Genomic DNA, 56,916 nt, shown 5'->3' on the forward strand with positions numbered 1-56,916 from the left:
GTGGGGGGGGTGTCCCCCTCCAAAAAACCCCCCGCAACTCAGGCTCCGGCATCCGTGCTGGCGGGAGAACGCCGCGGAGCGGAGCCGCACACGGGCAGGGGCTCGACACCGCGGGAGGGGGCGGGTCAGGGGAGAGCTTCCCTCGGCCACCGCCCGCCACCCGAAAAGATTCTCCTCAGGGTGTAAGAAATCGCGGTTCTCGACCACTGCCAGGTGAGAGAGCCGAGATGAGGAGACGGCGCGTGACCGACGCCCAACGCTTCCGTGACCTGTACGAGGAGTGCCATCCCCGGGTGCTCGCCTACGCCTCGAGCCTGGTGGGGCGGCAGGTCGGTGAGGACATCACCAGCGAGACCTTCACGGTCGCCTGGCGGCGGATGCGGGACATCCCCACGCCACCGCTGCCGTGGCTGCTCGGCGTGGCCCGCAATCTGACCCGCGAGCTGCGCCGCCGCGACGGCAGACAGTACGCCCTGGCCGCGGAGGAGGCCCAGCGCATCATCGCCTCCGGCCCCCACGTCGGGGATGTGGCCGCGGATGTGACCGAGCGCGAGGCGGCGCTGCAGGCGCTGGCCACGCTGTCCGACGCGGACCGCGAGGTGCTGACGCTGGTCGCCTGGCACGGGCTCGGCCCGAGACAGGCGGCACGCGTCCTCGGCTGTGCCACCGCTACGTTCTCGGTGCGGCTGCACCGGGCCAGGCGGCGGCTGGAGCGGGCCGTCAGCGTGGCGGAGGGCTCGGCCGGACTCTCGCGCGAAGTTCGTGGTTCTCGCCCGAAAGTGACAGTGAAGGAGCACTGACATGGCACGTAAGCGGCCCGATGTCATGAAGACACTGGCGGACGCCCGGCCCCTGGAGTTCGACCCGGAGCGCCTGGCCGGCTCGGCCGGTTCGGAACGCGCCCGGCACGACCTGATCACCATCCTCAACAGCGCCCCGGAGGCGCCGGAAGCCCGCCGGTCCGCAGGGTCCGCCCGGCCGTTCACCTGGCGGTGGGCGCTGCCCGTCGCCGCGACGGCGGCCGCGGCCGGGGTGCTCGTCGCCACCCTGCCCCAGGACGGCTCGGGCTCCGACGGCTCCCGCGCCACCGCCCGGCCCACCACGGCCGGCCCCCGGCACACCCCCGAGAACGGCCGCCTCGCGCTGCTGAACGTGGCCAACCGGCTGGAGAGCGAGGCGGACGAGGGCACGTACTGGCAGTCGACCACCCGGTCGGGCTGGATCGGCGTCGTCGCCGAGTCCGGGTCGACCTTCGCGGTCGTCACCTCCGAGACACAGCAGTGGTCCTTCGGGGTAAAGCCCGGTACGCAGAGCCTGTGGATCTCGGGGATCGACGCCACCACCGAGCCACGTACCGAGCGCGACACAGCGCGCTGGCGGGCCGCCGGATCGCCGAAGGACGTCACGCTCGCCGAGTCCGGCTCCCTGCCGGGTGGCAAGCTCGGTCTGCGGATCGAGTCAGGGTCCGAGAAGCGGCCGACGGTGACCCGGATCAACCAGGGTGACAAGATCGCCGCCCTCGGCGCGCGCAATGTGACGTACGCGGATCTGCGGACGCTCCCCGCCGACACCGCGAAGCTGAAGGAGCACCTGGAGGGCCTGTACGAGGAGGACCGCGGCAGCGAGATCTCCGGCCGCACCGAGTGGATGTGGCGGCAGGCGGCCAACTTGATCAGCCTCCCGGTCAAGCCCGAGGTGCGGGCCGCCGCGTACCGCGTCATCGCGGATCTGCCGGGCATCCGGTCGCTCGGCGAGGTGACCGACCCGCTGGGCCGCAAGGGGGTCGGCTTCGCGCTGCCCGCGACCGAACGGCCCGACTACGGGACCGCGCGGTCGGAGCTGATCGTGGATCCGGCGACCGGCGCCCTGCTGTCCGACCAGCAGGTGCTGACCAAGCCGAATGCGCAGGCCGCCGAGGCGGGGCTCACCGCGGGCACGGTGGTGAACCACACCGCCACCGTGACGTCGAAGTGGACGGACCGGCAGCTGAGGACCCCCAAATGACCGGGCGGGGTGATCGGTAAGGCAAGGTCACCTGTAAGAACCGTCGCCCGGCGGCCAATTCCTTCTGAGAGCACCAACCGAGCAGAAGGAGCACCATGGCCAGGAACGCAGGGCTGCGCATAGCGGTAGCGGTGTGCGCGATCGCACTTGGCTCGTCAGGGGCGCAGGCGAACGCCGAGACCGGCACTGCGACCACCACCGCGTCCGATCGGGCGGCCCGTGCCGCCACCCCCTGGCAACTGGCAACGCCGCTGAGCGAGACCGTCTCCACGGAGTTCTGGGACGTCGCCTCGACCGGCGCCAAGGACGCCTGGGCGGTGGGCCGCAAGACAGACCGCGCCGACGGGGGCACCCCCACGATCAGACACTGGAACGGCACCGCGTGGACGGACGTCCCCGCCGCCACCACGGGTGGCAAGGCCGCGCGGCTGGAGAAGGTCGCGGCCTCGGCGCCCGGCGACGCCTGGGCGGCCGGGACGCTGGACGACAACATGTCCGCGCCGCTCGTGCTTCAGCACTGGGACGGCAAGAAGTGGAGCAAGGTCGACCACGCGGCCCCCGCGGAGGGGTCGCTGAGCTTCATCGGCGACCTCGCCACGTTCGGCACGAAGTCGGCCTGGCTGACCAGTTTCGACTGGGATCCGAACGGCGCCGCCCAGGTCTCCCGTCTGGAGCGCTGGACCGGCTCCGGGTGGCAGAAGGTGGCCCTGCCCGCGGCCCCCGGCGGTGGCCAGGTGCAGCCCTGGGACATCACCGGCACCGGCCCGGACGACGTCTGGGTCACCGCCGACGCGGCGACCGGAGAGAAGACCGTACCGCTGCTGTACCACTGGAACGGCCGCGGCTGGACGGTCCGCGAGGTGCCCACCCCCAGTGAGCACCCGACCGGCTGGGTGGCCAACCACGCCGTGGCCACCGGCCGTAACTCGGTCTATGTCGTCGGGAAGACCAACGACCCGCAGGCGCCCACGGCCACCATGGCCGCCCGGTGGACCGGCAGCCGCTGGCAGTCGCTGCCCGCGCTCCCCGTCGACGAGGCGAACGCGGCGGGCGCGGACGGCGCCGGGGGCCTGTGGATCGCCGGCTGGACCCCGGGCGGCGACGCCCACTCCGTGATGGCCCGCTGGACCGGTACGGAGTGGGCGACCGAGAAGCTGCCCGCCGACGTCACCGAGCACAGCGAGATGTCCACGGTGTTCGGCATCGCCGCCGTCCCGGGGACGAAGGGCGTGCTCGCCGCGGGTGCGGCAGGCTGCGCGAGCGACCCCGTCCAGTGCGGGATCGTCGTCTCACGCGACCTGGGCTGACACCCCGCCCATGTGCTCTTGAGTACGGGCCGCATACGCCTGGACGGCGACCCCCTCGTCGTCCAGGCACCGCCCCGTCTCCAGGTCGAAACGCTGCTTCAGCAGCGGCGAGGCGACGAAGGGCCGTGTCCCCACGGAGCCCAGCAGGCCCCGCGAGAGCACATACGCGCCGGTGAACGGATCGCGGTTGTCGATCGCGTACGCCCGCCCCGTCCGGTCCAGGAACACCGCGACCTGCGTCCCGTCCGGCAGCAGCGCGGCCACCCCGCGCCCCGGCGTCAGGTCCGAGAGGTCGCAGACCGCGAACCACCGCTGGTCGATCAGGAGTTCCACGCGGACATCGATCCGCTCGGGTGCCATGGTCATCGGCTTGCGGTCCCTTCGAGGGTACGGACGGGGATGCTGGGGCCGGAGAGGATCGTCAGGTCCGGCTTCACCTGGTCGCGCTCGGGCACGAACTTCACCGTCGGGTCCGGCGCGCCCGGCGCGTTGACGAAGGACACAAAGCGCCGCAGCCGCTCCGGGTCCTCCAGGGTCTCGGCCCACTCGTCGCGGTAGCCCGCCACATGGTCGGCCATCAGCGCCTCCAGCTCGGCGCACAGCCCCAGCGAGTCGTCGACCACCACATCCCGTACGTGGTCGAGGCCGCCCTCGATCCGCTCCAGCCACGCGGAGGTGCGCTCCAGCCGGTCCGCGGTGCGGATGTAGAACATCAGGAACCGGTCGATCAGCCGGATCAACTGCTCGTCGTCGAGGTCCTGGGCGAGCAGATCGGCGTGGCGCGGGTCCGCGCCGCCGTTGCCCCCGACGTACAGGTTCCAGCCGTTCGAGGTGGCGATCACCCCGAAGTCCTTGCCGCGCGCCTCCGCGCACTCGCGCGCACACCCGGAGACGGCCGACTTCAGCTTGTGCGGGGAGCGCAGCCCCCGGTAGCGCAGCTCCAGGTCGATGGCCATCCGCACCGAGTCCTGTACGCCGTAGCGGCACCAGGTCTGCCCCACGCACGACTTCACGGTGCGCAGCGCCTTGCCGTACGCATGGCCCGATTCGAACCCGGCCTCCACCAGCCGCGCCCAGATCGGCGGCAGCTGGTCCACCCGGGCGCCGAACAGATCGATCCGCTGCCCGCCGGTGATCTTCGTGTAGAGCCCGAAGTCCCGCGCCACCTCGCCGATGACGATCAGCTTCTCGGGGGTGATCTCCCCGCCGGGGATGCGCGGCACGATCGAATACGAACCGTTGCGCTGGAGGTTGGCGAGGAAGTGATCGTTGGTGTCCTGGAGCGCCGCCTGCTCACCGTCCAGCACATAGCCGCTGGCGCCCACCGTCGGCGCGAGCGAGGCGATGATCGACGCCACGGTCGGCTTGCAGATCTCGCAGCCGTTGCCGCTGCGCGCCTCGTCGCGGCCGTGGCTGTCCAGCAGCGCGGCGTACGAGGTGATGCGCAGCGTCCGGACGATCTCGTACAGCTCGGCCCGGGTGTAGGAGAAGCAGCCGCACAGCCCCTTGTCGACGCTGACGCCGCTCGCCTCCAGCTCGTCGTTGACCAGGGTGGTCAGCGCCTTGAGGCAGCTGCCGCAGCCGGTGCCCGCCTTGGTGCACTTCTTCACCTCGGGGACCGTGGTGCACTGGTGGTCGGTGACCGCCGAACGGATGCTGCCCTTGGTGACGTTGTGGCAGTTGCAGATCACCGCCTCGTCCGGCAGCGAGGACGGGCCGATCGCGGCCGGCGCTCCAAGACCGGCCGGCAGCACCAACTGCTCGGGCGCGACCGGCGGCACGCTGCCGGTCAGCGGGCGCAGCATGCCGTACGACTCGGCGTCGCCAACCAGCACCCCGCCGAGCAGCGCCCCGTCCGCGCCGATCACCAGCTTCTTGTAGACGCCCGCGCGGGAGTCGGCGTACACCACGTCCAGACAGCCCTCGGCCGTGCCGTGCGCATCGCCGAAGGAGGCCACGTCCACGCCGAGCAGCTTGAGTTTGGTGGAGGTGTCGGCTCCCGTGAAGCCGCTCTCCTCGCTGCTCGCCTCCGCGATCTCGTCCGCGGCCACCAGCGCCATCTCGTACCCCGGCGCCACCAGCCCGTATACCCGGCCGTCCGCGGCCAGCGCGCACTCGCCGATCGCGAACACCGCCGGATCGCTCGTACGGCATCGCTCGTCCACCGCGATCCCGCCGCGCTCCCCGACCGTCAGCCCGCAGTCGCGCGCCAGCTGGTCGCGGGGGCGTACGCCCGCCGAGAAGATGACCAGATCGGTGTCGATGGACGACCCGTCGGAGAGGGCCATCGCGGAGACCGCGCCGTCCGTGTCTGCTGTGATCTCCTTGCCGCCGACGCCCGTGTGCACGACCAGGCCCATGTCCTCCACGGTCCGCCGCAGCGCGGCGCCGCCGCCCTCGTCCACCTGGATCGCCATCAGCCGCGGATTGAACTCCACGATGTGGGTGGTCAGCCCGAGCCCCTTGAGCGCGCCCGCCGCCTCCAGGCCCAGCAGCCCGCCGCCGACCACGGTGCCGGACGAGCAGTTCTTGGCGTACTCCTCGATCTCCAGCAGGTCCTCGATGGTGCGGTAGACGAAACAGCCCCGGCTGTCCTTGCCCGGCACCGGCGGCACGAACGGATACGAGCCGGTGGCCAGCACCAGCGAGTCGTACGCGACGGTCAGCCCCGAACGCGCGGTGACCGTGCGCGCGGCGCGGTCGATGTGCTCAGCCGGGTCGCCCAGATGCAGCTCGATACCGTGCCGGGCCATGAAGCCGTCCTCCACGAGGGACAGGTCATCGGGGGTCCGGCCGGAGAAGTACGAGGTCAGCTGGACGCGGTCATAGGCCGGCCGCGGCTCCTCGCACAACACGACGACCCGGGCGCGCTCGGTCACGCCCCGCTCGACGAGCCCTTCCAGGAAGCGCTGGCCGACCATGCCGTGCCCGACGAGCACGATGGTGGGGGCGGCGGTGGGGGCAGAGTTGGGTGCGCTCATCGTCAGGAGCCTCCATCGTTGGTCAGCAGGTGCAGCAAGGGGGCGGAGGGGAGCGGTTCGTCACCCTCCCAGGTGCGGGCGAGCGCGCCGACGCTGCCGAGATCGCCGAGCAGAATCCCCCCGACGAGCCGATCCCCACGGACCACGACCTTCCGGTACGCGTTCCGTGTGGCGTCGGCCAGATGCACGACGTCGTCGCCGGGGGCGGGGGTGGTCTCGCCGAACGCGGCGAGGTCGAGCGGGCTGGACGCGGCGGCGAGTGTGAGGCGGGTGAGCGTGCGGCTTCCCGTGTACCGGGGGCCGGTTTCGTCGCCGTGTGCCGCCCGGTGGTCGGGTTGTGCCCACCCGTGCCGCCCTGCGGAACGACTGCCCACAACGTGTGCCAGCACGTCCGCCTGGTCCTGGGCTGGGCCGGCCAGGCCGTACAGGATGCCGGCGTGCTCCGCGCAGTCGCCGATCGCGAAGATCCGGGGGTCGCTCGTGCGCAGTTGGTCGTCCACGACGATGCCGCGCGCCACGGTGAGGCCGGCCGCGTGGGCCAGGCCGACGCGGGGGCGGGCGCCGCAGGCGAGGATGACCAGGTCGGCCTCGAGGGCGTATCCGTCCGCCAGTTCCACGGCGCGAACGGCGCGCCCGCCGCCGGAAGCGGACACGGACCGCGTGCGCAGCCCCCGTACGCGGCACTCCGTATGGACCTCCACGCCCAGCGCCGTCACATGGCGCCGCAGCATCGCAGCCGCGCCCGTGTCCAGCTGCCGTTCCATGAGGTGTTCGCCCTGGTGGGCGAGGACGACCTGGGCGCCGCGCTGGGCCAGGGCCCGTGCCGCGGAGACGCCGAGCAGGCCGCCGCCGATGACGACGGCGCGGACGCCGGGGCGGATGGCCGCGCCGAGGGCCAGGCAGTCGTCCATGGTGCGGAAGGCGTGGACGCCGTCCGGCAGGTCGTGGCCGTGGGGTTCGAAGAGCCCGCGCAGCGGGGGCAGCACCGGGTTGGAGCCGGTGGCCAGCACCAGCGCGTCGTACGGGACGCGGCGCCCGTCGTCGCATACGACCTCGCCCGGGTCGCGGTCGAGCCGGACCACGCGTACGCCGCTCAGCCGACGGCCGACAGCAAGGGCCGGGAGGGCGATGACATCGGGGGCGTACCGCCCGGCGAGGACTTCGGCGAGCAGCACACGGTTGTACGCCGGGTGCGGCTCCTCGCCGATGATCGTCACCTCGACAACGCCGTCGGCGGCCGTCGCGGCGAGTTGCTGCGCCAGCCGCGTTCCGGCCATGCCGCCGCCGACGATCACCACCCGCCGACCGCTGCCCGGCTCCGGCTCCCTGTACGACCTCATGCCAGGAAGCGTGCGGGGTGCCTGTTACCCGGCCGCATCACCGCCGTTTCCCTGAAGCAACGCTGCCCTCAGCGCGCCCCGTAAGCCGTTGTGAGCCGCACCGGCAGCTCCTGCGGGCTGTTTCCGACGAAGCTCGGGTGCGGGACGAGCGCGTCGTCGGGGACGGCCAGGTCAAGGCCGGGGAAGCGGGTGAACAGCGCGTCGAGGGCGACCGTGGCCTCCATACGGGCCAGCGGCGCGCCGAGGCAGTAGTGCGCGCCGTGACCGAAGGACAGATGGCGGGCGGCGTCGCGGCGGGTGTGGCGGGTGATGTCGAAGCGGTCGGCGTCCGCGCCGTGGGCGCGCGGGTCGCGCCCGGCGGAGGTGTACGAGACGAGGACGGGGGCGCCCTGGGGGATCACCGTGCCGCCGACGGCCAGGTCGCGGGTCGGGTAGCGGAAGGGGAAGAGGCTGACGGGGCTGTCGTAGCGCAGGGTCTCCTCGACCACATCGCCCCAGGACGCCTCGCCGACGCCGGAGCGCACCAGCTCCAGCTGGTCGCGGTGGGCGCACAGCGCCCGCACGGCGTTGGTGATCAGGTTGAGCGTGGTCTCGTGCCCGGCGATGATCATCAGCAGCAGCGTGCCGATGAGCTCTTCCTCGCTGAGCCGGTCACCGTCTTCCTCGCGCGCGGCTATCAGCGCGCTCGTCAGATCGTCGCCCGGCGAGCGCAGCCGCGCGGCGGCCACCTGGCCCAGGATGGCGATCATCTCGCGGTTGGCGGCCAGCGCCCGCTCGGGGGCGGTGCGGGTGCCGACGATGTCGTTGGAGAGGGCGTGCAGCCGGTCCTGGTGCTCGGGGCCGACGCCGAGCAGCCGGCAGATCACGCCCATGGGCAGCGGCAGCGCGAAGTGGCGGCGCAGGTCGACCACCCCGTCGGGGGCCTCGGCGGCGGCCTCGGCCAGCCGGTCCAGGAGGGCGGCGGTCAGCTCTTCGACGGCGGGGCGCAGCGCCTCCACCCGGCGCGGGGTGAACGCCCGGGTGACCAGGGAGCGCAGCCGTTTGTGGTCGGCGCCGTCGGCGGTGGTCATGCCCCGTACGGTGGCGAAGGTCGCCAGCGGCCAGCCGGGCGGGATCTCACCGTCTCGCAGCGCGGCGAAGTGGCGGGCGTCCTTGGCGACTTGGGGGTGGGTGGTGAAGTCCTTGAGCTCTTCGTGGCGGGTGATGGCGTAGGCCGTGACATCGCCGGGCAGCAGGACCGGGACCGCGGCCGCGCGCTCCCGCAGCCGTGCGTTGACCGCGTGCTGACCGGCCCCGGTGGGGTCCAGCCGGTGCGGGGCGGGGGCGGCGTGCGCCGGGGCGGCGTGCGGCACGGGGCACTGGCCGTCGGTCGCGTCGGTCGCATCAGCCGCGTCAGTCGCGTCGGTCATCGTAAGTCTCCTGAGTCTGCCGGGTGGGTGCCCGCCGCCGCGTCCGCCGCGAGCTGCGGAGCGGTGAACCGCACCGGCAGTCCGGCCAGGTTCTTCGACCAGGGCGAGGTGATCCAGGCCAACTGGTCCTCCGGCACCGCGAGTTCGAGGTCGGGCAGCCGGTGCCGGAGGGTGTCCACGGCGGTCCGGGTGATCAGCCGCGCCGGGTCCCGCGCCGGGCAGGTGTGCGGGCCGGCGCCGAAGGCGAGGTGGGAGCGGTTGCCGATGACCGGACGGCCGTCCTCGGGCAGCACCTCGGGGTCGGCGTTCGCCCCCGCCAGGCCCAGGATGAGCATGTCCCCGGCGCGGATGTGCTGTCCGCCGAAGCGCAGATCGCGGGTGGCGTAGCGGCCGGGGAAGTTGGCGGTGGGCGGATGGCGCCACAGCACCAGGTCCAGCGCGTCGTCGACCGTGAGGTGGCCGCGGGCCAGCGAGGAGCGGAAGCCCGGGTCGGTGAGGAGGATCCGTACGGTGTCGGCGATCCAGTTCACGGTCGTCTGGTTCCCCGCCACGATGATCACTACGAGGTTGTGCAGCACTTCCTGGTCGCTGAGGCCGACCGGGTGCTCCAGCAGCCAGGAGGTCAGATCCGCGCCCGGCTGCCGCTTCTTCTGCTCGATCAGCTCCAGCAGGATGCCGCCCATGCGCCGGTTGGCGCCGGTGGCGGCGGCGGTGGGGTTGACGATGGCGGCGATCGCCTCGACCAGCCGCGGTCCGCGCTCCTCGTCCAGGCCCAGGATCTGGGTGACGACCTGCAGCGGGAGCAGCCGCGCGTACTGCGGCACCAGATCCGCCTCATGCCGGTCCGCGAACCCGGCGATCAGCCGCTCGGCGGCGGACCGCACCGTACGGATCAGCTCGTGCCCGTCGAGCCGGCCCAGCGCCTCGGCGACCGCCGAGCGCATCCGGCGGTGCTGCTGGCCATCGGCGAACAGCAGCGCCGGGCGCCAGCCGACCAGCGGGATCAGCGGCGAGTCGGGCGGCACGCGGCCGTCGCGCAGCGGGGTCCAGCGCCTGGGGTCGTGCGAGAAGTACTGCTCGTCACGGGTCAGATGAAGCAGCTCGCGATGGCCGAGCACCAGCCATGCCTCGATGCCGGGCGCGATGGCGACGGGCACGACCGGGCCGTGGTCGCGGCGCATCCGCTCGTACAGCGCGGGTATGTCGCCGTCCAACCCCGGCCCGTACAGCGGCACCGGGACCGGCAGCGCGCCATCGGCCCAACCGGCCGTCACGACGCCTCCGTGATGGTTTCTATGAGGTGGGAGACCAGCGAGATCAGCGCCTGGACGGAGGACTTGTGCTCCCGGGCGTCACAGATGACCAGCGGGGTGTGGGGGAGCAGATCGAGCGCGGAGCGCAGATCGTCCTCGCTGTGCAGCACGCTGTCGGGGAACGCGTTGACCGCGACGGAGAACGGGACGTCCAGGTCCTCCAGATGCCCGATGGCGTCGAAGGATGCCTCAAGATCGCGGGTGTCGACAAGTGCGAGCGCGCCCAGCGCGCCGCGCGCCAGGTCCTTCCACGCGGGTAGAAAACGCTGCTGCCCCGGCGTGCCGAACAGATAGAGCACCAACTCGCCGCCGAGCGTGATCCGGCCGAAGTCCAGGGCCACCGTGGTCGTGATCTTGGACGGCCGTACGGCGGTGTCGAGGCGGGCGCCCGCCTGGGTCATGGTCGCCTCGGTGGACAGCGGCTTGATCTCCGAGACCGTGCCGATCAGCGTGGTCTTGCCGACGCCCATGGGGCCGACGACCAGGATCTTGGCCGCGCCGGACACGCTGGACTGCACATACATGACGGGTGTGCCGGCCAGATCGTCGGCGTCGTCCGCGTCGGCCGAGTCGTCCGCGTCGTTCATGTCGGCCATCTTGTCCCCGTCACCCTCGTCGTCTTCGTCGTTCACGCCGCCGTCCACGTCGTGCACACCGTCCCTGTCATCGGCGCCCTCCGCACCGCCTGTTCCGCCCGCGCCGCCTGTTCCTCCCGCTCCGTCCGCGTCGCCCGATCCGTCTGCCGCACAGTCCGGGTCGTCCGTGCCGCCTGCTCCGTCCGAGATCTCAGAGCTTGCTCTCAAGCCCATCGAGCACCTTCCTCAGCAAGTCCCTGTCGGCACGCTTGGCGGCCCGGACGGGCGGGCGCGCCACGATATGCCCCCAGTCGATGAGATCTGCCAGCAGCACCTGCACCACGGCCGGTGGCTGGCCGAGGTGCGCGGCCACCTCCGCCACCGACAGCAGACCCTGACAGAAGTCGACGATCCGCCGGTACTCCGGCTGAAGATCCGGGGGCGGCGCGCTTCCCGAGGCCATGACGAGCGTCTCCCACGGAAGCTCGTCCCGTGAGGAACCCGCGCGGCCACGTGTGATCACGTAGGGCCGCACGGCCGGGGTGGTCCGTTCCTCGCGGGGCTCGTTCATGGCGTCGAGGTCATCGACTCCCGGGGGCGGCTGCTCAGATGGGCGCCTATTTTCGCCACGAGTAACTGCATCTGCTGGGCCACCAGACCGACATCCGCTTCCATATCGGTGGCCACGCCCAGAGACGCCCGCTGGCCGGCCGAGGTGAACAGCACGAACCCCTTGTCGGACTCGACCATGAGCTGCCGCACCCCCGCGTCGTCGCCGAATAACAGTGCCGCCGTGGACTGCCCGGTCACCGTGAGCGCCGCGCAGGCGGCGGCCAGCGACTCGGCCTCCGCCACGTCCAGTTGGGGCACATCCCCTGTCAGCCCCTCGGCGGAGCCGTGCCCCATGCGCAGACCGTCCTCCGAGACGACGACGGCATGTCGCACGCCCGGGATCTGCGTCAGCGGACGCAGCATCCATCCAACGTCCGGCAGCCTGGATATGGTTCCGGCCACTACCGGCCTCCTTCTCGATCTGCTCGGTCCTGTTGGTCGGCTTGGTCGGCCTCGGCCACCTCCGCGCGCCCGCGACGGGTGCCGGAGACGATGCTGGCGATGGACGCGCGGGCGGCCTCGGGGGTCCACGGGTCGCAGGTGGGGGCGGCGGAACCGGAACCGGGTACGGATCCGGTTCCAGGGTCGGGCGCCCCGGCTCCGGGCGTCTTCTGGTTCGTACGACGGCGGTTGCGCCGCTGCGGCAGCCCGGAATCGGCTCCGGAGTCGGCCCCGATGGGCGCGGGTGCGGCCGGGGCGGTCATGGGCTCGATGACGACCGGCTCCGTGTCCACGACCGGCTCGGCGCCCCCGCCGAGCAGCCGGTGCGGTACGAAGACCACCACCCGCGTCCCGCCGTACGCCGAGGCGGTCGACAGCTCCACGCTGAAGCCGAGCTCCCGCGACCACCGCCCGACACAGGCGAGCCCCAGCCGCGGCACCGCCCCCAGCTCGGCCAGGTCGAGCCCGTCCCGGAGCTGGGCGACAGCCTGCTCCAGCACATCGGGCGGCATACCGAGCCCCGCGTCGTCGATCTCGACGACCGCGCCCGCGGCGACCTCCCGGATGGAGACCGCGACCTGGGTGCGCGAGGGGGAGAACACCGCGGCGTTCTCCAGCAGTTCGGCGATCGCGTGCATCAGACCCTCGACCGCGGGCGCCACCACGTACAGCGTCTGGCCGCCGTGCACATCGACCCGCCCGAACTCCACGATCCGCGACTGCGCGCCGCGCACACAGTCGAAGAGCGTCACCGGCCGGGTCTCGCGCCGCGCGGGCCAGATCCCGCACATCACCATCAGGGTCTGCGCCTTGCGGGTCATCTGGGCCGCGGCGTGGTCGGCCTTCATCACCTCGGCCATCAAGGCCGCCTCGCTGATGCGCTGTTCCAGGCCGTCGAGCACCTGCTGCTGCACCACCGCCATGGCGTGCATATTCCTGGCCACGGACTCGAACGACGCCTGGACGGAGTCGCGCAGATTCCGCTCCCGGCGGGCCGCCTCGTCCAGCTCGGCCCGTACGGCGGACAGCCGGGCCACCTCCTCGCCGCGCTCGGCCGCGACGGCCCGTTCCCGTTCGGCTTCGGCCCGCGCCTCAGCGGCGGCTGCCCGCTCCCGCTCGGCCGCCGTACGCGCCTCGGCGAGCGCCGTACGCAGCCTGGCGACCCATAACGAGACCAGCAGCAGCGTCAGCACCAGCAGCGCGGATGCGACGGCGATGACTCCCGCCGTCTCCGACAACACCTTCGTACACCTCCACCCGCGATGCGGCCAAGAACGGGCAGATACTACTGACCAACCGATCAGTCTGTTCCGGTAGTTGTCAAAGTCTCATCTCACAACGGCAGTCGTAGGCAGCCGCAGCAGCACCCGGGCCCCTCCTCGAGGGCTGGTGTGGAGGGTCAGGGTCCCGCCGTGGGCGTGTGCGATGTCCTTGGCGATCGCGAGGCCGAGGCCGGTGCCGCCGTCCTGCCGGTCGCGGGCGTCGTCCAGCCGGGTGAAGCGCTCGAAGACGCGCTCGCGGTCGGATTCGGGGATGCCGGGGCCGTCGTCGTCCACGGAGAGCTCGACCATGTCGTCGCGGACCGCGACACCGACCGAGACGGCCGTGCGGGCGTGTCTGCGGGCGTTGTCGGTGAGGTTGGTGAGCAGCCGGGAGAGCTGTACGCGGCTGCCGTGGACGACGGCGGGTGCGACGGGCGCGAGGGGCGGGCCGTCCTCGCCGGACGCCACCACCGTGCCGGGATGCCGCCGCACCTCCTCGGCCGCCAGCGCCGCGAGGTCCACGGGGGCCCGGGGCGGCGCCTCCTGGGCGTCGAGCCTGGCGAGCAGCAGCAGGTCGGAGGCGACGGCCTGGAGGCGTTCGGTGTCCTGGAGCGCCTTGTGCACGGCGGTCGGCCAGTCCGTCCGCGAGGGCCGGGCCAGGGCGAGTTCGAGCTGGGCCCGCACGGCCGCGATGGGGCTGCGCAGCTCGTGGGAGGCGTCCGCGACGAACTGGCGCTGCCGGTTCATGGCCTGATGCAGCCGGTCCAGCGTGGCGTTCATCGTCCGCGCCAGCCGGGAGATCTCGTCGCGCGCCTTGGACACCGGGACCCGGCGGTGCAGATCGCGCTCGGTGATCTCGGTGAACTCCTCACGTATGGCGGCCACCGGACGCAGCGCGCGCCCGACCAGCAGCCAGGTGAGGGCGGCCACGAACAGTACGAGTCCGGCGGCGGCAGGGGCGACCTGGCGCAGCAGCAGCTGGGTGGCGTTGTCGAGGGCGGTGGTCGAGGGGGCGACGTCCACGCTGTACGCCGTGTGGGTCCCCACGGCGAGGACGGTGGGCACCTGGCTGTCGAACGCGCCGCCCCGCGGGGCTTCCGTCGGACGTCCGGCGGTGATCCTCTCTCCCGTCACCTTCTTGATGGTCACCCGTTGGGGCGTGACGACCAGCGCCTTGTCCGCCAGCCTCGTCTTCCCGGACGCCGCCAGTTGGTTCTCGACGCTGACGGCGGCCTGTCTGGCGTCCGTCTTCGCGCTGTCCCGCAGGTTCTGCTGGAGGACCAGGACCAGGGCCAGCATGCACACCCCTATGGCCAGGGCGACGGTGCCCACGGCGGCCAGCGTGGCCTTGGCGCGGACACTCATCCCGGTCAGCAGGCTCATGGATCTCATGGCGCGGTCACCCCCCGTCGCGGGCCAGCAGATATCCCGCGCCTCGTATCGTGCGGATCGCCTGCTTGCCGTACGGCACGTCGATCTTCCGGCGCAGGGTTCTGATGTAGACCTCGACGAGATTGGCCCCGCCCTCGTAGGCCGTGTCCCACACCGTGTGCACGATCTCGGTCTTGGAGACCACCTGTCCGGCGCGGCGGGCCAGGCACTCCAGTACGGCGAACTCCTTGGCCGTCAGCGTGACGCTGTCCTTCCCCCGGCTGCAGGCCAGGGCCGCGGGCTCCAGCCGCAGATCGCCCAGTTCGAGCACTTCGGGCCGGTCCAGGCTGCCGCGCCGCACCAGGGCCCGCACCCGCGCGATCAGCACGACGTAGGAGAAAGGCTTGGTCAGGTAGTCGTCCGCGCCGACGTCGAGTCCGTCGGCCTCGTCGTACTCGCCGTCCTTGGCGGTCAGCATCAGGATCGGCGTCCAGACGCCGGCCTCCCGCAGCCGGGAGCAGACCTGATAGCCGGACAGCGCGGGCAGCATCACATCCAGCACGATCGCCGCGTACTCGGTGGACTGGGCCAGCGCCAGGCCGCTGCGCCCGTCACCGGCCGTCTCGACGGTGAAACCCTCCTGCTCCAGACCTTCCTTGAGGAGTTCGCGAAGCCGGGCGTCGTCTTCCACCACGAGAATGCGCACGGGAGCAGCATGGCACGCACAAGCTGAGTCCCCGCTGAAGGGCCTTCAGCGAGGACTCAGCGTCGGTACGCCACGGTGGACGCACCGACGGACCGGGAGTCCGCCGGGTTCATATCCCCTGCGTTACCTGCGTAAGGAGACACTTGTGACTCGCTTCAGCTCCATCGCCACCAAGCGCCGAGGCGCCATGCTCGCCGCGGCGGTCGGCGTCCTGACGCTGGGGGCCACGGCCTCCGCCTCGGCCGCCGGCCCGTCGCACACCGGCTCGGTGGGGGGTGCCGACGTGGTGCTGGCCAAGGCGTCCAAGCACTGCGCGATCACGGAGGGCGAGGCTGTCCCGGCCGCCGAGGCCGCCAAGATCGAGAAGGGCGCCCGGGACGCCCGCGTCATCACCAGGGCGACCAAGGGCCTCAAGGTCGTCGAGGCCGGCAGGACTGCCAAGGCAGCCAAGGCCATCAAGCTTCCCAAGGCCATCAAGATCGTCAAGAACGGTGACGGGATCGAGCTGTCCGTGGTGAAGGGGATCCCCGGCAGGCCGAGCCACACCTCGGAGTGCCCCGTTCCGACCTTGCCGAGCAAGCCGAGCAAGCCGAGCAAGCCGAGCAAGCCGACCTTGCCGAGCAAGCCGAAGACGAAGTAGCGCGCGCCGCGGGCCCTACGAGGGACCGCCGGATCGCCGGCCGGCCTGGGGGGCGGCCGGCGGTCCCGGGGCTGGGTCCGTCCGGGTTTCCGGGCGGCTCTAGGCTCCTGACCATGCCTGACATACCGCTGGTGACGTTGCTCCTGCTCTGCCTGGCCGCGGCCGGCGCCGGCTGGATCGACGCCGTAGTAGGAGGCGGGGGCCTCCTGCTGCTGCCGGCCATGCTGGTCGGCCTGCCGCACTACCAGCCCACCTACATCCTCGGCACCAACAAGGCGATCGCCATCGTCGGCACGACCGGTGCCGCCATCACGTACACCCGCAGCACCCCGCTTGACATACGGCTCGCCACGCGCATCGGCGCCGCCGCCGTCGTCGGCTCCCTCACGGGCGCCTTCCTCGCCTCCGGCATCAACAGCGCCGTGCTGCGTCCGCTGATCATGGTGGTCCTGCTGGCCGTCCTCGCGTTCGTCCTGCTCCGCCCGGCCTTCGGCACCGCCCCGGCACCCGCGGAGCCCCTGACCAGGCAGCGGATCCTGGCCGCGATCCTCGCCATCGGCCTCGGCATCGGCTTCTACGACGGCCTCATCGGCCCGGGCACCGGCACTTTCCTCGTCATTGCCCTGGTTGCGGCCCTTCATATGAACCTGGTCACAGCCTCCGCCACGGCCAAGGTCGTCAACGTCTGCACCAACTTCGGCGCGCTGGTCACCTTCGCCATCCAGGGCACGGTCCTGTGGCGCATGGCGGCGCTGCTCGCGCTCTTCAACCTGGGCGGCGGGATGCTGGGCGCGCGGATGGCGCTCAAGCGGGGGAGCGGGTTCGTACGGGGGGTGTTGGTGGTCGTCGTGGTCTCGCTGGTCTGCAAGCTGGCGTACGACCAGTGGCTGGCGGGGTGAAGGCAGCCGGTGCGCGAGGGGCCTACTGTTCCAGCTCGGCCGCGGTGTAGTAGCCCTCGTTCACCAGAATCCGGGTGTTGGACTTGTCGATGTTCACCGGCTGGAGCAGATAGGACGGGACGACTTTCTTGTGGTTGTCATACGTCTTGGTGTCGTTGACCTTCGGCTTGCTACCCGCCAGCAGGGCGTCGCCCATCCGCACGGCGTCCTTGGCGAGCTTGCGGTTGTCCTTGTAGACGGTCTGTGCCTGCTCGCCCCTGATGATCGACTTGACCGAGGTCAGCTCCGCGTCCTGCCCGGTGACGATCGGATACGGCCGGCTCCCGGTGCCGTAGCCGGCGCTCCTGAGCGCTGAGAGGATGCCCATGGAGATGCCGTCGTACGGCGAGAGCACCGCGTCCACCCTGGCCTTGGTGTACGACTCGCTCAGCAGATCGTCCATCCGATCCTGGGCGACAGCGCCGCTCCAGCGCTCGGTGGTGAGCTGGTTGAGGTCGGTCTGGCCGCTGCGGACCACGATCCGGTGCTTGTCGATGTACGGTCTGAGTTCTGCCATCGCGCCGTCGAAGAAGTACTGGGTGTTTGGGTCGCCGGCCGCACCGGCGAACAACTCGACGTTGAACGGGCCCTTCTCCCCCCTGTCGAGCCCCAGCTTGTGGACGATGTAGCCGCCCTGCAGCCGGCCGATCTTGCGGTGGTCGAAGGTGACGCAGTAGTCGACCGCGTCGGTGTTCAACGGCAGCCGGTCGTACGCGATGACCTTGACGCCCGCGTCCTTGGCCCGGTCCAGCACGTTGGTCAGCCCGGAGATGTCGACCGCGCCGACTACCAGGAGCTTGTGCCCCTTGGCGGTCATGTTATCGATCTGCGAAATCTGCTGGTTGGCATCGTCTTCGGCGTACTGCAGGTCGACCTTGTAACCCTTGGCCTCGAACTGCTTCTTCATGATGTCACCGTCGGCTCTCCACCGAGCGGAGCTCTTGGTCGGCAACGCCACACCGATCGTGCCGCCATGGGTACTACCGCCCACCTTCTTGTCGGCGGTCTTGCCATCGGAATCCCCGAACGGCCACTTCAGTACCAGGCCGGTCACGACGCAAGCCAGAACCAGGGCGCCCGCGGCGACGAGCGCCCCTGTCCTGCGCCGGGGGCGTGAAGTGGCAGCGCTGGAGCGCGAGGTGACGGTGACCGTCTCGGGCACGCGGCGAGCGGTCTGCGTGGTCATGGCCGCTGTTGGTGAACGGAGCGAGGTCAGGGCCGCCGCTACGGTCGGGCGCCGGGCCGGGTCCTTGTCCAACAGCCCCGTGATAAGCGGTGCCAGCCGTCCGGCCCGCCGGGGCGGTGGTGCCTGGTCGAACAGGACGGCCGTCAGCGATCCGGTGGGGGTGTCGCGGCGGAACGGCGAGACCCCCTCAACGGCCTGGTACAGCGTCACCCCGAGGGAGAACAGGTCGCTGGCGGCCAGTCCGTCGGTGCCACGCACCCGTTCGGGGGCCATGTACTCCACCGAGCCGATGATCGCCCCGGTGGCGGTCAGGGCGGTGTCGGAGTGGTGTACCGCGATCCCGAAATCGGTGAGCAGGACATCGCTATTCGAGGCGATCATGACGTTGGCCGGTTTGATGTCGCGATGCACGATCCCCGCGTCGTGTGCCGCGCCGAGCGCGTGCAACAGCCGCTCGGCGACGTTCGCCGCCTCCTCCGCCGACAGCGGTCCGTGCTCGGCGAGACGCTTCTCCAGCGAACAGCCGTCGACCAGTCGCATCACGATCCAGGGGCGGTCGTCCTCGATGACGACGTCGTGTACCGCGACGATGTTCGGGTGGTCCCGCAGCCGTGCGGCGTTGCGGGCCTCACGCTCGGCGCGCGCCAGCCGTTCGTCCTGCTCGGTCTCCGACACCGACGTGGGCAGCCACAGCTCCTTGACCGCCACGTCGATGCGCAGGGTCTCGTCGTGAGCCTTCCAGACCCGCCCGAATCCCCCTGAGCCAAGGTCGGAGACCAGCCGGTAGCGGCCTCCGATCAGCTCGCCCGGCTGCGCGTTCCGTGCCACGGCCACCCCCGTTTGGTCCCAACCACGGTCCAGGGCGAGCCGACCGCCGGTCGCTTGTCAAGACGCCCCAGGTGCAAGCACTTTACTCGCCGCCGGTGTCGGCCTCGGGGACTGGGCGATCTTGTGTCAGCTCACCGCCCGCCTCACCAGCTCGGAGATCCGCGCCTCGTCGCGGGCCGTCAACTCCCCGGTCAGCGCGTACGAGGACGCCCACATCGCGCCCTCGTCCAGGTTCGCCTGGTCGCTGAAGCCGAGGGTGGAGTAGCGGGCCTTGAACTTCGCGGCGCACTGGAAGAAGCAGAGCACCTTGCCGTTCTTCGCGTACGCGGGCATCCCGTACCAGAGCTTGGGCGTGAGCTCCGGCGCCGCCGCCGTGACGACGGCGTGGATCCGCTCGGCCAGGGCGCGGTCGCCCGCCTCCATCTCGGCGATCTTCGCCAGCACCTCGCTCGTGCCGTCCGCCTTGGTGGAGCCTCGGCGAGCCGCCTTCACCTCCCGGCCACGCTCCTTCATCGCGGCGCGCTCCTCGGCCGTGAACTCGGCGTCGCTCATTTCGGTCTCCCTCCGGTCGGTGTCCCCGCTGTTCTGCTGTTTTGCTGTTCTGCGGGGCGATTTCGATCTTAGGGAGCCGCTGACGTGCGTGGCTTCTCCAAAACTGATCGGTCGCAGTCCAATGTGTGAGAGGTCTCTGTCCGGACGCCGGGCCGTCGTGTTCGACGCGGCCGACCTGGACGACCAGGCGATGCAGCGCCTCGCCCGCTGGACGAACCTGTCCGAGACGACGTTCGTACTGCCGCCCTCGACCCCGGACGCGGACTACCGGCTGCGGATCTTCACCCCCGACGGCGAGCTTCCGTTCGCCGGCCATCCCACGCTCGGCTCCGCCCACGCCTGGCTCGAACAGGGCGGGAGCCCCCGCCGAGGCGACCGCATCGTGCAGGAGTGCGCGGCCGGGCTGGTCGAGGTGCGCCGCGGCGAGGGCACCTTGTCCTTCGCCGCCCCGCCGCCCCGCCGCCCCGCCGACCCGGCGCACCGGGGATCTGGAGGAGGAGTATCTGGAGCAGGTGGTCGCGGCGTTCGGCATCGACCGCGACCAGGTGCTCGCCCACCAGTGGGTCGACAACGGCCCCGGCTGGGCGGTCGTCCGGCTCGCCACCGCCGAGGAGGTGCGGGTCCTGGAGCCCGACCTGTCGCGGATCCCGACGGCCATGGTGGGGGCGATCGGCGCGTACCCGCCAGGCTCGGAGCACGCGTTCGAGCTGCGCACCTTCGCTCCCCGCGTCGGGGTGGCCGAAGATCCGGTGTGCGGCAGCATGAACGCTTCGGTCGGCCAGTGGCTCACCAGCACCGGCGTGGCCCCGGCCGGCCACAAGGTCTCCCAGGGCGCGCGGCTCGGCCGGGCCGGAGCCGTCACGGTCACCGCCGACCCCGACGGGACCGTCTGGGTCGGCGGAGCGACGACCACCTGCCTGCGCGGTACGGCCGTCCTGTGACCCCACGCCGCCCTGACCCGGCGCCGGGCCGCGATGAGTTTTCGGCGCCCGGCCGGTCTACCCACACATGGATGAGGACTATGGAGTCACCGGCGCCCACACCGAAGTGGAACTGCTCGTCGACCTGACCGTCGACGAGCTCTGGGCCGCGATCACGGACCTCTCGCGCCTCGGCGAGTGGAGCCCGGAGTGCACCTACGCGGCCTGGCTGGACGGCTGGACCGCACCGGAGGTCGGCGCGCGGTACGAGGCCCGCAATCGGTTCCCGAACGGCTTGGTCACGCACGTGCTGTGCGTGGTCACCGCCGCCGATCCGCCGTACGCGTTCGGCTGGGACGTATACGGCGGCGACCCGGAAATCCACGAACCCTTCGCCACCTGGCGCTACAACCTGCGCCCCGCCGTGCGGCCCGACCAGACGGTGGTCCGCCAGTCGTTCACACACGGCCCGGGCGACAGCGGAGCCCGGGCGGCCGTACGCGCCGACCCCGCCAACGCCACGGCGATCCTTCAGGGTCGGCTGGACCAGCTGCGCCGCAATATGAAGACGACGATCGGGGCGATGGTCTGCGACATCGGCCGGGTACGGACCGTGCCGGAATAGCTCGCGGGCTCTCGGGCGCCACGGGCCGCCCAGGACCCGTCCGGTGGGACATTCCGCAACCCCTCCCCTTCGCCGCTGTATCGGTACGCGGCTCCGCCCCTGGGGTCCGCGGCGAAGCCGCGTATCGGGTGCAGTGGACAAAGGTGGATAGGTCGGGAGTTTACGAGCCGAGGTTGCTAAGCTCGCGCCGTGATTCTGCCGACGGTCGACGACATACGGGCGCTGCACGAGAAGTACGCACCGACGCGGGAAGCGTTCCACCTCGTGTACGCGCACTGCGAGATCGTCTGGAAAGTCGCCGAGCAACTGCTGGCCGCCGACGGCCACCGGCTCGACTCCGACCTCGTCCGCGCGGGTGCCCTTCTCCACGACATCGGCGTCTACCGGCTCTACGACAACGGGGGCCGACTCCGGGCCGGCGACTACATCCGCCACGGGGTGCTCGGGCACACGATCCTCCGCCAGGAGGGCTTCCCCGAGCGGCTGTGTCGCTTCTGTTCCTGCCACACGGGTGTCGGGCTCACACGGCACGATATCGAGCGGCAGGAGTTGCCTCTGCCGGTGGCCGACTACGTGGCGGAGACCGTAGAGGAGCAGCTGGTGATGTACGCGGACAAGTTCCACACGAAGGCGACTCCTCCGGCGTTCGTCTCCTTCGACGCGTATGCCGCGCATGTGGTCCGGTTCGGCACGGAGAAGGTCGACGCATTCCACGCCCTGCGCGCCGAGTTCGGCGAGCCGGACCTCGCCTCGCTCAGCGCCCACTACGGACACGCCCTGTCCTGACGCTCACCGGATCCCGCCGCCTGGAATGACGCCTGTCCTCAGACGCTCTATGGCCGGTACACGTGTGGCGTGGTGGTGCTCAGAACGGCGAACCCGAGGCGTTGCAGGATAGGGCGGCTCTGGCTGGAGGCATCGACCTGCAGATAGCGATAGCCGAGTTCGGCGGCGATATGGGCCCGGTGGGCGACCAATGCCCGGTAGATGCCCAGACCTCGCCATGCGGGGACGGTGCCCCCGCCCCAAAGGCTGGCGAAGGCGGTGCCCGGGTGGAGTTCCATCCGGGCGGCGCACAGCGGCAGGTCGCCGGCCATCGCAACGACCATGCTCAAGGTTTCCGGCCTCCCGGCCAGCTGGGAGAGCATGCGGTGGCGAAGCCGGACGCCACTCGTACCGAACGCCTGCTCGTGGACGTCGACCGCGAGATCCACACCGGATGGGCCGGTGACCGACTGCACATGGACGCCCTCAGGTAGTTCGACGCCGATGGACAGGTCGTCGATCTCGGCGACCATCAAGGTCTCCTCAGGCTCGGGGGAGAACCCCGCAGCCCGCAGCCGCCCGGCAAGACTCCCAGGCTGGTCGTGACCATACAGCTTCCATTCGAACTCGCGCCCCAGCGAGGCGAAGTACTGGACCTGTGCCGTGATCGCCGCGTCCGCCGTGACCTCATCCAGATCGGACCAGACGACCCCGTTCCAGTCGTCGTTGCCGGCGCCGATCTGCCGCACCACGTCGCCGATCTGCTCGACCCTCCCCTCAGGATCGCCGGCTCGCGCGTCCTGTCGCATCTGCCGGTCGAACAGGGAAAGTACCGCTTCATGGTCCATCCGCCCACTCGATCACCGAACGAACAATGGCGGCAACTGGAATTCTCGGCCCTCCGGTCCCTCATGCAGCGGTCGTTCGTACGGTGCACGAGCGAGATCGTCGGGTTCTGCCTCTACTCCGCCGCCGCGTTCGTCACGGTGCGTTGCCTGATCCGGCGGACCGGACCAATCTGTCGGGCCGCTCCCGGGGGCTACTGCTCACCGGGACACGGTTTCCGTCCTTGGCCGTGATGTCCTGCCCGAACCGGGGTCACCCGGCGACGAGTTGTCCGCGTCCCCTAGGGCCGGACAACGAGAGCTCTCGTCAGTGCGGTGCGGCCCTCCGTTGCTCGTGTGCTACGCGAGCCGCCCGTCGGCGATGGCGGCTCGGAAGGCCGCCCAGGCGGCGGGCGGCACGCGGAGCATCGGACCTTCCGGGTGCTTGGAGTCTCGTATCGCGACGGCGTCCGGCGCGTTGGTGGCTACCTCGACGCACTCACCTCCGCCGCTGCTGTAGCTCGACTTCACGAACTCAAGGGCAGCCACGTACTACATCTCCTCGCAGACGCGCCGGATCAGGGCAAGTGAGTCGTGCTGTGCCAGCGAGAGGCGTGCGATGCGGTCGAAGAGCACCCCATGGTGGGCCGCGTCCGTCTCGCTCTCAAGCCACAGAGTAGTTGATGTGGTGTCCATGAAGACAACGTCCATCGCGCCGGGTTCGGAGAAGGAGACGATGTTGAACGCGCTGGTCATACCTGGGTGAGCGCCTGCGAGGTAAGGGAGAACCTGAAACTTGACGTTGGGGAGGCGCACCATGCGGATCAGATGTTCCAGCTGAGCGCGCATGACGTCGCGACCGCCGACCAACTGCCTCAGCGACGCCTCGGACACGATCGCCCAGAGATGCAGCGGGGAGTCGCCGTCGAGGCGCGCCTGGCGCGCGATCTTGGCCTCCACGAAGCGCTCGATCTCATCGGGGTCGCCCCAAATGTGGTTACCGACAGCGAGCGCGCGAGCATAGTCGGGAGTCTGGAGGAGACCCGGTACGAAGGCTGACTGCCATGTGTGGACAGTGGTCGCGACGTCTTCGAGGGCAACGTACTCGACCAGGGAGCGAAGTTCTGGGTACTGGTTCCACCAGCCCTTTGCTTTGCGCCGATCGCGGTCGGTCTTCGCCAGCTTGAGCAGCCGGTCCACCACATCAGGGCTCGTCTCGCCGTAGAGCTGGCAGAGTGCCCGTACGTCGGGATCACGCATGGGCACCAAGCCGCGCTCCATTTTCGCGACTTTGGCGATCGACGCGCTGAGGGCTTCTGCTGCCTGCGGTTGCCTGAGCCCCTTCGCCTCGCGTAGACGGAGCAGCTCGCCGCCCAATCTTCGACCAAGGACCGTCGACACCGAAGTACCCCGGCTGGCACGGCTATCTGGCACTGCGTCATCGCCTCCCGTGAACATCGCCTCAGTTTGCAGTCGCTCCTCACCGAGTCACAACCCGAGTTCGAGAAATATTTCTGCACGATGGAGTTGATGCCATGCAAAGTGCTGCGCTACGGTCCGTAATGAACTGCTTGCACAGCGAGGTGGGTTGGCGGATGCACCCCGCCCTGCCTCCGTGTGCCCAGGCCCGTAATCGCCTGCTGGAGGTGTGCGATGGCATTCGCGCCCCAAGACCCCCGGATCCCTGACCCCAACGACCCCGTCGTCCATCACGACCGCGTCGACTACAACCCCGCTCCCCCAAAGCGTGACATTCGCCCGTCGGCACACCGCGAGGCTGGTCGCGCACTGGGGCTACCCCGCCCTCGCGGACGACGCCGCGCTCATCGTCTCCGAGCTGGGCAGCAACGCCGTCCTCCACGGCGGCGTCCCGGGGCGCAACTTCCGCGTCCAGCTCACCCTTACCAAAGGCCGCCTGCGCATCGCCGTCTCCGACGCCAAGGGCGAACGCCTCCCCCGACCGCGCCACCCCACCCCCGACGACAAGTTCGGGCGCGGGCTGCTCATCGTCCGCGCGCTGGCCACCCGCTGGGGCGTACGGGAGCGAACCGTCGGCAAGGAAGTCTGGGTCGAACTCGACCTGGCCACCTCACCCGTCGAACTCTGAAGCTGCCCAGACGGCTTGATCACGCAGGTGCTGTGCGTGGTCAACGCCGCCGATCCGCCTTACGTGTTCGGCTGGGACGTATACAGCGGCGATTTCGCCGCTTGAGGAAAAGTTCGTAGAGGGAGGGGGAATGTATTCGCCGAGCGCGTCCATCGCTTCGACACGCCGCTGGACTGCGTCTTCGTAGGTCTCATTTTCGATCAGGTTGAACTTCGGTTGGTCGTCGCGCATGTCAGGCGTCATGACGCGCCTCCTGAACCGGACGGCAACTCGATCTCCGTGGCGACCTGGGTGCGTACAGGTGTGTTGGATCATGCACACCCGCAGCGTGGAGGCGACTTGGGAGCGCAGTAGCGCCGATAATCGAAGGCAACTCGATCGAGTGATGGACCCTTGCGGTGCGGAAGCGGCCGACGGGTGATGGGGCCGGGTGCGGCCGCCAACCTCAAGTCTTCCTCTGGGATGGCGCCGGCCCGGTTCGCGGGGTATCAGCCTGACAATACTGGCAGTACGGGAATCAGTGGGATGGACGGGGGCATTCCTGTGCGGACGATATTCCGGCGCCGCGACCCGGCGGCGCCGCTGACACTCGACATGTACGACATCGCTTATCTGGCGGGCGGGCCGCGGCGCGTGGCCCGGACTGCCCTTATCCAGTTGCGCGAGCGCGATGCGATCAAGCTCATCAGCACCAGGCTGCGGGCACTCAGGGCCGGGGATCCGGCCGACCACCCGATCGAGCGCGCACTCATCAAGCAGTGCCACCCGGTGGGGAAGAACGCGTACCTCGCGGTCGCGGAGGTCCGGTCCGGCGCCGAGATGAAGAAGATCGGGCGCCGACTCGCCGCGTACGGCCTGCTCAACCGCTCCCGGCAGCGCCTTACGCCCGCGGGGGAGCGGGAGTTGGAGTCGGCCAAGCGGGAGGAGGTGTTTCCGGCGTATGTCTTCGACGGCCTCGCCGCCCTTGAGGACGAGCGCCTGCGCAAGGCCGTCAGGGAGGCGACGCCGTATCAGGACGGGCTCGGCGCCAGCCTGATCCGTATGGGCGAGGCCATTGAGGACAGCGACGAGTATGACCGCGAACTGGACGCCGCCTCCGCCTCGGACTCGGGTTCGGGTTCGGGCTGGGGTTCCGGCTCGGATTCGGGCTCGGACTGGGGGTCCCACTCCGGCGGCGGCCACTTCTCCTGCGGGGGTGGCGGTGGAGGTGGCGGCGACTGACATGGGTCGACGCCTCTCGTGTGCGGTCACCTTCCGGGTTCCGTCACCTCACGGTGCGGAAGAACGCCCGTATGTCACCGATGAGCAGTTCGGGTACCTCAAGGGCCGCGAAATGGCCGCCTCGGTCGAACTCGGTCCAGTGAATGATCGTGTATGCCCGCTCCGCGAAGGCCCGTACGGGAAGCGCCAGATCGTGCGGGAAGACCGCCACGCCCAGCGGCGCGGGGCAGGCGAGGGGGCGGCCGCGGTGGCGTACGGACTCGTAGTGGAGCCGGGCGGACGAGCCCGCGGTGCCGGTGAGCCAGTAGAGCATCACATTGGTCAGCAGACGGTCGGTGTCGATCGGATGCGAAGGGTCGCTCCAGGACGTGAAAATGTCGGCGATCCAGGCTAGTTGGCCGACCGGCGAGTCGGTGAGGGCGTAGGCCGCGGTCTGGGGCCGGGTGGCCTGCATGCGCACCTGGCCGACCGGCTCGGCGCGATAGCGCTCCAGCCTGGCGATGCGCGCCCGGTCCTCCTCCGAGAGGTCGGCGAGCGCGGCCGGTGCCGCGTCGGCCTCGGAAGGCGGGGGCGTCGGGAGGTAGTTGAGGTGGACGCCGACCAAACGGTCGGGGTCCATCGCCGCGAGAAGGCGGGAGATCGCCGAGCCCCAGTCGCCGCCCTGTGCGCCGTACCGGTCGTAGCCGAGGCTGCGCATCAGCACGGCCCAGGCCTGGGCGACCCGGGGTACGTTCCAGCCGGGGGCGCGGGTGGGGCCGGAGAAGCCGAAGCCGGGGATGGACGGGATCACCAGGTGGAACGCGTCGGCCGGGTCGCCGCCGTACCCGCGGGGGTCGGTGAGCGGGCCGATGACGTCGAGGAACTCCACCACCGACCCCGGCCAGCCGTGGGTCAGGATCAGCGGGAGCGCGTCCGGCTCGGGGGAGCGGACGTGCAGAAAGTGCACACGAGCCCCGTCGATGTCCATGGTGAACTGCGGGAACTGGTTGAGGCGCGCTTCCTGTGCGCGCCAGTCGTAGGCGGTGCGCCAGTGCTCGGCCAGCCCCTTGAGGTGGGTGAGCGGCACGCCGTACTCCCAGTCGGCGCCGGGGAGTTCATCCGGCCAGCGGGTGTGGGCGAGTCGCGCGGCGAGGTTGTCGAGTTCTGTCTTGGGGACGTCGATGCGGAAGGGGGTGATCGCCTTGGGCATGGGTTGCTCCTGCGAGGTGCGAGGGTCGGTTCCGTGGGGCGGGGAGTGGGGGCGGCGGGCTTACGGTGTCGGCTTCTTGTGGCCGCTGATCAGGAACACCGCCATCGCCGCCACACAGAGGAACGCGGCACCGGCGAACCCGGCCACGTGGTAGCCGTGGACCGCCGCGCGGTCGGCCAGACCGGCGGCCGGAGCGTGAGAGCCCGCGTAGTCGGTGCTCGCCGTGGTCGCGAGGGTGCCGAGCAGGGCGGTGCCGAGCGATGCGCCGACCTGCTGGGAGGTCATGACGGTCGCCCCGGCCACCCCCGTATCCGGCCCCGCGCCGAGCGTCGCGGTGCTGTTGGCGGGGACCAGCACCCAGCCGACGCCCAGGCCCAGCAGGACGAAGACGGGCATCACGTGGGTGGCGTAGTCACTGTCGGGGCGCAGTAGGCCGAGCAGCGCCAGCCCGGCCGCGGTCGTCAGCAGCCCCGGGCACAACAGCAGCCGCACCGGAGCGCGCATCACGAGCCGGCCGACGACCCGTACGCCGAGCATGATGGCCGCGGTGAAGGGGAGGAAGGCCAGGCCGGCCTCGATCGGCGAGTAGCCGAGCACGTTCTGCAGATAGAAGGTGAGGAAGAAGAACGCGGCGAAGTTGCCCGCCGCGAGGCTCAGCACGGCCAGATACGCCCCGCCCCGCGCCCGGTCGAGCACGATGCGCGGAGGCAGCAGCGCATGGGCGGTACGGCTCTGGGTGCGGGCGAAGAGCGCGAGGAGCGCGCCGCCCGCGGCGAGGGAGCCGAGCGTGAGCCCCCCGGACCAGCCGTCGGTCTGCGCCCGGGTGCAGCCGTGGACGAGGGCGATGAGCCCGGTGGTGGCGAGCGCCGCGCCGCGTACGTCCAGCCGGGCTGCGCCCTGGTCGCGGGGCGTGGGGCGGACCGTACGGGCGATGCCGAGGCCCGCGGCGAGCGCGATGGGCACGCTCAGGAGCAGGCTCCAGCGCCAGTTGAGGTAGTCGGTGAACACGCCGCCGAGTACGACGCCGACGCCCGTGCTGCTGCCCATGATGGTGCCGTAGACGCCGAAGGCTCGGCCGCGTTCGGCGGGGGTGGTGAACGCCGTGCCGAGCAGGGCGAGGGCGGACGGGGTGAACAGTGCGCCGCACACTCCCTGCAGAGCGCGGGCGGTCAGCAGCATGGGCGGGTTCACCGCGAACCCGCCCAGCGCGGAGGCGGCGGCGAAGCCCGTCAGGCCCAGCAGCAGGGCCCGCCGGCGGCCGATGAGGTCCGAGACCCGGCCGCCGAGCAGCAGGAAGCCGCCGTAGCCGAGCGCGAACGCGGTCACGACCCACTGGCTGCCGGTGTCCGACAGGCCCAGCGTCCGCTGGGCGGACGGCAGCGCGATGTTCATGATCGTGCCGTCCGCCGCGATCATGAGCTGGCCGGTGGCGATCGCGATCAGCGCCCACCAGCGGCGGGGGTCGGGGGTGGGGGACACGGGCGCGGCCGTCTTTTGGGCGGATGTGGGCATGGGGCACCTCAATGAAGGGTGGGTGAAGGAAATCGGCGTTTTACGGGCATGGCGGACCGGCCTTAGTGACGTTGGCCTGGCCAACGTTGGTGGTGACAACGATAGCTGCATTCGTGGGTCGCGCCAACAATGTTGTTAGGCTGCCCGCATGAAGACGACGGCCGACGACCCGGCGCCCGACGCCAAGCCCACCCGGCTCCGAGCGCTGCCGAGCTGGCTGATCACCCACATCGCGGTGCCCGCCCACCGGCTGGCCTCCGAGGCCTTCGCCGCCACCGGCGCGGCCCGCTACCACTACGCGCTGCTCGCCGCGCTCGAGGAGTTCGGGCCGTCCAGTCAGGCGGCCTTGGGTCGCCGTTGCAGCATCGACCGCAGCTATGTCGTCGGGGCGGTCAACGAGCTGGTGGAGAAGGGGTACGTGGAGCGCGTCCAGGACGCGGCGGACCGTCGGCGCAACACCGTCACCATCACGGCGGCCGGGGTACGGCAACTGGAGCGGCTGGATTCGGCGCTCGCCACGACGCAGGACGCGCTGCTCGGGCCGCTCTCGCCGGCCGAACGCGAGCAGCTGCGGGGGCTTTTGGAGCGGGTCCTCGACCACCAAGCGGGCCAGTAGAAGTTGGGTGCTGGTGCCGCGGACGCTGAGGGCGCCGGACGTCGGGTGCCGCGGACGCTGAGGGCGCCGGACGTCGGGTGCCCCGGGCGCGGGCGCGGGCTCGGGATGCCGGGCGTCGGGTGCCGGACGTCAGACGCCGGGGTGCCGGACGCCGAACGCGCGGCCCGAGCCCCGCGCGCCGGACGCGCGTGCCGAGCGCCGTGCGCTCGGACGTGCGGCCCGTACGCCGTACGCCGGACGTGCGGCGTCCGGGCCGTCCGGCGACGGCCCTGTCTGGTGACCTCGTCCGGTGACTACGCCGCCTGGCCACCACCCTCGTCCGGCGACTATCCCGTCCGGCGGGCGGCTACCCGGGCGCCCCGCCCGCTACGCGGCGGGCCCAGCGGGGGTCAGTCGGACCAGCAGGGCCATCGGCGTACGCGGCAGCGCCACGGTCAACTCGCCCCGCCCCGCGTCCCACCGCGCCTCGGCGCCCGAGGCGGCGGCCGGGTGCAGCACCTCGACCGCCACCCGACGGCCCGCCAAGTGCCCGAGCGGCAGCGTGCATTCCGCCGGGCCGCCCTCCCGGCGCCACACCGTCACATACGTGGCCGCGCCGCTGCGCACCCCCAGCGCCACCCAGGCGTCGTCCCACCCCGGCAGCCCCAGCGGCCAGAACGGCACCCCCGTGACCAGATCGCCCCGCAGCCGCCGGTACGTCGCGACAGCGCACTGCACCCGGGCCAGCTGTCGCGGTGACATCCGGTCGAGGTGGCCGGAGAGGTGGACGCGGCCCAGCAGGGCGCCCGCGAGGGCGAAGTCGATCTCGTCGTCGGTGAATTCGGGCTGGGGATAGGCCCACACCGCGCCCTGCTCCGGTGGCACCGCCGTGGGCGCCGCGGCGGCGATGGGCGGGTAGCGGAGCGGGTCCTGCTGGTCGCTGGTGGACTGGAGCTGGGTGAGGGCCACCGAGGACCAGTCCATGCGCATCCCGCCCGAGGCACAGTTCTCGATGACGAGCCCGGGGTGGCGGTCGAGCGCGGCGGCCAGCCAGTCCTGGTAGGCGCGGGCGTGGGCGAGAAGGCCCGCGCCGGGGGCGGTGCGGCGGCCGGTCTCGCCGGTTTCGGGGTGCCAGTCGGTGCCCGGCGCCACGCTGATGTTGTAGTCGAGCTTGAGATAGCCGACGCCCCATTCGCCGACGATGCGGTCGATGGTCTTGTCGAGGTGGGCGCGGGCGGCCGGGTGGCGCAGATCGAGGTGGTGGCGGCCGTGTTCGACGAGGCGGACCCCGTCGCGCTGGAAGAAGGCGTCGTCGGGCAGTTCGGCGGCGACCGGGCTGCGTACGCCGACGACCTCCGGCTCCAGCCACAGCCCGGGGACCATGCCGCGGGAGCGGATGTGGTCCAGTACGGCCTGGATGCCGCCGCCGGGGAAGCGGCGGGCCGAGGGCCGCCAGGCGCCGACGCTGTCCCACCAGCCCTGGGCGTCGTCGTCGTACCAGCCGGAGTCGATGCAGAAGTACTCCGCCCCGGCCTCGGCGGCGGCGTCGATCAGCGGCAGCAGGCGCTCGGTGGTGGGGTCGCCCATGAGGGTGTTCATGTAGTCGTTGAACACCACGGGCAGGGTGGTGTGGTCAGGGTGCGGCCGGCGGGTGGCGCGGCGGTAGGCCGTGAGATGGGCCAGGGCCGTATCGAGGCCGCCGCCCCGGGCGAGCGCCAGCGCTGCGGGCACGGTGGTGAACGACGCGCCGGGGGCGAGCCGTTCGCGCCACTGGTGCTCGGCGTCGGTCGGCCCGTGGAGCGCGGCGTACGTACCGTGAGCCCGCTCCCCGGTCTCCCACCGCCAGCCGGTCGGCGACTCGATCTGCCACACCCATGCGTCGCCGGTGGTGCGGTCGGTGAGCGCGCCCATGGGCAGATGGCCGTCGGAGGGCCAGCCGCCGCGGCTGTGGAGGACGAGGGCGGCGCGGCTGTCGTGCTGGTGGGCGTCCCGGCTGAGGTCGACGATCCGGGTGCGCAGGGGTTCGCTCGCCCAACGGCATTCGGCGAGCCAGTCGTTGCGGGCCAGGTGCACATCGAGCGCGTCGGGGGAGGGGAGCCCGCCGAGGGTGAGGCTGGTGACGGCCTGAACGGTCAGCGGGGCGGTGCCCTCGTTGGCGAGCCGGACCTCGCCGCGCAGCACCGGCAGCCCGTCGGGGGAGGACAGCCGGACCTCGGCGGTCAGGCCGGTGTCCGGGTCGTGGAGGTCGAACGTCAGCCGGTGCCAGCCCTGGCTGCCCCGCATGTCCTGTACGGCCCGGTGGCCCCGGTAGCGCAGCCGGGCGCCCAGCGCGGTCTCGATGCCGCGCTGCCCGGACCACTCGCTGCCGTGGCCGAGGGCCAGCACTTCGACAAGCGGCAGCGGGGCGGAGTGGGGGCTGCTGGACCGCTCGGGGGAAGGCCCTTCGGGGGAAGGCCCCTCGCCGTCCGGAATCGTCAGCCGTACGAGCCGCACCACCCCGTCGACGCCCGTCGCGAAGTGGGCCGTGAGGCGCGCGTGGCCCCAAGTGAACACTTCCAGGGCGCCGTCTGACGCCACCTCGGATGCCGTACCGGTCAACGTGTCCCCTCCTGGTCGGTACCTGGTCCGTGTCTGATCCGTCCGTGATTCCCTGTTGCGTTCTTTCTCTTGACGACCCCTATGTGACCGGTCACAATCCTGGCATGAATGTGACCGGTCACACAAGACGGCCAGGAATCCGCGATGTGGCGAGTGCGGCGGGCGTCTCGTACCAGACGGTCTCGCGGGTGATCAACAACCATCCGAGCGTCAAGCCGTCGACCCGCGAGCGCGTGCTCGCCGCCATCGAGGAGCTGGGCTTCCGCCGCAGCGCCACCGCCCTCGCCCTGGCCAGCGGACGCGCGCGTTCGGTGACCGTGCTGACCGCCAACACCATGCACTACGGCTACGCAGCGACCCTCCAGGGCATCGAGGAAGCCGCCCGCGCCTCCTCCTACGCGGTCGGCATCGGCGTGCTGGAAACCGCCGACGAGGCCGCCGTACGCGCCGAGGTGCAGCGCGCGGCCGATGCCGGCGGCGGGCTGATCGTGATGGCGTACGACACCGCGGGCGTACGGGCGCTGGCGGCGATCCCGGAGGAACTGCCGGTGGTGGGCGTGGTGGAGACCCCCGCGAGCCCGCCGGGCGAACACCGTCCCTGGGTGTGGACCGACGACCGGGAGGCGGCCCGCGCCGCCACCCGCCATCTGCTGGGCCTCGGCCACGAGACCGTGCACTACGTCGCGATCCCCTCCAGCACCCGCCGCACCGGCCAGCGCACCGCGGGCTGGCGGGACGCGCTGCGTGAGGCCGGGGCGGCCGAGCAGCGTCCGGTGGCGGGCAGCTGGGACCCGGCCAGCGGCTACCGGGCCGGGCAGAAGCTGGCCCGCGACCCGTCGGTCACCGCGATCCTGTGCGGCAACGACGACCTGGCGCTCGGTGTGATCCGCGCGCTCCACGAGGCGGGCCGGGCGATCCCCGGCGAGGTGAGCGTGGCCGGATTCGACGACGCGCCGCACTCCGCGTATCTCACCCCCTCCCTGACCACCGTGCGGCTGGACTTCACGGGGCTTGGCCGGGCCGCCTTCGGGCTGCTGTACGGGCTGGTCGAACAGGCCGAGCCGGTCGCCCCGCACCCCGTTTCCGTACCCGAGCTGATCATCCGGGAGAGCTCCGGCCCGCCGCCCCGGTGAGCGCCACGGCCCCTGACGCCACACCACACCCCTCCGCGTAACCCCCCACTCCGTGTACGCCCCGCCCCGCCCCGCCCCCGCCCCGCCCCCGCACTCCGACGACGCAGTGAGGCAGAGAACCGCGATGAGAAGAGTCCTCCCCGCCCTCGCCCTGATATGCGCCACCGCCCTGACCGCCACCGCCTGCAGCGACGCGACCTCCGCGGGCGGCGACGACACCGGCGGCGCGACCAAGACGAAGGTCGACCCCACGGCCCGGCTCGACGGCGTCAAGCTGACGATGTGGACCGCGCAGAACACGGTCAACGCCCCCAAGCAGGTCATCGAGGCGTTCGAGAAGGCCACCGGCGCCAAGGTCGACGTCCAGCCCATCCCCGACCTCTACGAACAGAACGTGCCGACCAAGCTCGCCGCGGGCGACCGGCCGGACCTGATGTTCTGGCAGCCCAGCATCTCCACCCTCCCCTTCATCCAGCCGCAGCGGAATCTGCTCACCCTCGACGGAGAGCCCTGGGAGGCGAAGCTCGGCGACACCGAGAAGAGCCTGGGCGTGATCGGCGGCAAGCGCTACGCCGCCATCGTCACCAGCCCCGCCATGCTCGGCGTCTACTACAACAAGGACGTCTTCAAGAAGGCCGGTATCGCCGAGAAGGACTTCCCCAAGAGCTACGCGGACCTGCTCGCCCTCGGCCACCGCATCAAGGACAAGGTGCCGGGCACCGCGCCCTTCTACGAGGCGGGCGGTGACAAGTGGCCGCTGCAGTGGCAGGTCCAGGTGCAGCTGACCGACCTGGACAAGCAGTGGTGGGACGGGCTCAACAAGAACGAGAACAAGTGGACCGACCCGACCGTCGTCAAGGCCATCACCACCTACAAGGACAAGCTGCTCGGCGCCGGGCTCGCCCAGAAGAACTACAAGACCGGTACCTTCACCGACTCCGCGGACGCCCTGTGGAACGGCGATGCGGGCATGGTCCTCAACGTCACGTCCTTCCAGACCCAGATCCAGGCCAAGCACAGCACCGCCGAGATCGACAAGAAGCTCGGCTGGTTCCCCGTCGCCAACTCCAGCGCCACCGGCCTGTACTCCCCGGACCAGACCAACGGTGTCGTCGCCTTCAAGACCGGTGACGAGAAGCGGCAGAACGCCGCCCGCCAGTTCCTGGCCTTCTGGCTCGGCCCCGACTACGCCGACTACATCAAGACGATGAAGATCCCGTCCGTCGAGCCGTCCGTGCCGACCCCCGACGGGCTGCCGCAGACCGCCAAGGACCAGGTCGCCGCGTTGCCCAAGGCCATCGGGGTGTTCCAGGCCAAGGCCATCGTCGCCCCCGATCTGCACCTCGCCCTCGGCGACATGATCTACGGCAAGAAATCGCCGGAACAGGTCGCCAAGTGGGTGCAGGACCAGTTCGCCCAGGTGGCCAAGGCCCAGAACGCTCCGGGCTTCTGAGCGAGGAGGAGGGCCAGCCGTGGCAGACACCGCCGTACGTACGCGCTCCCGGTCCGGCCGGGGCAGCGGAGGTGCAGGGGTCGGCGGGCGGGCGAAGAACGTGGGGCGGCTGCCGAGGGCGGCCGTGCACCACCCCTGGTGGTTCGCGCTGCCGGCCGTGGTGGTCTTCGCGGGCTTCTTCCTGCTGCCGAACCTGCTGAACTTCTTCTACCCGTTCACCAACTGGTCGGCGTACCACACCGATATCTCCTTCGCCGGACTCGACAACTTCACCACCATCGCCGACGACGGCTCGCTGCTCCGCGCCATCCGCACCACCCTGGTGTACGCGGTGCTCGCGGCGCTCTTCCAGAACGTCTTCGGGCTGGTGCTGGCCCTGCTGCTGGAGCAGGACACCCGCTTCAACCGCTTCTTCCGCGCGGTGTTCTTCCTGCCCGTGCTGATCTCCGCGCTCGCCGTCGGCTATGTCTTCCAGGCCCTGCTCGACCAGGACGGCGCGGTCAACCAGCTGCTGGGCACGGACATCCCGTGGCTGGGCTCCACCACCTGGACGATGGTGCTGGTCAGCGCCATTCACGGATGGAAGTGGATGGGGCTGGCCATGCTCATCTACCTCGCCGGGCTCAAGGGCATCCCCGGCGACATGCTGGAGGCCGCCAAGGTCGACGGCGCCGGCGCCTGGCGGACGTTCTGGTCGATCCGCTTCCCGATGCTCGCGCCCGCGGTCACCTTCAATGTGACCACCGCGCTGATCGGTTCGATGAACACCTTCGACATCGTGCAGGCGACCACGGGCGGCGGCCCGGCGTCCTCCACCGAGGTCTTCAACATCTACATGTTCCGGGTCTTCGGACAGGGCCTGTACGCGCAGGCGTCCGCGATGAGCCTGGTGCTCTTCCTGGTGGTCGTGGCCGTCGCGATCCCGCTCGTGATCGGACTGCGCCGAAGGGAGCAGATGCTGTGAGCAGGGGGCACCGCCCAGCGGTAGCTGGGGGAGCACGCGCGGCTGCCGGCCCGCACTCGACGACGATGCCCGCACCTGCGCCGCGCGGGCGGAGAAGCGAACGAGACGACACTGTGAGCGCTCTGGTCATGACTCCCACCGCCCGGGTCTGGCGGTACGCGCGCCCCGCCCTCGTCCTGCTGCTCGCCGCGCTCGCCGTCGGCGTACCGCTGTGGCTGGTGCTGGCCACCTCGGCCAAGCCCCAGGGCGAAGCCGTCAAGCCCAACCTCGACCTGCCAGGACACTGGCAGCCCGGCGCCAACTACGACAAGGCCCTCAGCGAGGGCGAGATGGTGCGCGGCTTCGTCAACAGCCTGCTGGTCGTGGCGCCCTCGGTGGTGCTGGTCCTGGTGCTGGGCGCGGGCGCCGCCTGGGTCTTCGCCCGGCGGCGGGGGCGGCTGGTGTCGGCCGCGTACGCCCTCACCATCAGCGGGCTGCTGCTGCCGCCCGCCGTGATCACCATCGTCATGGAGCTGCGCCAGCTGGGCCTGGCCAACACCCGCCCCGGCATGATCGCCGTCTACACCGGGATGTATCTGTCCACGTCGATCTTCTTCATGACCGGCTTCATCCGCACCATCCCCCTGGAGCTGGAGGAGGCCGCGCGGATGGACGGCGCCTCGCCGCTGCGCGTCTTCGCGCGGATCATTCTGCCGCTGCTGCGGCCCGTGATCGCCACCGCGACGATCATGGTGATGCTCTACGCCTGGAGCGACATCTTCTACGCCTTCTTCGTCCTGGGCGGAGGGGACAAGGCGACGCTGCCGCTGGGCCTCTACAAGGTCGCCGGCGCACAGCTCTACCTCAACAACTGGCATCTGGTCTTCGCCTATGTGGTGGTCATGAGCCTGCCCATGGTCGCGGTGTTCCTGATTGCCCAGCGAAAGATCGTTTCTGGAATCACCAGTGGAGCCGTCAAGTAACTGGAGGTCCTGTGAGAAGAGTTCCCATGAGAAAGCGACGAGTTCTCGCCACCGTCGTGGCCGGGGTGGCGGCGCTGATCGCCGCCACCCTGCCCGGCGCCTCGTACGCGGATGGCCAAAACCCCGGAACGTCCAAGGCGGCGGCCCAGCGCGTCTCCGTCGACCTCGCCGCGAGCGAGGGCCCGGTGCTGCACGGTGCCAACGGGGCGCTGTACGGGCTGAGCGACGACGGCGTACCCAGCGACGCCGTCCTCGCCCCGCTCAAGCTGACCGCCATCTCGCAGAAGCCGGAGGGCGGGGCCCAGCACCCCAACGGCGACGCGCTGACGGTCTCCAAGCCGTACTTCCGCAACGGCGGCGGCGATGTGTACGTCATGATGCAGGACATCTACTCCCAGTGGCCGTACCAGGATCTGGGTTTCGACGACTACCTCCCCAAGGTCGAGAAGATCGCCAAGGATGTGGCGGGCGCGCCGCACAGCGAGCGCTTCGTCTATGTGCCGTTCAATGAGCCCGACTGGATCTGGTACAAGCTCAACTCCTCCGACACCGCCACCTACCAGAAGGGCCGGGACCGCTTCTTCGCCGAGTGGAAGACGGCCTACCAGCGCATCCGCTCCATCGACCCCGACGCCCGGATCGCCGGACCCAACGAGGCGTACTACGACACCCGCTTCCTCCCGGAGTTCCTGACCTGGGCGAAGGCCAACAAGGTGCTGCCGGACGTGATGACCTGGCATGAGCTGTCGTCGGGCTCGCTGAAGGACTTCCAGGGCCACTACGACGCCTATCGCGCGCTGGAGAAGAGCGTCGGGATCTCGCCGCGCCCGATCAGCATCGACGAGTACGCCAACCGCCGCGACCTGTCCGTCCCGGGCCAGCTGGTCCAGTGGGTGTCGATGTTCGAGCGCAACAAGGTGTACGCCAACCATGCCTACTGGGACGCCGCCGGCAACCTCAGCGGCAATGTCGTACGGTCCAACATCCCCAACGGCGGCTGGTGGTTCTTCCGCTGGTACGCCGGGATGACCGGCCGGACCGTCAAGGTCACCCCGCCCACCGCCAACGCCATCGACACCCTCCAGGGCCTGGCCTCGTACGACCCGTCCCGCAAGCAGGCGCAGATCCTGGTGGGCGGCTCGGCGGGCGCCGCGGACGTGGCAGTCCAGCACGTCGACCGCGACCTGTTCGGCTCGCGGGTGGTGGCGACCGTCTCCGAGGCCGAGTGGTCCGGCTACGAGGGCGCGGCGGCGCCGCCGCGCGTGCTGTCCCGGAGCGAGGTCAAGGTCGGCGCGGACGGCTCGGTGACCGTGCCGCTGACCGGTATGAAGACGATGTCCGCGTACCGGATCACGCTCACCCCGGCCGGCACCGGCACCCCGCGGGCAGCCGACGTGCCGTGGAGCGCGTCGTACGAAGCGGAGTCCGCGGCGATCACTGACGGCCAGATCTACACCCAGGGCACCGTCTCCAACGCCAACGGCTACGCCGCCTCCGGCACCAAGGACGTCGGCTCCCTCAACAAGTCCACCAGCAAGGTCGCCTTCAAGGTCGACGTCCCCAGGACCGGGGCCTATGACCTCGCGATCTTCTACGGCAACCAGACCGGCGCCCCCTCCACCCAGACCCTGACCGTCGACGGCCAGTCCGCGCAGCCGGTCACCTACCCCTCCACGCTCAACTGGACCTACCGCGGCATCCAGCACATCACCGTCCGGCTGGGCGCGGGCAGCCACACCCTCGCCCTGGCCCACGACAAGGGTGAGGTCACCCTCGACAAGATCGACCTGACGGCTGCCACCACCCCCGCCGCCTCCTACGAGGCCACCCTGGCGGACCCCTCCGGCAGCCCGCGCTACGACTACTCCTCGGCGGCCGGCGTCGGCACCGGGTCCCTGGTGCTCGACGGCCCGGACGCCGCGGTCTTCGACGTGTACGCGCCGCGCGACGGCTACTACACCGTGACCCCGCGCGGCTCCGGCGCCCCCGTCAAGCTGTCCCTGCACGGCACCGCCACGGCCACCGCCCCCGAGCGGGCCGAGCGCCTCTTCCTCACCGCGGGCAACAACCGCGTCACCGCCACCTCCGCCACCGGATCCGCCGTCCGGCTCTCCTCCCTCGACGCGACGGGCGCGGGCGACACCACGGCACTCGCCTCGTACGAGGCCGAGAGCGGCACCCTGGGCGGGGCCGCCGCCAAGACCTCCAGCGACTACGCCTCGGGCGGCGCCTACGTCGGCTCGCTCGGCGCGGGCGCGGCCAACAACCTCAAGCTGACCGTCCAGGCCCCCTCGGCGGGCCGCTACCTGCTGATCGTCGACTACGCCAACAACCAGCGCGCGGACGGCCACCAGTACAACACCAACATCATCTCCCGGACCGCCGATATCGCGGTCGGGGGCGGCGCGGCCCAGCGCGTCACCTTCAAGAACACCTGGACCTGGAACGACTACTGGAGCGTGGCCGTCCCGGTCGACCTGGCGAAGGGTGCGAACACGCTGACCTTCTCCAACGCGAGCTCGTACGCCCCGAACATCGACCGCGTCCAGCTCGCCCCGGTGACGGGCTGAGACCGGAGTGAGCCCACGCGCCCCCGTATGGCGGATCAGCCCGCCATATGGGGGCGCGCCACGTGGTGGTGCGCGGCGGCCTCCTCGGTGGGGGTGGGGCAGCCCACCGTGGCGGTCACGGCGGTCAGCAGCACCACCGAGTCCTCCACCGCCACCAGCGCGTGGCGCTCCTGCGGGATGCGCTGCACCTGCCCCGCGATGAGCTCCAGCCGGACATGGCCGGTCTTGCCCGCGGTCAGCCGGACATGCCCGTGCAGCACCTGCAGGCTGGCCGCCGGGGGCGCGTTGTGCTCGTCGAGCTCGCAGCCGGCGACCATGGCGATCACGCTCTGCCGCAGCGGCCCGTCGTGCAGGAAGAGATGTGAGCTTCGGCCGTGGGGATCGGTCTTGGCCCGGTCCAGGTGGTGACGTGCGAGTGCGGTGAGGTCGTCCATGGTTGTCCTCGATCGGCCGTGTCTGGTCGTCGCCGGGTCACCTCAATCGTCACTGGCTAACGTGGTCTGCGCCAGTCGCACAGCCGGGAAACAGACGAGGCACAGAGAGGTTCTTCCGCCGTGGCCGACTTCCTGACCGTACTGACCACCACCGACACGCCAGAGAAGGCCGAGGCACTGGCGCGCGGGGCCGTGACCGCGCGGCTTGCGGCCTGCGCGCAGATCAGCCAGCCCGTGACGTCCGTGTACCGGTGGCAGGGCGAGATCGAGACGGCCGCCGAGTGGCAGGTGCTGTTCAAGACCACCGCGGCGCGGTACGGGGAACTGGAGGCGCACCTCCGCGAGGCGCACGACTACGAGACGCCGGAGATCATCGCGACGCCGATCATGCAGGGGAGTGAGGACTACCTGGGGTGGGTGGTGGAACAGACGACGATCGACTGAGCGTGTGGCCGGGGGCGTATCGGCTGGGCATACGACTCAGCCGGAGTCCGCCAGCGCCTTCTCGATCCCCCGCTCGAGCGGCCCCAGGAAGTGCGGGTCCGGTTTGAAGGCCGCGTCCAGCGCGGCCTTGCTCGCCGCGATGGCCTCCCGCGCCCCGCCGAAGAGCCACGTCAGATCGTGCGGCTCGGCGACGCCGACCCCGTACGCGTCGATGCCCGCCGCCTCGCACAGCGCCAGCGCCCGGCGGATATGGAAGTCCTGGCTCACCAGCACCGCCCGGTGCACGCCGAAGATCCGCTCGGCGCGGCTGCACGAGTCCCAGGTGTCGAAGCCCGCGTAGTCACTGACGATGCGCGCGTCCGGCACACCGTGCCGGACGAGATAGGCGCGCATCGCGTCCGGCTCGTCGTAGTCGTGCCGGCTGTTGTCGCCGGTCACCAGGATCGCGCGGACCTTGCCCCGCTCGTACAGCTCGGCGGTCGCGTCGAGGCGGTGCGCCAGATACGGGGACGGCTCGCCGTTCCACAGCCCGGCGCCGAAGACCACCGCCACCGGCGCCTTGGGGACGTCGGCGACCGTACGGACCCGGGCGTCGGTGGACAGCCGCAGCCAGGTCGCGGGCAGCAGCGCGAGCACGCTGAGGCCCATCACCACCTGGACGACGCGGCGCTGCCCGCGCCGGGTCCTGGGCAGGCGCAGCCGCGCCCGCACGGCCCGCACCGCTCTCCGTACCCGCTCTCCGGCACCCATCCGTCCACCGCTTTCTCCGCTGTCCGACTGGACTGACGCCGATCACGGCTGATCGGTTGCGTGGTCAGTTCGGTCGGCAGACGCCGCCGCATTACTCTGGTCACCCTCCCCGTCAGCGAAAACAGCAGGTGATCCCGTCGTGCCCCCGACCCCGCCCCCGATCCCCAAAGCAGAGCTCCACCTCCACATCGAGGGCACCCTCGAACCCGAGCTGGCCTTCGCGCTCGCCGAGCGCAACGGCGTCGAGCTCCCGTACGCCACCCAGGACGAGCTGCGCGCCGCGTACTCCTTCACCGACCTCCAGGACTTCCTGGACCTCTACTACGCGCTGATGGCGGTGCTGCGCACCGAGGACGACTTCGCCGACCTCACCAACGCCTATCTCGCCCGCGCCCGCGCACAGGGCGTCCGGCACGCCGAGATCTTCTTCGACCCGCAGGCCCACACCGCGCGCGGCGTCGCGATCGGCACGGTCATCGACGGCCTGACGCGCGCGCTGGACGCGGCGGAGCGGACGTACGGCATCACCACCCGCCTGATCATGTGCTTCCTGCGCGACGAGAGCGCCGAGTCCGCCCTGGAGACCTTCGAGGCGGCCCGCCCCTACCTGGACCGCCTCGCGGCCGTCGGCCTCGACTCGGCGGAGGTCGGCAACCCGCCGTCGAAGTTCCGCGAGGTGTACGCCCGGGCGCGGGAGGCGGGGCTCAAGTGCGTGGCGCACGCGGGGGAGGAGGGGCCGCCCGCGTACGTATGGGAGGCGCTGGACATCCTCGGCGTCGACCGCGTCGACCACGGCGTACGCTCCCTGGAAGACGAGGCCCTGGTCGCCAGGCTGGTCGCCGACCAGATCCCGCTGACCGTATGCCCGCTGTCCAACGTCCGGCTGCGCGTCATCGACCGGCTCGAGGACCACCCACTGCGCGCCATGCTGGACGCGGGCCTGCTGGTGACGGTGAACTCCGACGACCCGGCGTACTTCGGGGGCTACGCGGGGGACAACTTCGACGCGGTGCGGGACGCGCTCCGCCTGGACGACGCCACGCTGCGAGCGCTCGCGCGGAACTCCTTCCGCGCCTCCTTCCTGGACGAGGCGGCGCGGGCGGCGTACCTGAAGGAGGTCGACGCGCACGGCGTGTGAGCGCGGCCGCGCGGGCGGGGCGGGTGACCCCCGCTCCGCCCCCTCCGTGGCATCGCCATGCGGCTTCGCCGCGAAGCAGGTGCGAGCCCCGGATCCCGGGAGCCCCCGGCTACCCACAGGACCGGTTGTGGCTCGCTCATTGACGGTGTGCCCTCGCAGGCACAGGCCGCGCTTCGTGGCGGAGCCACAGCAATCATCACTGTCAGTCCTTGACGGAGCCTGTGGAAAGGCCACCCTGCCAGTAGCGCTGGAGCAGGAGAAAGGCCGCGACGAGCGGGAGGATCGAGACGAGTGATCCGGTGATGACGATCGAGAACAGGGGTTGCGCGCCGCCCACCCCACTCGCCTGGGCCTGCCACTGGGCCAGGCCGATGGTCACGGGATACAGCTTCGGGTTGTTGAGCATGATCAGGGGCAGGAAGTAGTTGTTCCAGCTGGCGACGAGCTGGAAGAGCAGGACGGTGACGAATCCCGGCAGGAGGAGACGGAAGCCCACTTGCCAGAAGATGCGGATCGCGCCGGCTCCGTCCATCCGTGCGGCGTCGATGAGGCTGTCGGGGACAGCGTCCTCGGCGTACACCCGCATCAGGTAGAGCCCGAAGGGGCTCATCAGCATCGGCACGATCACCGCGAGCGGCGTGTTGACCAGCCCGATCTTACTGAACAGAAGGTATGTCGGAAGCGTCAGCACGGTGCTGGGCACCATGATCGATCCCAGCACGATGGAGAAGAGCAGATTGCGGCCCGGGAAGCGGAACTTGGCGAAAGCGTAGCCACCCAGGGTGGCCAGAAAGGCCGCCCCGACCGAGCTGACCACGGCGTAGAGGGCGGTGTTGAGCAGCCACTGGCCGTAGATTCCGCCGTTGTAGGTGAACACGTCATGCACGTTCTGGAAGAAGTCGAAGCCGCCGCCGAACCACAGGCCGAACGTGGAGAACAGTGAGCCGTTGTCCTTGGTGGCCGAGACGATGAGCCAGAACAGCGGCAGCAGGAAATAGATCAGGAACGCCAGCATCAGCAGGGTGAGCACGTTGCTGCGTCGGCCGGGCTGACGGGAAGCCCCGAGGGAAGAAACCGCGGTTGAAGTGGTGTGGCTGGTCATGACCGGCGGGCCCTCCGATGGGACGCGAGTTGCACGGCGTAGGAGACGACCACGATCACCACACCGAGCAGGAAGGAGACGGCCGAGGCGTAGTTCACATCCTGGTTGGTGAAGGCGAGCGTGTAGGCGTACATGTTCGGCGTGTACGAGGCGCTGATGGCGTCCGGCGCGATCCCGGCCAGCAGCTTGGGCTCGTTGAACAGCTGGAAGGTGCCGATCACCGAGAAGATGACGCTCAGCATGAGCGCCTGCCGGATGGCGGGGATCTTGATGTGCCAGGCGATGCGCCAGGCTCCGGCGCCGTCCATGGCCGCGGCCTCGTACAGGGTCGGCGGGATCGACTGGAGGGCGGCGAACAGGATGATCATGTTGTAGCCGACGAACTCCCAGGTCACGATGTTGGCGAGGGAGGCGAGTATCCAGTCAGGGGTGAGGAACCCGGGGGTGCCCAGGCCGACATCCCGAGCCAGTTGGGCGAACGGGCCGAAGTCCGGACCGTACAGATAGCCCCACATCAGCGCGGCGATGACGCTGGGGATCGCGTACGGGATGAAGATGCCCAGCCGGATGAGACGCGGGAAGCGCAGTCGGCCGCTGTCCAGGGCGAGGGCGAAGAACAGGGCGGCGCCGAGCATGACGGGCACCTGGATGACAAGGAACCGCGCCATCCGCAGCACGCTGTCCCGGAAGATGGGATCATCCAGTGCCTGCCGGTAGTTGGCGAGGCCGGCGAAGACCTTGCCGCCGATCAACTGCTCCCGGTACAGGCTGAGATAGCCGGCGTAGCCGAGGGGGATCACGAGCAGGGCTACGAAGAGGATCACAAAGGGGGCGGCGAACGCGTACGCGGTCAGCGCCTCGCGGGTGGAGCGCCGCCACGGGCGGCGGGTGGTGTGGATGACCGGCGGCGAGACGGGGCGTGCGGGCGCCGGTGGGGCGGTTCGGCTCATGTCGTTTCTTTCCTCCACCCCCGTGGACACCGGTGGTGGTCCACGGGGGTCGGGTGTGCTCCGGTCAGCTGACGGTGAAGCCCTGTTTCTTGGCGTATCCGGTGACCGAGTCCTGCCACTGGGTGAGCGCGGCGGTGAGGTCCTGCCTGCGGGTCATCGCCTTGCCGACGGTCTCGTTGAAGGTGTTGAAGACGTAATCCTGGAAGGGGCTCCAGGTGAAGTCCGTCTTGACCGTCTTGGCGATGTCGGAGAAGACCCGGTTCACCTTCTGTCCGCCGAAGAAGGGCAGCGACTCGTCCAGGAACTTCTGGTCGTTGAGCTGTGCCGTCGTGGCCGGGAAGAGCGACTGTTTGGAGGCCAGCATCTTCGTCGACGCGGGATCGCTGTTCAGGAACTGAGCGAGGGCCGCCGCGGCGGCGGGGTGCTTGCTGGTGCGGATGACCGCACTGGTGGACCCGCCCATGTTCCCCGATGCCGGCTCTCCGGCGTCCCATTGGGGAAGGGGCGCGACGCGCCATTTGCCCGCCGTCTTCTTGGCGGTTCCCTGGAGGAACATCGGGCCCCAGGCAGCGGTGAGCCATGTGGCGTATTTGCCGCTCGCCAGACCGCGGTACCACTGGTCGTTGAAGTCGGGGTCGGTCGAGACGTTCCCCGACTTGAGCAGACCGCTCCAGTAGTCGCTCACCTTCCGGGCAGCCGAGTCATCGATGCCGACCCTGAGGCTCGTGGGCGTGGGGCTCTTGAACGGCCGTGATCCCGCCTGCCACAGCAGTCCGGTGTAGACCGTGCCATTGGTCGGGGGAAGGTTGGTCAGGTACGCCTTCGGGTCGGCCTTGTGGAGCTTCTCGGCCGCGGTGGCGAACTCTGCCCAGGTCGTCGGTACTTTGATGTGGTACTTGTCGAAGATGTCCTTGCGGTAGAGCATCCCCATGGGTCCGCTGTCCTGCGGGATGGCGTAGACCGAGGAGCCCTGCGAGACCTGGCCCCACGCCCATCCCGGGAACTTGCTCCTGATCTTGTCGGCTCCGTACGGGGCCAGGTCGAGCAGGCTCTTGGTGATGGCGAAGGAGGGGACCTCGTGCGTCTCCAGCTGGACCACGTCGGGGGCCCCGCTGCCCGCCTTCAGCGCGGTGCGGAGTTTGGGGTACTCGGCTGCGGGCTGGCCGGCGTTGACCACCTTGACCTTGATGTTGGGGTACTTCTTCTCGAAGAGCTTGACCTCGTCCTCGATACCGTTCAGCCAGCTCCAGAACTCGATCGTGGCCGGCTTCTTCAGCTCGGCGGCCATGTCGACGGATTTGGGGGTGCCACCACCCGCCCCGTTCGACGAGCCGCCGGAGCAGGCCGTGAGCACGAGCAGGGCGAGCCCGCCGACGGCTGTGGTGAACAGGCGCGAACGCCTGCCCGTTGTCGGAGATTTCATCGTATCTTCTCCTGTCTGTCACTGTTCGCCGTGTTCTTGGCGGACTCGGTGTTCCGGGCGCTTTCTGCCTGCTCGGTGGTCCGCTCGATGAGCACCCGGACATCCCACGGTCCGAGCGATAGTTCCGATCCGGCATCGAGGGCTTCGCCGGAAAGGAGATCCGTGACGGGCGCGGGCAGGCGTGCGGATGCCGTCTCCCACGACCAATTGCTGACGAACCGCAGGCGGCGTCCGTCGGCCGCGCGAGCCCCGGTCACGGTGACGCAGGCGGGCGTGGTGCTCCACGGGTCGTCGGGCAGGGTCGTCTCCGCCACCCAGCGGGCGAGGTCCCGTGCCATGGCCGCATCGGGCAGCGTGCCGGTGTAGGTGACGCGGCCGGCACCGTGCTCGTTGGTCACGACGGCGGGCCAGCGGCCCACGTGCTTGTGCTCGTACCACGCCAGTGGCGTGGCGGTGTCCGGTACGAGAGCGTCAGCCCAGGCCGTCGCGTGGCCGTCCAGCCCCCGTACGGGCACCGGCTCGGCGAGGTTGCTGTACTCCAGGTAGTGCGCCCCGACGGCCTCCCGCAGGATTCCGGGCATGACCTGAGGGCGTGGCCTGGCGTCCTCGTCCGCATAACCGGAGCGGAAGGTGAGCAGTAGGTGGCCGCCGTGATGCGCGTACCGTTCAAGGAGCCGCAGGAGTTCGTCGCTCGCCACATACAGGGCGGGCACCACCAGCACCGGCCAGCGGGCGGCGATCGCCCCGGCGTCCGTCCCCAACTGCTCCGGGCTCAGTACGGCGGCCTGGAGGCCGGCGTCGAACAGGCCGCGATGGAGGGTCGCGACGACGCGGTCGTACGCCCTCCGGTCAGGGTCCCCGCCGGTCCCCGCAGCGATGGGCGGCTGGAACTCCAGTGCCCACTTGCTCTCCAGCGAGTAAAGGATCGCTACCTCGGCCTCGGGCTCCAGACCGGCGAGCACGGCCCCGGCCCGTCGCAACTCCTCACCCGTTCGGGTCAACTCGTCGTAGCAGCGGCCCGGTTCCAGGCTGTGCCCAAGAACTCCGCCCCAGTGCGTCTCCAAGCCGAAATGCAGGGTGTGCCAGTGCCAGTACTCGACCGCGGCGGCGCCCCGGGCGACCATCGCCCAAACGGCCTGCCGCCACTGACCGTCGTAGGCCGGGTAGTTGACGTGTGACTCGCCGATGGACTGGGCGTGCGTCTCGGTGACGAGGAAGGGCTCGCGGCGGATCCCGTATGACAGGTCGGCCTTGAGGTACAGCCCCCAGGCGCCGAACCAGGGCAGCCACCACGGGCGGCCCGCCGCCGGCGTTTCAACGGGTGCCGGGTGCCGCATTCCCTCCTGCATGGGGAAGTAGATATTGGTGGCGGTCACGTCCAGCCGCTGTCCGAGCGCCACTTCGTCGAGGGCCTTGCGCCCCATGTCCATGCAGGTCGTGACGAACTGCCCGGGGGTCGCGAGTTCGCGTACGATTTCGGCCTGCCAGCCGATGAACTCGGTGGTGAGCCGGGCCTGGTAGCGGCGCCACGCCAGGTCGTAGGACGGCGTGGTGTTGCCGTCCGGTGTCCACAGTTGCGACCAGTCGCTGATCCGGTGGGACCAGTAGGTCAGCCCCCAGCGGTCGTTGAGTGTGTCCACGTCGCGGTACGCCGTACGCAGGTGGTCGACGAAGCCCTGGAACACGGCGGGGTTGTGCAGCAACTCGATGCCGGGTTCGTTGTCGACCTGCCAGCCGATGACGGCCGGGTGGCCTGCGTAGCGCCGGACGATCTTGCGGATGACCCGTTCCGCGAGATATCGGAAGGTCGGGTGGGTGAAGTCCACGTCCTGGCGCCCGCCGTACGGGATGGGCAGTCCCGGTCTTCGGTGCGCAGTCGTCTCCGGGTACTTGTGGCGCAGCCACGGCGGGACGGCGTACGTCGGCGTGCCGATGATGACCGAGATGTCCCTGGCGTGAGCCTCGTCCAGGACCGGTTGGAGCCAGTCGAGCGCGAAGCGCCCGTCTTCGGGTTCCCAGGTCGACCAGACCGATTCGCCGACACGGATCACCGAAAACCCGGCCTGCGCCATCAGGTCCAGGTCGGCGGTCAGTCGCTCGTAGGGCTGATACTCGGCGTAGTAGGCGGCGCCGAACAGGACCTGCTTACGGTCCGAGTTGACCAAATCCGCAGTCGGGTTGACGGGCATTCGGTCATCGGCCGTAACGGTATTGGTAACGTTAACAGTTATGGCTTGAAGCTGCGACGCGTCGGCGTTCGCGTTCATGAGATCGGTTTCCTTGTGTCAGTTCCGGGCCGCTGGACCCGTGCTGCCGCGTACGACCAGTTCGGGCTGGACCACGGTCAGCTTGTCCCGGGCTCCCGTGCCCTTGATCTGGTCCATGAGCAGATCGAGGGCGAGCCGTCCCGCCTCGTCGAAGTCCTGGCGCACTGTGGTGAGCGGCGGCCAGAAGTAGGCGGCTTCGGGGATGTCGTCGAAGCCGACCAGGCTCACATCGCCCGGCACGTCGAGGCCGGCCTCCCGGAGGGCGAGGAGCACTCCGAGGGCCATCTGGTCGTTGGCGGCGAAGACGGCGGTGACGTTCTTGCGCCGGGCGAGCCGTTTGCCCTGCTCGTAACCCGATCGCGCGGTCCAGTCCCCGCGCAGCGGCGGCGGCGCCATCCGTCCGGCCTCGGTGAGCGCCGTGCGCCAGGCGGCTTCGCGGGCCCTCGCCGAGGGCCAGGTCACCGGTCCCGAGACGTGCCAGACCGTCTTGTGGCCGAGAGACAAGAGGTGCTCCGTGGCCTGACGGGCGCCCGCATGCTGGGCGATGCCGACCACAGGGGCGGAGTCCTGCTCGATGTCGACGTCCACGACGACCACGGGCGTGTTTCTGCTCAGATGCCGCAGCGCTTCCGCCGCCCAGTCGTGCGGTGCGGACAGGATGACGCCGGCGAGCGACTCCGACATCAGGTCGCGCATCACCTCTCCACCCGAGTTCTGGCCGGTGGACTCCAGTGTGGTGACCCGCACGGTGTAGTCGGCGTCGCGGGCCGCCTGCTCGATACCGAACAGCGTGGTCGCGGGTCCGTACAGCCTGGTGTCGAAGGCCACGACACCGAGTACGCGTGACATGCCGGTCACCAGCGTCCGCGCGGCGCTGTTGGGCCGGTAGCCCAATTCCGCCACTGCCGCCAGGACCCGGGCACGGGTGCTGGTCTTGACTCCGGGGCTCTCGTTGAGCACCCGCGACACGGTCATCACGGAGACCTGCGCCAGTCGCGCCACGTCGCCGAGGACCGGAGGGCGCACGGGCCGGTCAGCGGACGGCGTCACAGGACATCACGTGGAGATCACTCCCTTTGTTTCCGGGGTGTTGCAGCGGACGTTAACGTTAACGACGCTTACCGGGCAAGACCTCTGCACGGGAAACCGCTGGACGAGCGCTGGTCTCGATCGAGCGGACCGCGTACCCGCGGTGCACCTGGGCCGAGGAGGTCACCGACTCGGATGAGCACCAGCTCGCGCCGCTGCCGGCGCTGAAGTCGTATCAGCGGCCGGCTGATGCCCCGCGCCGCCGCTGTCACCGACGACGTCGCGCCCGCCCAGCCCGCCGGCACGTCCCCGCCCGCGAGCCGCCGCACCAGCCAGCAGACCTCGGGCGGGGTGGGGGACTATCCCACGGCGCGTTCCACCCGCACCGCGCACACCTTGAACTCCGGCATCCGGGAGACCGGATCCAGCGCCGGATTCGTGAGCGTGTTGGCCCGTCCCTCGCCCGCCCAGTGGAAGGGCATGAACACCGTGTCCGGCCGGATGTCCCGGCTGATGCGGGCCGGGGCGACGGCTCGCCCGCGGCGGGAGACCACGGTGAGAGGGTCGCCCTCGGCGGCGCCCAGGCGCTCGGCGAGCTGGGGGTGCAGCTGGACGAAGGGGCCGGGGGCGGCCCGGTTCAGCTCCTCGACGCGGCGCGTCTGCGCGCCCGACTGGTACTGGGAGAGCACCCGGCCGGTGGTCAGGAACAGCGGATACTCCGCGTCGGGCTCCTCCGCCGCGGGGCGATGGGACACCGGTACGAAGCGGGCCCGGCCGTCGTCGGTCGCGAAGCGGTCGAGGAAGAGGCGCGGCGTACCGGGGTGCGGACCCGGAGGCAGGCCGGGCTCGGCCAAGGCGTCCTGCGCCAGGCCCGCCCCGCCCGACTCCGCGGCCTCCGCCCCCTCCGGGCAGGGCCAGAAGACCCCGTCCTCCTCCGCGATCCGGCGGTAGGTGATGCCCGAGTAGTCCGCCGCCCCGCCCGCCGACGCGCGCCGCAGCTCGTCGAAGACCTCCTCCGGGTCCGTCGGGAAGCCCTTCTCCGAGCCCAGCCGGGCGGCCAAGCCGTGAAGCACCTCCAGGTCCGAGCGGACGCCGGGCGGTGGGGTGATGGCGGCGCGGCGCAGGATGACGCGGCCTTCCAGGTTGGTCGTCGTGCCTGTCTCCTCCGCCCATTGGGTCACCGGAAGGACGACGTCCGCGAGCGCGGCGGTCTCCGAGAGGACGACGTCCGCGACCGCCATGAAGTCCAGCGACCGCAACCGCGCCTCTATATGGGCCGCGCGGGGAGCGGAGACGACCGGGTTGGAGCCCATGAGCAGCAGGGCGCGTACGTCGCCGCCGAGCGCGTCCAGCAGTTCGTACGCGCTGCGCCCCGGCCCCGGCAGCGCGTCGGGGTCGATGCCCCATACGCCGGCCACATGGGCGCGGGCCGCCGGGTCGTCGAGCTTGCGGTAGCCGGGCAGCTGGTCGGCCTTCTGTCCGTGTTCGCGGCCGCCCTGGCCGTTGCCCTGGCCGGTGAGGCAGCCGTAGCCGGACAGCGGGCGGCCGGCGCGGCCGGTGGCCAGGCACAGGTTGATCCAGGCGCCGACGGTGTCCGTGCCCTTCGACTGCTGTTCGGGCCCACGCGCCGTGAGCACCATGGAGTTTTCCGCGTCGCAGAACATCCGCATCGCTTCGCGGAGTTCGGGCACCGGTACGCCGGTGATCCGCTCGACCATCTCCGGCCAGTGCGCCATCGCGGCGGCCCGCGCCTCGGGCCAGCCGTTCGTACGCCGCGCGATGAACTCCTCGTCCACCCGCCCCTCCGCGACCACCAGGTGCAGCAGCCCCAGCGCGAGCGCCAGGTCCGTCCCGGGGCGCGGGGCCAGGTGCAGATCCGCCTGTTCGGCGGTCCGGGTCCGGCGCGGGTCGATGACGATCAGCTTGCCGCCGGACTCCTTCAGCTCGGTCAGATAGCGCAGCGCGGGCGGCATGGTCTCGGCCAGGTTCGAGCCGACGAGGATCACACACCCGGTGCGGGCCACGTCAGCCAGCGGGAACGGCAGCCCGCGGTCGAGGCCGAAGGCCCTGTTGTGCGCGGCGGCGGCCGAGGACATGCAGAAGCGGCCGTTGTAGTCGATCTGCGAGGTGCCGAGCACGACCCGGGCGAACTTCCCCAGCGCGTACGCCTTCTCGTTCGTCAGCCCGCCCCCGCCGAAGACCCCCACGGCGTCCCGCCCGTACGTCTGCGCCGCGCCCGCCAGCCCCTCCGCGATCCGGTCCAGGGCCTCCTCCCAGGTGGCCGGTTCGAGCCGGCCGGTGTCAGGGCGGCGGACCAGCGGCTCGGTCAGGCGCACCCGGGAGGAGAGTACGGCGGGCGCTGTACGGCCCTTGCCGCACAGCGCGCCGCGGTTCACGGGGAACGCCGTCCGCTCCACCACCGCCACGCCCCCTTCGCTCCCCGGCGCGGGGCGCAGCGCCATGCCGCACTGGAGCGAGCAGTACGGGCAGTGGGTGTCGACGGCGGGGTCGGGCGTCATGGCGCCGGTCACATGCGGCATGCGGTCAGCGTGCTACGGCCGTGTTACGTGCCGCGCCCGCTCGCGTTACGCATCGGGCAACCGGACCTCAGCGCGGCCGGCGGCGGCCGGTGAACTCGTGGCAATCACATGTGACGGCCACGCAACGGGGGCGCAATGTCCTTCCGCGAGGCTCTTGTCATGACGGCGTTGCCCCATCCCGGCCCCCATCCCGGTCCCGCAGCCCCTTCCGGCCCTCTCGACAGTACGGCCCAGCTCATGACCCGGATCACCGCACAGCTCAGCGCGCAACTCGGCCGGTTGACCCTCGGCGGAACACGACGCCGTCCCCGACCTGCCACCCCGCACCGCCCGCCCACCCTCGTCGCCGTGGCGCACGGCAGCCGTGACCCGGAGGCGCTGCGCACGGTCACCGCGCTCGTGGACCGCGTCCGCGCGCTCCGCCCCGACCTGCCCGTACGCCTCGGCCATGTCGAGCTGAACGATCCGCTGCTCGCCGACACGCTCGCCGGGCTGCGCGGCGAGGCCGTCCTCGTACCGCTGCTCCTCGGCCGCGGGTATCACATCAAACGGGACCTGCCGGACGCCGTCGCCGCCGCGCCCCACCTGTCCGTCCGTATGGCCGCCCCGCTCGGCCCGCACCCGCTGCTCGCCGAGGCCCTGCACACGCGCCTCACCGAGGCCGGGTGGCCGTCCGGGCGGCCGTCCGACGGGCTGTCCGACGGGCTGTCCGGGGCGGGCGTCGTCCTGGCGGCGGCGGGCTCGCGCGACCGGGACTCGGCCGCCGACACGGCCCGTACGGCCGCCCTGCTCAGCGCCCGGCTCGGCGGCGTGCCCGTACTGCCCGGCTATGCCTCCGCCGCCGCGCCGACGGTGGCCGAGGCGGTACGCGCCCTGACCGACATGGGGCGCGGCCGGCGGATCGCGGTGGCCTCGTACTTCGCCGCGCCGGGCCGCTTCGCGACCCAGTGCGCGGACGCGGCGCCCGGTATCGCCTCCGGGCCGCTGGGCGACCATCCGGCCGTGGCGCGGCTCGTGGTCCACCGCTATGAACAGGCGCTCGCCTCTGCACCCATGTCACACCCGGCGGTTACCGTCGGTGTATGAGCCGCACTGGCCCCACGGCACCCGAACCATCAGCTGAGTCAGCAGAGCAAGCCCAGCCCACTGCCCACCCGACCCTCCAACCGACCGAGTCCGCAGCCTCAGCCTGGGCGAGCCCCGGCTACGAGGCGGCGGACCTCGAGCGCTGGGCGGCCGAGCCCGACAAGCGCCCGGGACGTACGGCCTTCCAGCGGGACCGGGCGCGGGTGCTGCACTCGGCCGCGCTGCGCAGGCTGGCCGGCAAGACCCAGGTCGTACCCGCCGTCCCCGCGGCCCCCGCCGCCGACCCGGGCCCCGGCGCCGCCGCCCCGGCCTGGGACGCCACCCCGCGCACCCGGCTGACCCACTCCCTGGAGTGCGCCCAGGTGGGCCGGGAGCTCGGCGCCGCCCTCGGCTGCGACCCGGACCTGGTGGAGATGGCCTGCCTGGCCCATGACCTCGGCCATCCGCCCTTCGGGCACAACGGCGAGCAGGCGCTCAACGAGGTCGCCGAGGCATGCGGCGGCTTCGAGGGGAACGCCCAGTCGCTGCGACTGCTCGCCCGGCTGGAGCCCAAGCGGTTCGTCGCCGACCCGGACACCGGCGCCGCGGTGAGCGTGGGGCTCAACCTCACCCGCGCCGCGCTCGACGCCGCCACCAAATACCCCTGGCCGCGCGGCGGGCACCCCAGCGACCCCGGCTCGCGCAAGTTCGGGGTGTACGAGGACGACATCCCGGTCTTCGCCTGGTTCCGGCAGGGCGCGCCCGAGCACCGCACCTGCTTCGAGGCCCAGGTCATGGACTGGTCCGACGACGTGGCGTACTCGGTCCACGACGTGGAGGACGGACTGCACGCCGGCCACCTCGACCCCGGCCTGCTGCTCGCCGACCCAGAGCGTCGCGAGGTGTTCGCGGTCGCCGCCGCCCGCTACGCCCCGGGTGCCGAGCCCGACGAACTGGCCGAGGCGCTGGACCGGCTGCTCGACCAGGAGTGGTGGCCCCACGGCTACGACGGCTCCTCCGTCGCCCAGGCCCGGCTCAAGGACGCCACCAGCCAGCTCATCGGCCGCTTCTGCCTCGCCGCGGAAGGCGCCACCCGTGCCGCGTACGGCACCGGCCGCTTCACCCGCTACGGCGCCGAGCTCGTGGTGCCGCGCGAGGCGCGCCTGGAATGCGCGGTCCTGAAGGCGGTCGCCGACCGCTATGTGATGCAGCGCGCCGACCAGGAAGCGGTCCGCGCCGACCAACGAGTCATCATCGCCGAACTGGGCGAAGCCCTCACCGCCCGCGCCCCGGTCGGCCTGGACCCCCAGTTCCGCGCCCTGTACGACGAAGCGGACGCCGCCGGAGACGACACGGCGCGCCTCCGCGCCATCGTCGACCAAATCGCCGCCCTCACCGACACCTCCGCCCGCTCCCTGCACGCCCGCCTGACCACCCGTGGCACGGTCCGGCGGCCATGAGCGCGGCGCCGTGCCCAGCCCAGGAGCGGGGCGGACCAGCCGCCTCGCCCATATCCGGTGGGTACGTGCGGGCCGGCCCGCCTGCGTCCGGCGGGCACGCGCGGGTGGGGCCCGCCGCGGCGCGGCGGGCGGTGGGCCTTTCGCACGCGCGGGCCGGACCAGCCGCCGCGTGGCGGGCGGCAGGGGGCCATCCCGCCTGTGCGGCGGATGCGCCCTGCTGCGCCCGCCCCGCGCGGTCGGGCGGGCACGCGCGGCCCGGGGCCGCCCGCGCTCCGGCCGTGGGCCCACCGTGCCTGCGCCGGCGAGCCCCCCAACCCGAGCCCCCCAACCCGAGCCCCCCAACCCGAGCCCCCCAACTCGCGCCCGCCGGGGCCACCCCCGCCGCGCCTCGTCCCGCCGTACGGGCCCAGCCCGCGCGCCGGGCCGCGCTCCGCGGGCCCGCCCCGCAGGTACGCGCGGGCCGCCAGCCCGTACCGCCCGCTGGCCCGTACGGCGTACTGCCCCTTCCCGCCGCACGCGTGGTGCGGGAGGCTCGAACATCGGCTCACATGACCGGGGCTCATACGACCGGCCTTGACACGGCGTAGCCGCGCATGGGAATCGCGCGGCAGCGAGGAGGAGAGAAGTGGTCGACGCACACCAGACGTTCGTCATCGTCGGAGGGGGTCTGGCCGGGGCAAAAGCCGCGGAAAACCTCCGGGCCGAGGGATTCACCGGCCGGGTGATCCTGATCTGTGACGAGCGCGACCACCCCTATGAGCGACCGCCCCTGTCCAAGGGCTTCCTCACCGGCAGCCAGGAGCGCGACAGCGTCTTCGTGCATGAGCCCGCCTGGTATGCCCAGGCCGATATCGAGTTGCACCTCGGCCAGACCGCCGTGCAGCTCGATCGCGCCGCCAAGGCCGTTGTCCTCGGTGATCGGACCCGTATCCACTACGACCGGCTGCTGCTGGCGACCGGCGCCGAGCCGCGTCGGCTCGACATCCCCGGCACCGACCTCGTCGGCGTGCACCATCTGCGCCGTCTCGCCCACGCCGAGCGGCTGCGGTCGGTCCTGGCCGCGCTCGGCCGGGACAACGGTCAGCTGGTCATCGCGGGGGCGGGCTGGATCGGCTTGGAGGTGGCGGCGGCCGCGCGTGGGTACGGCGCCGAGGTGACGATCGTCGAGCCCGAGCCCACCCCGCTCCATCGCGTCGTCGGTCCCGAGCTCGGCACCCTCTTCGCCGATCTGCACCGGGAGCACGGCGTCCGCTTCCACTTCGGCGCCCGGCTCACCGAGATCACCGGGCAGGACGGCGTGGTGCTGGCGGCCTGCACCGACGACGGGGAGGAGCACCCCGCCCACGACGTGCTGGCCGCGATCGGCGCCGCCCCGCGCACCGCGCTCGCCGAGGCGTCCGGCCTGGAGGTGGCGGACCGCGCGGCGGGCGGCGGGATCGTGGTGGACGCCTCGCTGCGCACCAGCGACCCGGACATCTTCGCGGCGGGCGATGTGGCCGCGGCCCCGCTCGCCTTCCCGGGCGGTATCGAGCCGCCGGGGGGCCGGGTGCGCGTCGAGCACTGGGCCAACGCGCTGAACGGCGGACCGGCCGCGGCCCGCGCCATGCTCGGGCAGGACGTGGCGTACGACCGCGTGCCCTACTTCTTCTCCGACCAGTACGACGTCGGCCTGGAGTACTCCGGCTACGCGCCGCCCGGCTCGTACGACCAGGTGGTGTGCCGCGGTGACGTCGGCAAGCGGCAGTTCATCGCTTTCTGGCTGAGCGAGGGCTGTCTGCTGGCGGGGATGAATGTGAACGTATGGGATGTCGTCGAGCCCATCCAGCGCCTCATCCGCGGCGGCGTCCGCCTCGACCCCGACGACCTGGCGAACCCGTCCGTCCCGCTGACATCCCTGCTCCCGTAGACGGGACCTCGTCGGCGGAACCCCGTAGGCGGAACCCGTACACCGGTTGCGCGCCCGGCTGGGCTCCGGCGATGTCGGAGCCCGGCCGTAGAATTCACGCGTGGCAGGCAGGATCAACGATGACGACGTGAAGGCGGTGCGGGACGCGGTCCCGATTGACGCCGTTGTGTCCGAGTACCTCCAGCTGCGTAACGCCGGCGGCGGCAATCTCAAGGGCCTGTGCCCCTTCCATGACGAGAAGTCCCCGTCCTTCCAGGTCAGCCCCAGCAAGGGGCTTTTCTACTGCTTCGGCTGCCAGGAGGGCGGCGACACGGTCGACTTCATCATGAAGATCGACCACCTCTCCTTCGCCGAGACCATCGAGCGGCTGGCCTCCCAGGCCGGTATCACCCTGCGCTACGAGCAGGGCAGCGCGACCCCCGGCCGGCAGCAGGGCGAGCGCACCCGCCTGGTGGAGGCCCATAAGGCGGCCGCCCAGTTCTATGTGGAGCAGCTGGACAGCCCCGAGGCGGAGATCGGCCGCAAATTCCTCGCCGAGCGCGGCTTCGACCAGGCCGCCGCCCAGCACTTCGGCGTCGGCTACAGCCCGGCCGGCTGGGACCACCTCGTCCGCTTTCTGCGCGGCCGCGGCTTCACCGACAAGGAGCTGATCCTCTCCGGTCTCGCCCAGGAGAGCCGCCGTAACCCCATCGACCGCTTCCGCGGCCGTCTGATGTGGCCCATCCGCGATATCACCGGCGAGGTCGTCGGCTTCGGCGCGCGCAAGCTGCGCGACGACGACAACGGCCCGAAGTATCTGAACACCCCCGAGACCCCGCTCTACAAGAAGTCCCATGTGCTGTACGGCATCGACCTCGCCAAGAAGGAGATCGCCAAGACCAGCCGGGCCGTCGTCGTCGAGGGCTATACGGACGTCATGGCCTGCCATCTCGCCGGGGTGACCACCGCCATCGCCACCTGCGGTACGGCCTTCGGCGGCGACCACATCAAGATCCTCCGGCGGCTGCTGATGGACAACTCGAGTGCCGAGGTGGTCTTCACCTTCGACGGCGACGCGGCGGGCCAGAAGGCGGCGCTGCGGGCCTTCGAGGACGACCAGAAGTTCGCCGCCGAGACGTATATCGCGATCACGCCGGGCGGGATGGACCCGTGCGAGCTGCGTCTCGCCGAGGGCGACGGCGCCGTCAAGGAGCTGGTGGACAGCCGTACGCAGCTCTTCGAGTTCGCGATCCGGCAGATCGTCGCCCGGCACAACCTGGACACGGCGGTGGGGCGGGCCGCGGCGCTCGAGGAGGCCGCGCCGGTCGTCGCCGGGATCAAGAACAGATCGATCCAGCACGAGTCCGCGGTGCATCTCGCGGGGCTGCTCGGCATCCTCGACACCCAGTTCGTCGTCCGCCGGGTCTCACAGCTCGCCCAGTGGGCCCGCGAGCGCGGCCAGCGCGGCGGCGGCCCACAGCAGGGCGGCGCCCGCCGCGGCGGCGGCCCGGGCGGCCCAGGTGGTC

At 71.0% G+C, this 56,916-nt stretch carries 50 protein-coding genes and 2 pseudogenes (1 of these 52 only partly in view); 23 read left to right on the forward strand and 29 right to left on the reverse strand.

Annotation, left to right across the window (positions count from 1 at the left end):
- Window positions 1-242: 242 nt before the first annotated feature.
- From ACFV2X_RS10635 to ACFV2X_RS10645, 3 genes are all read left to right on the forward strand, one after another.
- Window positions 243-800 (forward strand): RNA polymerase sigma factor, encoded by a 558-nt coding sequence (locus ACFV2X_RS10635; protein WP_385614033.1) that lies wholly within the window; start codon window positions 243-245, stop codon window positions 798-800.
- 1 nt (window position 801) lies between these two features.
- Window positions 802-2,004, forward strand: coding sequence for a CU044_5270 family protein (locus ACFV2X_RS10640; RefSeq protein ID WP_385614036.1), 1,203 nt, complete (start codon window positions 802-804; stop codon window positions 2,002-2,004).
- A gap of 95 nt (window positions 2,005-2,099) precedes the next feature.
- Window positions 2,100-3,311, forward strand: a complete 1,212-nt coding sequence (locus ACFV2X_RS10645; RefSeq protein WP_385614039.1) for a hypothetical protein — start codon at window positions 2,100-2,102, stop codon at window positions 3,309-3,311.
- Here ACFV2X_RS10645 and nirD read toward each other — a convergent pair.
- From nirD to ACFV2X_RS10700, 11 genes are all read right to left on the reverse strand, one after another.
- Window positions 3,294-3,677, reverse strand: a complete 384-nt coding sequence (gene nirD, locus ACFV2X_RS10650; protein WP_385614042.1) for a nitrite reductase small subunit NirD — start codon at window positions 3,675-3,677, stop codon at window positions 3,294-3,296. The genes ACFV2X_RS10645 and nirD overlap by 18 nt on opposite strands.
- Window positions 3,674-6,292: a nitrite reductase large subunit NirB gene (gene nirB, locus ACFV2X_RS10655; protein ID WP_385614045.1), complete on the reverse strand. Its 2,619-nt coding sequence runs from the start codon at window positions 6,290-6,292 to the stop codon at window positions 3,674-3,676. Before nirB ends, nirD begins: the two co-directional genes overlap by 4 nt.
- 2 nt (window positions 6,293-6,294) lie before the next feature.
- A complete protein-coding gene (locus tag ACFV2X_RS10660) occupies window positions 6,295-7,632 on the reverse strand; it encodes an NAD(P)/FAD-dependent oxidoreductase (protein WP_385614047.1) in 1,338 nt (445 codons plus the stop codon).
- 68 nt (window positions 7,633-7,700) lie between these two features.
- Entirely contained in the window at window positions 7,701-9,041 is a 1,341-nt protein-coding gene (locus tag ACFV2X_RS10665) for a cytochrome P450 (protein ID WP_385614050.1), read from the reverse strand.
- Window positions 9,038-10,315 (reverse strand): cytochrome P450, encoded by a 1,278-nt coding sequence (locus tag ACFV2X_RS10670; RefSeq protein WP_385614053.1) that lies wholly within the window; start codon window positions 10,313-10,315, stop codon window positions 9,038-9,040. Before ACFV2X_RS10670 ends, ACFV2X_RS10665 begins: the two co-directional genes overlap by 4 nt.
- Window positions 10,312-10,878 carry an ATP/GTP-binding protein gene (locus tag ACFV2X_RS10675; RefSeq protein WP_089507007.1) on the reverse strand — a complete coding sequence of 189 codons (567 nt, stop codon included), beginning with the start codon at window positions 10,876-10,878 and terminating at the stop codon, window positions 10,312-10,314. The genes ACFV2X_RS10670 and ACFV2X_RS10675 overlap by 4 nt, the downstream gene beginning before the upstream one ends.
- A gap of 262 nt (window positions 10,879-11,140) precedes the next feature.
- A complete protein-coding gene (locus ACFV2X_RS10680; RefSeq protein WP_014179897.1) occupies window positions 11,141-11,500 on the reverse strand; it encodes a DUF742 domain-containing protein in 360 nt (119 codons plus the stop codon).
- On the reverse strand, window positions 11,497-11,943 hold the full coding sequence (locus ACFV2X_RS10685) for a roadblock/LC7 domain-containing protein (RefSeq protein WP_385614056.1): 447 nt from the start codon (window positions 11,941-11,943) through the stop codon (window positions 11,497-11,499). The genes ACFV2X_RS10680 and ACFV2X_RS10685 overlap by 4 nt, the downstream gene beginning before the upstream one ends.
- On the reverse strand, window positions 11,943-13,223 hold the full coding sequence (locus ACFV2X_RS10690; RefSeq protein WP_385614058.1) for an ATP-binding protein: 1,281 nt from the start codon (window positions 13,221-13,223) through the stop codon (window positions 11,943-11,945). The genes ACFV2X_RS10685 and ACFV2X_RS10690 overlap by 1 nt, the downstream gene beginning before the upstream one ends.
- Before the next feature lie 87 nt (window positions 13,224-13,310).
- Entirely contained in the window at window positions 13,311-14,636 is a 1,326-nt protein-coding gene (locus ACFV2X_RS10695; protein WP_385614061.1) for an ATP-binding protein, read from the reverse strand.
- Window positions 14,637-14,643: 7 nt separating this feature from the next.
- Window positions 14,644-15,321 (reverse strand): response regulator transcription factor, encoded by a 678-nt coding sequence (locus ACFV2X_RS10700; RefSeq protein WP_385614064.1) that lies wholly within the window; start codon window positions 15,319-15,321, stop codon window positions 14,644-14,646.
- Window positions 15,322-15,466: 145 nt separating this feature from the next.
- Here ACFV2X_RS10700 and ACFV2X_RS10705 point away from each other — a divergent pair, with 145 nt between their 5' ends.
- Together ACFV2X_RS10705 and ACFV2X_RS10710 are read left to right on the forward strand one after the other, a co-directional pair.
- The gene (locus tag ACFV2X_RS10705; protein ID WP_385614067.1) at window positions 15,467-15,961 is read left to right on the forward strand and encodes a hypothetical protein; all 495 of its coding nucleotides are present in this window, start codon (window positions 15,467-15,469) and stop codon (window positions 15,959-15,961) included.
- Window positions 15,962-16,074: 113 nt separating this feature from the next.
- Entirely contained in the window at window positions 16,075-16,860 is a 786-nt protein-coding gene (locus tag ACFV2X_RS10710; RefSeq protein WP_385614070.1) for a sulfite exporter TauE/SafE family protein, read from the forward strand.
- 22 nt (window positions 16,861-16,882) lie between these two features.
- Here ACFV2X_RS10710 and chvE read toward each other — a convergent pair whose 3' ends face one another.
- The 3 genes and pseudogenes from chvE to ACFV2X_RS10725 all read right to left on the reverse strand — a co-directional run bounded on the left by chvE (window position 16,883) and on the right by ACFV2X_RS10725 (window position 19,465).
- On the reverse strand, window positions 16,883-18,085 hold the full coding sequence (chvE, locus tag ACFV2X_RS10715) for a multiple monosaccharide ABC transporter substrate-binding protein (RefSeq protein WP_385614567.1): 1,203 nt from the start codon (window positions 18,083-18,085) through the stop codon (window positions 16,883-16,885).
- 36 nt (window positions 18,086-18,121) lie between these two features.
- Window positions 18,122-18,919 (reverse strand): annotated as a pseudogene (locus tag ACFV2X_RS10720) (serine/threonine-protein kinase); the annotation flags it as partial.
- A 120-nt stretch (window positions 18,920-19,039) separates the two neighbouring features.
- Complete coding sequence (locus tag ACFV2X_RS10725; protein WP_385614072.1) at window positions 19,040-19,465, reverse strand: iron chaperone; 426 nt, start codon at window positions 19,463-19,465, stop codon at window positions 19,040-19,042.
- A gap of 190 nt (window positions 19,466-19,655) precedes the next feature.
- Here ACFV2X_RS10725 and ACFV2X_RS10730 point away from each other — a divergent pair.
- The 4 genes and pseudogenes from ACFV2X_RS10730 to ACFV2X_RS10745 form a co-directional block, all read left to right on the forward strand.
- A pseudogene (locus tag ACFV2X_RS10730) lies at window positions 19,656-19,826 on the forward strand (PhzF family phenazine biosynthesis isomerase); the annotation flags it as partial.
- Window positions 19,827-19,977: 151 nt separating this feature from the next.
- Window positions 19,978-20,406, forward strand: a complete 429-nt coding sequence (locus ACFV2X_RS10735) for a PhzF family phenazine biosynthesis protein (protein WP_385614074.1) — start codon at window positions 19,978-19,980, stop codon at window positions 20,404-20,406.
- A gap of 67 nt (window positions 20,407-20,473) precedes the next feature.
- Entirely contained in the window at window positions 20,474-21,010 is a 537-nt protein-coding gene (locus ACFV2X_RS10740) for an SRPBCC family protein (RefSeq protein WP_385614077.1), read from the forward strand.
- Between the two features lie 189 nt (window positions 21,011-21,199).
- Entirely contained in the window at window positions 21,200-21,796 is a 597-nt protein-coding gene (locus ACFV2X_RS10745; protein WP_385614079.1) for an HD domain-containing protein, read from the forward strand.
- Between the two features lie 47 nt (window positions 21,797-21,843).
- Here ACFV2X_RS10745 and ACFV2X_RS10750 read toward each other — a convergent pair whose 3' ends face one another.
- The 3 genes from ACFV2X_RS10750 to ACFV2X_RS10760 form a co-directional block, all read right to left on the reverse strand.
- Window positions 21,844-22,623 (reverse strand): GNAT family N-acetyltransferase, encoded by a 780-nt coding sequence (locus ACFV2X_RS10750; protein ID WP_385614082.1) that lies wholly within the window; start codon window positions 22,621-22,623, stop codon window positions 21,844-21,846.
- Between the two features lie 336 nt (window positions 22,624-22,959).
- A complete protein-coding gene (locus ACFV2X_RS10755) occupies window positions 22,960-23,148 on the reverse strand; it encodes a DUF397 domain-containing protein (RefSeq protein ID WP_385614084.1) in 189 nt (62 codons plus the stop codon).
- A gap of 3 nt (window positions 23,149-23,151) precedes the next feature.
- Window positions 23,152-24,057, reverse strand: a complete 906-nt coding sequence (locus tag ACFV2X_RS10760; protein WP_385614086.1) for a helix-turn-helix domain-containing protein — start codon at window positions 24,055-24,057, stop codon at window positions 23,152-23,154.
- A gap of 289 nt (window positions 24,058-24,346) precedes the next feature.
- Here ACFV2X_RS10760 and ACFV2X_RS10765 point away from each other — a divergent pair, with 289 nt between their 5' ends.
- Entirely contained in the window at window positions 24,347-24,706 is a 360-nt protein-coding gene (locus tag ACFV2X_RS10765; RefSeq protein ID WP_385614088.1) for an ATP-binding protein, read from the forward strand.
- Here the strand turns inward: ACFV2X_RS10765 and ACFV2X_RS10770 are convergent.
- Complete coding sequence (locus ACFV2X_RS10770; RefSeq protein ID WP_385614091.1) at window positions 24,689-24,949, reverse strand: hypothetical protein; 261 nt, start codon at window positions 24,947-24,949, stop codon at window positions 24,689-24,691. The two genes, ACFV2X_RS10765 and ACFV2X_RS10770, sit on opposite strands and share 18 nt — an antisense overlap.
- 300 nt (window positions 24,950-25,249) lie before the next feature.
- Between ACFV2X_RS10770 and ACFV2X_RS10775 the strand changes: the two genes are divergently transcribed.
- On the forward strand, window positions 25,250-25,927 hold the full coding sequence (locus tag ACFV2X_RS10775) for a TIGR04222 domain-containing membrane protein (RefSeq protein ID WP_385614093.1): 678 nt from the start codon (window positions 25,250-25,252) through the stop codon (window positions 25,925-25,927).
- Window positions 25,928-25,970: 43 nt separating this feature from the next.
- Here the strand turns inward: ACFV2X_RS10775 and ACFV2X_RS10780 are convergent, their stop codons facing one another.
- Together ACFV2X_RS10780 and ACFV2X_RS10785 are read right to left on the reverse strand one after the other, a co-directional pair.
- Window positions 25,971-27,116, reverse strand: coding sequence for an epoxide hydrolase family protein (locus ACFV2X_RS10780; protein WP_385614096.1), 1,146 nt, complete (start codon window positions 27,114-27,116; stop codon window positions 25,971-25,973).
- Window positions 27,117-27,176: 60 nt separating this feature from the next.
- Window positions 27,177-28,628, reverse strand: a complete 1,452-nt coding sequence (locus ACFV2X_RS10785; RefSeq protein WP_385614098.1) for an MFS transporter — start codon at window positions 28,626-28,628, stop codon at window positions 27,177-27,179.
- Window positions 28,629-28,776: 148 nt separating this feature from the next.
- On the opposite strand from ACFV2X_RS10785, the gene ACFV2X_RS10790 reads away from it, so the two are divergent.
- Window positions 28,777-29,244 carry a MarR family winged helix-turn-helix transcriptional regulator gene (locus ACFV2X_RS10790; protein ID WP_385614100.1) on the forward strand — a complete coding sequence of 156 codons (468 nt, stop codon included), beginning with the start codon at window positions 28,777-28,779 and terminating at the stop codon, window positions 29,242-29,244.
- A gap of 366 nt (window positions 29,245-29,610) precedes the next feature.
- Here ACFV2X_RS10790 and ACFV2X_RS10795 read toward each other — a convergent pair whose 3' ends face one another.
- Complete coding sequence (locus tag ACFV2X_RS10795) at window positions 29,611-31,821, reverse strand: alpha-galactosidase (protein ID WP_385614103.1); 2,211 nt, start codon at window positions 31,819-31,821, stop codon at window positions 29,611-29,613.
- Between the two features lie 104 nt (window positions 31,822-31,925).
- Between ACFV2X_RS10795 and ACFV2X_RS10800 the strand changes: the two genes are divergently transcribed.
- From ACFV2X_RS10800 to ACFV2X_RS10820, 5 genes are all read left to right on the forward strand, one after another.
- The gene (locus ACFV2X_RS10800; protein ID WP_385614106.1) at window positions 31,926-32,954 is read left to right on the forward strand and encodes a LacI family DNA-binding transcriptional regulator; all 1,029 of its coding nucleotides are present in this window, start codon (window positions 31,926-31,928) and stop codon (window positions 32,952-32,954) included.
- Between the two features lie 124 nt (window positions 32,955-33,078).
- Entirely contained in the window at window positions 33,079-34,407 is a 1,329-nt protein-coding gene (locus ACFV2X_RS10805) for an ABC transporter substrate-binding protein (RefSeq protein ID WP_385614109.1), read from the forward strand.
- Between the two features lie 19 nt (window positions 34,408-34,426).
- A complete protein-coding gene (locus ACFV2X_RS10810) occupies window positions 34,427-35,371 on the forward strand; it encodes a carbohydrate ABC transporter permease (RefSeq protein ID WP_385614112.1) in 945 nt (314 codons plus the stop codon).
- Window positions 35,372-35,499: 128 nt separating this feature from the next.
- Window positions 35,500-36,333, forward strand: coding sequence for a carbohydrate ABC transporter permease (locus tag ACFV2X_RS10815; protein WP_385614115.1), 834 nt, complete (start codon window positions 35,500-35,502; stop codon window positions 36,331-36,333).
- A gap of 26 nt (window positions 36,334-36,359) precedes the next feature.
- Window positions 36,360-38,903, forward strand: a complete 2,544-nt coding sequence (locus ACFV2X_RS10820; protein WP_385614118.1) for a CBM35 domain-containing protein — start codon at window positions 36,360-36,362, stop codon at window positions 38,901-38,903.
- Window positions 38,904-38,938: 35 nt separating this feature from the next.
- Here ACFV2X_RS10820 and ACFV2X_RS10825 read toward each other — a convergent pair whose 3' ends face one another.
- A complete protein-coding gene (locus ACFV2X_RS10825; RefSeq protein WP_089506580.1) occupies window positions 38,939-39,337 on the reverse strand; it encodes a cupin in 399 nt (132 codons plus the stop codon).
- A 120-nt stretch (window positions 39,338-39,457) separates the two neighbouring features.
- Between ACFV2X_RS10825 and cutA the strand changes: the two genes are divergently transcribed.
- Entirely contained in the window at window positions 39,458-39,781 is a 324-nt protein-coding gene (cutA, locus tag ACFV2X_RS10830) for a divalent-cation tolerance protein CutA (RefSeq protein WP_385614121.1), read from the forward strand.
- Between the two features lie 36 nt (window positions 39,782-39,817).
- On the opposite strand, the gene ACFV2X_RS10835 is transcribed toward cutA, so the two are convergent.
- The gene (locus ACFV2X_RS10835; protein ID WP_385614123.1) at window positions 39,818-40,531 is read right to left on the reverse strand and encodes a vancomycin high temperature exclusion protein; all 714 of its coding nucleotides are present in this window, start codon (window positions 40,529-40,531) and stop codon (window positions 39,818-39,820) included.
- A gap of 139 nt (window positions 40,532-40,670) precedes the next feature.
- On the opposite strand from ACFV2X_RS10835, the gene ACFV2X_RS10840 reads away from it, so the two are divergent.
- On the forward strand, window positions 40,671-41,669 hold the full coding sequence (locus ACFV2X_RS10840; protein ID WP_385614125.1) for an adenosine deaminase: 999 nt from the start codon (window positions 40,671-40,673) through the stop codon (window positions 41,667-41,669).
- Between the two features lie 202 nt (window positions 41,670-41,871).
- On the opposite strand, the gene ACFV2X_RS10845 is transcribed toward ACFV2X_RS10840, so the two are convergent.
- From ACFV2X_RS10845 to ACFV2X_RS10870, 6 genes are all read right to left on the reverse strand, one after another.
- Window positions 41,872-42,771, reverse strand: coding sequence for a carbohydrate ABC transporter permease (locus ACFV2X_RS10845; RefSeq protein WP_385614128.1), 900 nt, complete (start codon window positions 42,769-42,771; stop codon window positions 41,872-41,874).
- Window positions 42,768-43,721 (reverse strand): carbohydrate ABC transporter permease, encoded by a 954-nt coding sequence (locus tag ACFV2X_RS10850; RefSeq protein ID WP_385614129.1) that lies wholly within the window; start codon window positions 43,719-43,721, stop codon window positions 42,768-42,770. Before ACFV2X_RS10850 ends, ACFV2X_RS10845 begins: the two co-directional genes overlap by 4 nt.
- Before the next feature lie 64 nt (window positions 43,722-43,785).
- Window positions 43,786-45,144 carry an ABC transporter substrate-binding protein gene (locus ACFV2X_RS10855; protein WP_385614131.1) on the reverse strand — a complete coding sequence of 453 codons (1,359 nt, stop codon included), beginning with the start codon at window positions 45,142-45,144 and terminating at the stop codon, window positions 43,786-43,788.
- Window positions 45,141-47,333 (reverse strand): beta-galactosidase, encoded by a 2,193-nt coding sequence (locus ACFV2X_RS10860; protein ID WP_385614134.1) that lies wholly within the window; start codon window positions 47,331-47,333, stop codon window positions 45,141-45,143. Before ACFV2X_RS10860 ends, ACFV2X_RS10855 begins: the two co-directional genes overlap by 4 nt.
- Before the next feature lie 96 nt (window positions 47,334-47,429).
- Entirely contained in the window at window positions 47,430-48,461 is a 1,032-nt protein-coding gene (locus tag ACFV2X_RS10865) for a LacI family DNA-binding transcriptional regulator (RefSeq protein ID WP_385614137.1), read from the reverse strand.
- 338 nt (window positions 48,462-48,799) lie between these two features.
- Window positions 48,800-50,980, reverse strand: coding sequence for a molybdopterin oxidoreductase family protein (locus ACFV2X_RS10870; protein WP_385614140.1), 2,181 nt, complete (start codon window positions 50,978-50,980; stop codon window positions 48,800-48,802).
- Between the two features lie 159 nt (window positions 50,981-51,139).
- On the opposite strand from ACFV2X_RS10870, the gene ACFV2X_RS10875 reads away from it, so the two are divergent.
- From ACFV2X_RS10875 to dnaG, 4 genes are all read left to right on the forward strand, one after another.
- A complete protein-coding gene (locus ACFV2X_RS10875) occupies window positions 51,140-52,066 on the forward strand; it encodes a sirohydrochlorin chelatase (protein WP_385614143.1) in 927 nt (308 codons plus the stop codon).
- Window positions 52,063-53,505 carry a deoxyguanosinetriphosphate triphosphohydrolase gene (locus ACFV2X_RS10880; RefSeq protein WP_385614146.1) on the forward strand — a complete coding sequence of 481 codons (1,443 nt, stop codon included), beginning with the start codon at window positions 52,063-52,065 and terminating at the stop codon, window positions 53,503-53,505. Before ACFV2X_RS10875 ends, ACFV2X_RS10880 begins: the two co-directional genes overlap by 4 nt.
- Before the next feature lie 625 nt (window positions 53,506-54,130).
- Window positions 54,131-55,411: an NAD(P)/FAD-dependent oxidoreductase gene (locus ACFV2X_RS10885; protein WP_385614148.1), complete on the forward strand. Its 1,281-nt coding sequence runs from the start codon at window positions 54,131-54,133 to the stop codon at window positions 55,409-55,411.
- A 100-nt stretch (window positions 55,412-55,511) separates the two neighbouring features.
- A protein-coding gene (gene dnaG, locus ACFV2X_RS10890) for a DNA primase (RefSeq protein WP_385614151.1) crosses the window boundary here: on the forward strand, window positions 55,512-56,916 show its 5' portion. The gene runs 599 nt beyond the window's last position; 1,405 of the gene's 2,004 nt are visible here — the first part of the coding sequence; it begins with the start codon at window positions 55,512-55,514; its stop codon lies beyond the right edge, outside the window.

This window comes from Streptomyces sp. NPDC059679 (assembly GCF_042734105.1).
Taxonomy (GTDB): domain Bacteria; phylum Actinomycetota; class Actinomycetes; order Streptomycetales; family Streptomycetaceae; genus Streptomyces.

What these genes read in the sequence shown, in the direction of transcription:
- ACFV2X_RS10710 (WP_385614070.1), top strand. Translation starts at nt 16,075, where the DNA reads ATGCCTGACATACCGCTGGTGACGTTGCTCCTGCTCTGCCTGGCCGCG.
- ACFV2X_RS10870 (WP_385614140.1), bottom strand. Translation starts at nt 50,980, where the DNA reads ATGCCGCATGTGACCGGCGCCATGACGCCCGACCCCGCCGTCGACACC.
- ACFV2X_RS10640 (WP_385614036.1), top strand. Translation starts at nt 802, where the DNA reads ATGGCACGTAAGCGGCCCGATGTCATGAAGACACTGGCGGACGCCCGG.
- ACFV2X_RS10750 (WP_385614082.1), bottom strand. Translation starts at nt 22,623, where the DNA reads ATGGACCATGAAGCGGTACTTTCCCTGTTCGACCGGCAGATGCGACAG.
- ACFV2X_RS10880 (WP_385614146.1), top strand. Translation starts at nt 52,063, where the DNA reads ATGAGCCGCACTGGCCCCACGGCACCCGAACCATCAGCTGAGTCAGCA.
- ACFV2X_RS10855 (WP_385614131.1), bottom strand. Translation starts at nt 45,144, where the DNA reads ATGAAATCTCCGACAACGGGCAGGCGTTCGCGCCTGTTCACCACAGCC.
- ACFV2X_RS10740 (WP_385614077.1), top strand. Translation starts at nt 20,474, where the DNA reads ATGGATGAGGACTATGGAGTCACCGGCGCCCACACCGAAGTGGAACTG.
- ACFV2X_RS10825 (WP_089506580.1), bottom strand. Translation starts at nt 39,337, where the DNA reads ATGGACGACCTCACCGCACTCGCACGTCACCACCTGGACCGGGCCAAG.
- ACFV2X_RS10820 (WP_385614118.1), top strand. Translation starts at nt 36,360, where the DNA reads ATGAGAAAGCGACGAGTTCTCGCCACCGTCGTGGCCGGGGTGGCGGCG.
- ACFV2X_RS10860 (WP_385614134.1), bottom strand. Translation starts at nt 47,333, where the DNA reads ATGCCCGTCAACCCGACTGCGGATTTGGTCAACTCGGACCGTAAGCAG.
- ACFV2X_RS10680 (WP_014179897.1), bottom strand. Translation starts at nt 11,500, where the DNA reads ATGAACGAGCCCCGCGAGGAACGGACCACCCCGGCCGTGCGGCCCTAC.
- ACFV2X_RS10665 (WP_385614050.1), bottom strand. Translation starts at nt 9,041, where the DNA reads ATGACCGACGCGACTGACGCGGCTGATGCGACCGACGCGACCGACGGC.
- ACFV2X_RS10875 (WP_385614143.1), top strand. Translation starts at nt 51,140, where the DNA reads ATGACGGCGTTGCCCCATCCCGGCCCCCATCCCGGTCCCGCAGCCCCT.
- ACFV2X_RS10780 (WP_385614096.1), bottom strand. Translation starts at nt 27,116, where the DNA reads ATGCCCAAGGCGATCACCCCCTTCCGCATCGACGTCCCCAAGACAGAA.
- ACFV2X_RS10660 (WP_385614047.1), bottom strand. Translation starts at nt 7,632, where the DNA reads ATGAGGTCGTACAGGGAGCCGGAGCCGGGCAGCGGTCGGCGGGTGGTG.
- chvE (WP_385614567.1), bottom strand. Translation starts at nt 18,085, where the DNA reads ATGACCACGCAGACCGCTCGCCGCGTGCCCGAGACGGTCACCGTCACC.
- nirB (WP_385614045.1), bottom strand. Translation starts at nt 6,292, where the DNA reads ATGAGCGCACCCAACTCTGCCCCCACCGCCGCCCCCACCATCGTGCTC.
- ACFV2X_RS10790 (WP_385614100.1), top strand. Translation starts at nt 28,777, where the DNA reads ATGAAGACGACGGCCGACGACCCGGCGCCCGACGCCAAGCCCACCCGG.
- ACFV2X_RS10645 (WP_385614039.1), top strand. Translation starts at nt 2,100, where the DNA reads ATGGCCAGGAACGCAGGGCTGCGCATAGCGGTAGCGGTGTGCGCGATC.
- ACFV2X_RS10725 (WP_385614072.1), bottom strand. Translation starts at nt 19,465, where the DNA reads ATGAGCGACGCCGAGTTCACGGCCGAGGAGCGCGCCGCGATGAAGGAG.
- ACFV2X_RS10845 (WP_385614128.1), bottom strand. Translation starts at nt 42,771, where the DNA reads ATGACCAGCCACACCACTTCAACCGCGGTTTCTTCCCTCGGGGCTTCC.
- ACFV2X_RS10675 (WP_089507007.1), bottom strand. Translation starts at nt 10,878, where the DNA reads ATGTATGTGCAGTCCAGCGTGTCCGGCGCGGCCAAGATCCTGGTCGTC.
- nirD (WP_385614042.1), bottom strand. Translation starts at nt 3,677, where the DNA reads ATGACCATGGCACCCGAGCGGATCGATGTCCGCGTGGAACTCCTGATC.
- ACFV2X_RS10805 (WP_385614109.1), top strand. Translation starts at nt 33,079, where the DNA reads ATGAGAAGAGTCCTCCCCGCCCTCGCCCTGATATGCGCCACCGCCCTG.
- ACFV2X_RS10800 (WP_385614106.1), top strand. Translation starts at nt 31,926, where the DNA reads ATGAATGTGACCGGTCACACAAGACGGCCAGGAATCCGCGATGTGGCG.
- ACFV2X_RS10835 (WP_385614123.1), bottom strand. Translation starts at nt 40,531, where the DNA reads ATGGGTGCCGGAGAGCGGGTACGGAGAGCGGTGCGGGCCGTGCGGGCG.
- ACFV2X_RS10695 (WP_385614061.1), bottom strand. Translation starts at nt 14,636, where the DNA reads ATGAGATCCATGAGCCTGCTGACCGGGATGAGTGTCCGCGCCAAGGCC.
- ACFV2X_RS10760 (WP_385614086.1), bottom strand. Translation starts at nt 24,057, where the DNA reads ATGTTCACGGGAGGCGATGACGCAGTGCCAGATAGCCGTGCCAGCCGG.
- ACFV2X_RS10770 (WP_385614091.1), bottom strand. Translation starts at nt 24,949, where the DNA reads ATGACGCCTGACATGCGCGACGACCAACCGAAGTTCAACCTGATCGAA.
- ACFV2X_RS10850 (WP_385614129.1), bottom strand. Translation starts at nt 43,721, where the DNA reads ATGAGCCGAACCGCCCCACCGGCGCCCGCACGCCCCGTCTCGCCGCCG.
- ACFV2X_RS10785 (WP_385614098.1), bottom strand. Translation starts at nt 28,628, where the DNA reads ATGCCCACATCCGCCCAAAAGACGGCCGCGCCCGTGTCCCCCACCCCC.
- ACFV2X_RS10815 (WP_385614115.1), top strand. Translation starts at nt 35,500, where the DNA reads ATGACTCCCACCGCCCGGGTCTGGCGGTACGCGCGCCCCGCCCTCGTC.